Here is a 45,219-nt window from a genome sequence, read left to right as displayed (position 1 = left end):
ATAAATTGTAATATGTTTGTTATGTAATTGGAAGCTCATTAGATATTATAAAATGTCATATGTTTTATAAGCACTAGAATTTAAACAATATTATAAGAAAAATGGTATGGCATATTGATTTAATTTAGTAACGCATAATAAGAACAGTATGTTGGAAATGCAGTCAAAAATTTAAGCATATAATAATCATTATGTAAAAAAAGAAAAAATGAATAAGAAAAAAAGAGTATTTATTTTAGAAACTAATTTAAGTCTTAATTTATTTTTAAAATCTCATCCAGATCAAGTCTAGGGGAATCATATTCATTAATATGCTCTTCGGATTCGTGTCCAATTGCAATTCCCATAATAATATCCTCATCTTCTGGAATTGGGAGATTGTCTCTTAAGATGTAAGGATATTTGATTAATTCATATGCAGGAATGGAATCTACTCCTAACTCAGTAGCTGCAAGCATCAAGCTCATTCCAAAACCGCCTAAGTCATAAAGGGAATATCCGGTATAGTCTTTAGGAAGTGCAAGGTAAACAATAGCAGGGGAGTTGAAGAGGATGTGCTGCACATGGTTGAAGTTTTCTAAATCCTTGTCGTCATCGAATTTTTCGATTGAGTCCATTAAGTCAGCCATGTTCTTCTGGCCTCTTTCGGAGAAGTTGGTTCTGTGGCCTGGATTCATGTCTGCGGAACCTTTGATCTTCTTGTCGTTTTCTGCAATCCATGCTTCACGAATGGTTTCCAGAGTTTCACCGGTTGCAATGTAGACGTTCCAAGGCTGGGAGTTTTCCCAGGATGGAGACATTGCAGCAATTTCAACTATTTTTTTCAATGTTTCTTCAGGTATTTCATCCTTTTTAAAGTCTCTTGAAGAGTGTCTTTTTTTCATTACTTCTAAAAATTCCATTATAACACCTGTAACTATATTTAAATCTATCAAATTTAAATTAAAAAGTTAGTTAAAACTTACTAGCAATATTTAATAAAAAATAAAACAAATATATCATTCAATGACTGAACTTTTAAGGGTCTTGATAATTTTAATTAAGTAGTTTAATCAGGTTTAGATTTTTAATAGAATTTAACCAGTTTTAAAAATATTGATTTAATGATTAAGGTTTTAACATGGAGACAAGCATAATTTATCAAAAAGACGCATGTCCAATAAACTGCGTTAACGAACTGCTATCAAGAAAATGGGTTTTCGGAATAATGAAGGACCTTTTTGCAGGAAAGAAGCATTTCAATGAATTCAAAGCAGACAAGCCTAATTTAAGCAATGTCGTTTTGTCCGACACATTGAAATATCTTGAAAATCAGGGGCTTATTTGCAAGAAAATCATTGATGATGATGCAAAAAGAAGCACTGAATACTACCTTACAGAAAAAGGAAGAAAAATGAATAAAATATTGTATGAAATGGTGATTTTTGGATTATACGAATTGGAAGGCGATTTAAGAGATGATGAATTCAAGGAAAAGATAAAAAAAGGCTATGAAGAAATATTGCTATAAAAAAATCTTGTTTTAAAAATAAGAAATTATTGCTAAAAAAATAAGAATATTGATTTAATGAATTTAAATAAATAAAAAATGTATTAAAAAATATATATTGCTGAAAGGATATTGGGGAATATTTAAACGTATTCCCTGGTTAAACCAATATCCAGTATTTCAGGATTGTTTGCTTCAAGATATGCAAGCTTGTCCTGGAATCCCTTGATTAATTTTTCCTTTTCCTTTAAATGTCCGCTTACGCGTGCCACATTGTTCTGGTGATGGCCGTAGAAATAGACATTGCCTGGAACATCCAAGTTTTCAATCAATGCCATCTCGTCTTCGATTATCTCTCTTTCTGTCAGCTGTTGGAATTCGCCGCTGTCACGCATCTTCGCCAATTCGGTTCCTGAGGCAATTCCTGTTGTTATGATGGAAATCATTTTTGGAGGATATGCGCTCAATATCCTGGCTGTATCCATCACATGCTCTTTGCGGTATTTCCTGCCTCCTGCACCTCCCATCAAAAGGGAGATATATCTCATTTTAGAATTCTTCAACTTCTCAAGGGTTTCATATGCCTCTTTTTCACCATATCCCTTGTTCAATAATTTAAGAACATCATCGCATCCTGATTCAAGGCCTATGTATATATCATCATACATTGCTTCGTATAATTGATCCAATTCCTCCTGTGACTTGCGCATTATGTTTCTGATTGATGCCTGGCATGAAATGACTGACATCTTAGGGAAGTATTCGCGAATCAAATCGCTGATTTCCAGCAATCTTCTATTGGAAAGGGCAAATGGATCTCCATTTGCTACTGTTATCTTGCGCAGATTGTGGGGATATATTCTTGAAAGCTCCTGCAAGTCCTCTTCGATATGTTCTCTTGGTGAGACTCCGAATTTCACATCCTTGTACATGTTGCAGAAAGCGCATTTGTTCCATGAGCATCCGTAAGTTATCTCTAAGATTGGAGTGTTTGCCTCTAATGGGTGTCTGTAAACCGGTCCTGTGTAGTGCATCTTATCACCTCATAAATTTCATTTGGGGTATTGTAACTTTCTATTGGGTATTTATATTTTCCTTTTGGAATGATTGGTTTAATTTATAAATTTCCTCTTGGCAGTACTGAATCCAGCAGTCCTGGATTGTTTCTGTCAATTTCCTCAACTCTGTTTTTCAACTGTTTAATCATTTCGTCCTGGTATTTGAAATACATTGTAATCCTGCTTAGATTGTAGATATGGGCTCCAAAATAGAGGCAGTCATCATCCATTTCAAGGTTTTCAAGGTATATCAATTCCTCATCCAGCATTTCCCGTTCAGTTGGAATTTCGAATTCTCCATTTTCAACCATTTCCTTTAAAGGAGTATTGTCCTGAACCGCTGTTGACATTGTCAAAATCATCCTTGGCTTGAATCTGTTTAAGAGCTTGATTGTTTCAGCTGCGTTTTCATGGTAGTTTCCTTTTCCTGCAACTCCAAACATTATGATTGCATTGTAGGAGATTCCCGCTTCTTCTAGTTTTAAAAGAGCTTCATATTCATCCTTATCCACACATCTTCTCAAGTCATTTCCAAACAGCATTCCCGCCGCAGGTATGATGAACCAGTTTAAATAAATAAATTAATAAAAAATGACTTAAAAGATGAATCCATTCCCATTAAACAGAATGATCTTGAAAAAAAGTAAGTTGATTGAATGGATTCAATCATCCATCCCTATCAATCTTTTTAAAGGCTAAAGGATATACGGCAAGTATTATGAATGTGAATAGGGAATACTTGATGCAATCAACCAATTCGGTTTTGCCCGCAAGTTTTGGAATCATGACAAAAAGCAATATGAACAATACGATTGCCCCTAAAACTCTGACTATCGCATCACGTCTGCTTTTAGGGTTTTCAAAGTTAACGTATTTCTCCTCGATAAGAAAACCTGATGAAATACCTGCAGCCAATGCCACATACTTAATATAACTTATTGTAGGACAGAACACGATTCCCACTAAAGACAGTGCAATAATCCCCAAATAGAGATATTTCCTATATTCAACCTTATCATAAATGCGGGACAATGCTAATATTATCACCAAGGCAATGATGAAACCTGCAATAGTGTCTGTCGGAAAGTGAACGCCTAATCCTACCCTTGAAATCGCAACAATCAAAACTCCAATCAATCCAAGTGCAATATATGGATTATTCCTGATGTATATTGGAATGGCTAGAAACAGGTTGGTTGCCATCATCGAATGACCGCTTGGAAATGAATATCCCTGAATCTTAAAGTCCAAAGGATTCTGGTCGGGCACATTGGCATAAATACACTTGACCTTATCCACAACGGCATATGGCCTTAAGCGTGCGACAGTCATCTTGACAAACTCGCAGCACACGCCGGCCGCACCCAAGGAGAGCAATGTGAATTTACCCCAATCCTTATTGTATGCCAAATAGATTAGAATGAATAACAATGCAAGAACATTCTTGGAAACGACATTCGCTATAATTTCAAAAAACCCTAATACGAAACTCGGAAGGGAACTCTGCAGGAATAGTATCAGTTGAACCTCCCATGGAAAATAAAAAACTGTTCCAATCATATTATTAAATTTATTTTATTTTTATAAAAATATTACTGAAAAAAGAAGATATCATCAATAGGCAGGCATTTATTCTTTTTTAAAACCATCCATTTGGATAAATGCTCCGATAAATGAAAACATGACCTGAAGTTGGAAAATGCAAATTTAGCAGTATACAAGTTTTCCCAACAAATCAGGTCTTATTTGATTTGAATTTCCAATAATATTGGCTCATGAGCAAGTTTTCCCAATAAATCAGGTCTTATTTGATTTGAATTTCCAATAATATTGGCCCATGAATCAGAATCAATTCCGTTAATGCAAGACAAATTAGCAATTGTCCCTTCATCAGCCTAGGCTTGACCGGATGCTACTCTTCCCGAATCTTTCTTGTTTTCAAAAGGTCATTTCATAAAAACATTTGCAAATTCACTTGCCCTCCATTACCATTAGTTTTTTAAGGTAATTGTTTGCATAGACAATAGCTATTAATCCTCCAATTGTATATCCAACCAATATCCCAAACCATACGCCATTTATTCCCCATCCAAACACTATTCCAAAAAGTATTGAGAAAAATGTCGCACATATCGCTTCACGAATAATTGTAAAGACCAATGAATGTGTTCCTTTTCCAATACCCTGGAAGACATAGGTTGAAATAATCCCTCCCGGAAAGACTATAAAGAACCACAGAACTCTAAAATAAAAACCAAAACCAAATAAACTTAAAAATAGAAAAAACAAGAAAAATTAAGAAAAAATAGATTTATTGACAAACCCCTTTAAAAAAATTTATAAAATTTTGTTATTTCTAAAATTAATATTCCTAAAATTTTCCTCATCTATATTTGATTAAATATTATTTTTTTTCAAGTCAAAGTCAATATTATTCACATATATATAATATTAACAATATAATAATAATTGGTTATTAATTAATAATCCATATTTTTTAAATATGCGCATTTCAATTCTAGGAGGAATTAATTGAAAAATAAATATGTGATAAGTTTTATTCTTGTCATTTGTCTATTGATGATGAGTTTCTCAGCAGTCAATGCAGCAAATGTGCAGGATAACAGCTCAAATGATTTATTTTCTCATGATGTTTTCCAGTCCGCGGAATTGCCGGTTTCTGACAATCAGCTTGCGAGTGATAATGAGAATGATCTCTTATCTGTTTCAGCAGATGATGATTTTTCAGCTGTTTCAGATGGAGATGATTCTTTAGCTGTTTCAGAAGATAATCTATTAACTGTTTCAGCAGATGATGAGAAACTTGGCGAAGATGAGACTGGTTCCTTTGATGAATTGCAGAGACTCATAGATTCAAATTATGGATCTACCCTTGTGCTGGATAAGTCATATGCTTATTCAGCCAATGACAAGACTATAGAAATTAAAGACTCTATCGACATTGATGGTAATGGATATGCCATTGATGGTAAGAATGCGGTCCAAATCATGAAAGTCACATCAAATGATGTGACATTGAGGAATCTGACCTTTGTAAACGGGCTTTTAAGGAGATATTATCCTGGAACTGCTCCTGATACCAGCTGGACAGGCTATTTTGGAGCAGATATCAGCTGGATAGGGGACAATGGAAGGATAGAAAATTGTATCTTTGAAAATTCAACACTCAATCCTCCATTGCCTACAACCATGGTTACTGCAGGATTCTATCAGTATGGAGGAGCCCTTTACCTTCAGAATTTCACAAATGGAGTAGTCAACAACTGTACATTCAGGAATTTGCGAGCATTGGCAGGAGGTGGAATCTATATCTGGTCCACTGAAGAGGATTCAAATATCACAATCTCCAACAGCTCATTTGTCAACTGTACAGCATATGAATGGAGAGCAGGTGGAGGAGCTATCCTGGTCGGTGCAAAAAAGGTGAATATTACCCAGTGTAATTTCACTGACAACAGTGCAATCCAGGGAGGAGCTGTCTTGATCATGCACGGAAGCAAATATGACACCACAGTTCCAAATTCCACTTATCCAAGAAAGGGTATTTCATACATGCCTGGAGATGGAACAGTCATTGAAGACTGCAAGTTCACTAACAACACCGGTGGTGTGATTGAAGGTGAAAGCGGTGGTTATGGTGGTTCTGCTGTATATATTGGAGCTCCCGACTGCATTATCCGAGATTCCACATTCGACAACAACACCAATGGAATGAACGGTGGAGGCTATGGAGGAGCAATCATGATCTTGATTAATAATCCAAGTGCTAGTGATGTTCCAAAAGGTGTGAATGCAACCATATTCAATTGCAATTTCACTGGAAACAACGCCTCATCTTCCGGAGGATCCGCTTATTATGGCGGTGCTATCTGCCAGCTTTCCTCATACACAGGTTCATTCAACACCAACATAAGCCAGTGCATATTCAAGGAGAATTATGCAGGCGATGGCGGTGCCTTATACCTTCTCGGTTCAAATACTGTTGACAACTGCACTTTCATAAACAATACTGCCAACAGGTATGGCGGTGCGTTATATCTCACATCAAGCGATAATAACGTAGCAGGCTGTGTCTTTGAAGAAAACAAGGCGGAAAATGCTCAATCCACTATATCAAACTATGGAGGAGCAGTATATATCGGAGGATCAAGCTATTACACAGGATCCGCTCATGACAATCTGATTGATAACTGCTCATTCGAGAAGAATACAGCAGATTATGGAGGAGCGGTTTATGTTGCAAATACTGGTGAAAATACTACAATTAAAGACAGCAATTTTACTGAAAACAGTGCCCAGTTACAAGGAGGAGCTGTAGCAGTTTATGCTCCAACTGAGATCATATCCTCCAGATTCGATTCCAATACTGCCGAAAACGGAGGAGCGGTATTGCTTTCATGCAACAGCACAAATATCACAAAGTCCAATTTCACAGAGAACTCTGCGGATGAGGGCGGAGCTGTCTATTGCATCGGTTCATACAATCTTATTGGAGATTCCAATTTCACCAAGAACCATGCTTCAGACAATGGAGGAGCTGTAGCAATGCTCCCATATATTGTGCCAAGTGGTAATAGAGTCGACACCAGCACTGGATATGAATATTACTACAATATTCCATATAAAACAGGCAATAATAGAATAACCGGTTCAACTTTTGATGAGAATTATCTTAGCTCAGAAGATGGTCAGGGAGGAGCCATATACATCTGCGGATGTGAAAATGAAACAATAAAAGAGTGCAATTTCACAAACAACACAGCCTATAAAGGAGGTGCTGTGAGTGTAGTTCAGTTCGTTTCACAAAACGCAACCAAGGATGTTTACTACAGGCCTACAAAAACATGGACACGAAACATTACTTTGGAGTATGTATTCAATTCCACAGGAATCGTCATCGATGGCGATCTCTTTGAAGGCAACATTGCTGAAAACGGAGGAGCCATGTACTGGAAAGACAGCGATGGTGAAATCACTGACTCTAATTACACAAAGAACCGTGCGTTCTCCGGAAGCGCCATATTTCTGGATAGTGGATATTTGAATATTTCAGACTCTTCATTCTTCTCCAACCTGGCTAATGCCAGCGCATTGGAGATGAACGGTGTTGACAGTTCTCTGCCAAACAAAGTGGTCGTGGATGGGGACAAGGTATCTTTCCATGCCAATTTCACAGGTCATGACAATATCAACAATGCAATCTTCAACAATCAGGAAGATGCAGGAAGAATCAAGTTCAAGAATGTCGACTTCCATGGATACAATGGAAACACAGGCAGTTCCCTGGTTTATACTGTAAACGGATACCAGAACAGTGAAAATGGTGTTCTTCCTTATCAGGACGAGCATGAAGGCCTCATCCCAATCAACTTTGAAGTTGAAAAAATCGACGGAGATAGTGCTGTATTAGTTGCAAACCTGACAAACAATACAAAAATCGATGGATTTGCAGAGATTATCGATCTTGTATTGGCGCCAGGCAAATACCGAGTAACCGCAATCCATTATCTGGATGACTATTATACTGAAGTCAGGTCTGAAGCTCAGGAATTCGTAATTAGAGGCAATTCCTCAGCTCATGCGGATGATGTGGAGGTCACATATGACAGCGATGTAGTTGTGGCTGTTGAAACAGAATACGCAACAGGACTCAAGGATATAGTCATAATGGATGAAGACGGCACAACATTGGCTGTTGACTTTGAACTTGTCAAGATTGATGACAATCATTATGAAGTCACCATCAAGGGTTTGGATGTTGGAAAATATTCCATTAATTTCACAACCCAGGTTGGCGATGATTACATAAGTGAATGTACCAACAGCTCTAAAATAAGAGTCAATCCTGCTCCTTCATATGTTTGGGGCGAGGATGTGGATGTCATCTTTGGCGAGCCTATTGTCATTCCTGTTGAAAGCGTGAATGCTACAGGCATTTCTTATCAGATTATTGATGGCAGTGATAATGTTGTTGCTGAGGGTGCTCTTGAAGTGGGCGGTTCCATTAAAGACCTTGATTTGCCTGCAGGCGAATATACTGTAAAACTCACAACCGTTACCGATGAAAATCACGATAGCGTATCTAATACTTCCAATTTAATAGTAAGACATAAAATAACTGTTGTCCTTGACCCGGTTATTGGTTATACAGGTGAATACAAAGATTTCCATGCTCATGTCTTTGATGAAAACGGAAATCCTGTAGATGGTGGTGAAGCAGTCATGACTATTGTTTACACAAACAGGCTTGCTCTTGCCATCTCAATGAATTTCTTGTTGAATGCGGCGGATGAGACTTATTCAGCTTCCGTTGTCAACGGAGAGGCGGTATTCCCTAATATCAAACTCGGCGAACCGGGTGTATATCCTTCACAGGTATTATACACCAATGATTATGCTTCAGTTAAAAACGAGTCAACAGTAACCATATTGAAACTCAATACAACCGTTAAGGGAGATGATGTTTCAGGAAAACCTGGCGACTCAAAATCTATTTCAGTGGATGTATTGGACCAGAATGGAAATCCTGTTGAAAATGGAACAGTCACATTGACATTGAATGGAAAGACATATAATGCTACCGTTGAAAAGGGCAAGGCCGTATTCAATGTTGTTCTGCCAGACCCTGGGGATTATGAAGCTATTGTCAAATATGAAGGCAATGACTTTTACAACCCATCAGGCTCTACAATCAAAGTGCATGTGGATAAGATCAACACATCTCCTTCTGCCGATGATGTCACCGGCAAGAAAGGTGAAAAGATGGATATCACTGTCAATATTGTAGATGAAAATGGCAAGCCAGTTAAAAACGGCACTGCAACATTGAAGATTGGAGGCAAGTCCTATAATGCAGAGGTAGTAAACGGAGTTGCAGTATTCAAGGATGTTGAACTTCCTTCAGACGATGCTGTAGCAGAAGTCATATATCATGGCAATGAGTATTATAACAGCAGTTCCACTACATTTTCAATAAAAATAGATCATGATAACGGCAATAATGAATCAGAACCATCAAATGGTAAATCTGCTGAACTGCCTGTGAGCAGTGCAACCGGTAATCCATTTGTCATGCTGTTGATAGCTTTAGTTGTTTTAGTTTCTAATAGCATATTCATACGAAGAAAATAAATTTAAACTCTAATTGGGATTTTTATCCCTTTTCTTTTCTTTTTTTTTAATTGCAATATTTAGATTATGGTTTTTTTCTGTTTCTTTTTTTATTACAATAATTTGATTATGGTTTTTTCTATTTCTAATTTATTTCAAGCTGCTGATGAAGTCGTTTGATATTGGAAATGTGATAGTGTAATCCTCTTCGCAACCTTCCTTGACAAGTTCGAAATCCCGAGAGCCTGTTATGTATGAGATTATGTTCAAGTCCTTCCTGTTTGGATTGTCCAGGTCTCCATATTCGTTCCTTATCCTTAAAATGCCATTGTTCTTCTCTCTTCTCAGCGTTTAAAAATTAATAATAATTAATGAATATTATACAAATCAATCCATTAAATTGCAAATTTTAAAATACAATAAAATTACATAGATTAATATCCGTTTCTTTCAAAACTTTTAAAGTAAAATATGATTTACTATAAATTAATTTAAAAAATGATTCTTAACATAATAGGTGATTTCATGAATAAGACATTTATTACTAAAATGCCAAATCATATCGGTGCTTTTTTAAAAGCAAGCAAATGTCTCTCTGATTTAGGTATAAATATTACTAGAGTGAGCTACAATAAATCTGTGGATTCCCATTTATTATTTATTGATGTTGAAGGCGATGAAGAAAGCCTTGAAAAGGCAACCCAAGATTTAATGTCAATAGGATACATACAGCAGGATTTAGATTATCGTGATGTAGTGCTGCTTGAATTTAAACTTGAAGACATTCCAGGAGCAGTTACTCCAATTTTAGAGTTAATAAGTGATTTTAACTTCAATATTACATATATCAGCTCCCAACAAACGGATAAAAAGCATCAGTTTTTCAAGATGGGACTGGTTGTTGAAGATAATGCTAACATTGACACATTCATTAAAAAGGCAAGTGAATCCTGCCAGATTAAAGTCATTAACTCAGATTACGCCAATAAGATTTATGACAACAGCTTTTTTTACAATAACTTCGTAAATCAGATATCTTCAACAATAGACATTACAGATGAATCAAAAAATGAATTGATAATCAACACAAATCTTGTGATGCAGATGCTTAATGAAAGAGGGGTTTTACCATTTCATACTTTTGACAGCATAAGTCGTTTTACAGAAATTATTGCAGCTTCAAAAGGGAAAAATTTCACCACAAGAACAACACATCATAAAATAACCGAAAATACCAAAATAACACTTATCGAACCACCTTGCGGAAGCAACATTGCCATTATAAAAAGCTGCGGCAAATACTTATTTATAGATACTGGATATGCATGTTATGAAGAGGAAATGCTGTCCATCATCAAAGACATTATCCCCGAGTTTGACAACATGAAAAAAGAAGTATTCATAACACATGCCGATGTTGACCACTGCGGACTCTTACCTCTTTTTGACATTGTCTATGCCAGTGCAAAAAGTGCACAGTCCTTACGATTGGAGCATAATCATGAAAACAATTTCCGCCAGGAAAATCCTCTTCACAAACCATACATCAATATTTGCAATATTTTAACTGCATATAAACCAGTTAATGCTCAAAAAATTCGAGTAGTTGGAGATGAACGAATAATATCAAAACCTATCGAACAAACCGGATATTTTGATTTTGGCGAATTGCATTTTAATCTTTATGAAGGGAAAGGAGGGCACCTTCCAGGAGAATCTGTTTTAATAGATTTTAAACATAAAATTGCATTTACAGGAGATATTTACATAAATATGAAAAATATGATACCTCAACAGGCAGAATACAATAAATATGCACCAATTTTAATGACCTCAGTTGATTTTGACCCTAATCTCTGTCGTGAAGAAAGAAACAGTTTATTTAACGAACTAAACCATGGAAAATGGGAAATATTTGGAGGACATGGTGGAAAAAAGACATATGGCTCCTCCTAAATAGAATCTTTCTAAATTAATTTAGTGCATCAATATAGCCAGTTCATTAATTTCTTTTACTATATCACCCCCCTTAACCCCACCAATATGCAAAGGTGAATCGGGATTATGCAACTATTGATTCCTTTTGACCAACTTCATATTGGCATTGGCATAACACTCTAAAATTATCTGCCACTTTATGAAATTTGTTCTGCAAATACGCTCGATGATTAAAAAGTGGAAGAATTAACAAATAAAGGATTTATTGAATTATTTCAAGCTGCTGATGAAGTCGTTTGATATTGGGAATGTGATTGTGTAATCCTCTTCGCAACCTTCCTTGATTAGTTCGAAATCCAAAGAGCCTGTTATGTATGAGATTATGTTCAAGTCCTTCCTGTTCGGATTGTCCAGGTCTCCATATTCGTTCCTTATCCTTAAAATGCCATTGTTCTTCTCTCTTCTCAGTGTGATTGAAACATTTGTATACTTCTTCTCCATGATGTCATAGCTCAGCACATTGAAGAGGAATTCATAAATCATAATTCCCAGATATGCCATTGTTCCAATATCCACCTTGAAGTCCTCGAGATCGAGCACGTACTTCAAATTGAGATAGCTGTGGCTGTAGAGATATGGAAGCAGCTCTTCAATATAATCCTTCAAGCTCATATTCAAGAGATTGAAGTTATTTTCCCTTGAGAATCCTATATGTCGATGTATTAACAATAGAACATTGATGATAAGTTGGATATCCTGAAGTATGTCTTTCTTTAAACAGCCCTTTTCCAATTTGCTGTCCATTATTTTAATGAATAAATCAAGCAAATCCATGATGAAGCTGTAAGAGTTTTCCTGCAGCTGTTCCTCGGAATCGCTCATGGCAATCAGCTTGGAATTTATATCCAGCACTTCATTCAATAATGCATCCATGTCTCTAAGGCTGTCCTTGAGCTCCTTTTCATAATAGAATCGGGAACTGTTGTCCTTTATGAAGCCCATATAATTTTTTAAGCTTCCGTTTTCATCGAACTGGCCTTCTATGATGAGACCTAGATACTTCTCCTTGTTCCTGCTGCTTTTGATTCTGAAATTCACATCGATTGGATTGTAGTTTTTTGAAAGGCTTTCAAGCTCGTCGAGGAGGTTCTGTCTGTCTGCATCTATAATGTATTCCATAATGTCAATATCATCGAGGCTGTGGAATCTGGAATCCAAATCGAGAATATTGTAGATGCCGCTGGAATAAGTTGTTTTCCTGGAGAGCATGTCTGTGAAGCTTTCATCATCATGCCCCTCGTCAAAGAGGAATGAATCCATGCGCTCCATCCTGTCGTTGATGAGGCTCTCCTCGTAAACTGAATTCTCATCCCTTTTTGAATCGCTTTTAAATAAGACTGCAAGGCTGTTCTTGTTTTGAACCAGTGAAAGGGTGTCTCTGAGATATTGTGATTCCTTTTTATATTTTATCTCTTCCTTTATGTTTTTAAAGAAGATCTTTATTGCAGGACTTGAATCATATATTGATGGAGAGGCGTATGCCCTTAGAACATGCTTTTCATCATGATAATGGTTAATGGAATTGTCTGTTTCCTTCTTCAGACTATTGGAATCCTTTGATTGTCCCTTGGAAGCATTCAAACTTCTGAAATCGTCTATTGAAAATTTTGTCTTAATTATCTATAAAAATAGGTTAACGTTATAAATTAAAAATAAAACCTTAATTAATTTTTTATGTGGAAAGTTTTAAGCAAAAAAAGAAGAAATAATAAAAAAATAAAGTATTTTATTTGAACTTGGCAGTAGCAGCTATCTCCTTTAATTCATCAAGGTCATTGCCTCTTACAATAACCATCTCATCTCCTGATGTAAACAGGAATCCTTCGGAGACCTTGCAAACTGCATAGTCATAGTCATTTTTTGAAGGCAACTCGTATATATACAATCCATTCTCTTCTTTTATCTTGCTGGAGCCGTTGAAGAGCTTGTCCATTGCATCTTCATAGTCTGTGTAGTTGTCTTCGGAGAATATGACGTATTCTATGCACAAGTCAATGCTTTCATCCTCCCACATTGTGTGGGTCTTTTTAGGATCGCTGGCAACTTCGTTTATGGAATCTGAAAGGCTGCTTCCTGATGATATGTGAAATACTGTTCCAGCAGGTATGACTGTTTGTTTTGTGAAATCTGCATTGGCAGGAACTTCTAGTGTGAAATTGCCGAAGTCCTCTTCTTCAAGAGTTGCGGCACTTACAGCTAGCATTCCAAACATTATTGTTATTATAGCTATAGCGAATATCTTTTTATTCATTTGTTTTCCTCCCTTTTAATACAATCGATTAAAAGATATTATTATTTTTATTGTATTGTATATTTAAACATTGTTAAATATGATTAGTTAAATAATTTAACTTAAAAATAGTGAATTGTTTTTAAATCATGCTTATGAATTCAAACTTGAACCACTTAAGTAAGCATTCGAAATATTACGGTTATTATGCTCTGGATGTATCTTTTTATTAATTTGCTTGCCCAGAAAATCGTATTTTCTTATATAATTTTTAAGTTACTGCAAAACTCTTTTAGATTTTTTCATCATTAAAATAAGTAAAATTATGGGAGAAAATTATGTATAGTTTTATATGGTAAATTAAAACAAATCATATGCAAAGGTTTAAATATGGTCTATGTATAAATATTTAATTGTAAGATGTAGGAGGTAAAAACTTCAATTGAGGTTCAGCCCCTCTAAGCTTTGTCTCCACGGGAGGCGACATTATTTCGGCATTGGGGTTCTTCAATCTTCAAATACTTTTTTTATAGTTTTATTTGTGATTAATTTTATAAATTCATCATTTTCATGTTCAATGCTTTGATATGCTGACCATGATAACAGATCAGCTATTTGAAGTCCTTTTTCTCTTTTTGAATCTTCGTGCTTTATAGTTACCGGATGGTTTTTGGGATTATTTAAATTGTTTAAAAATAAGTCATTGAACTCTCGCTGATCCTTTTCTTTATTTTTTGATTTATCTATTATTATGGATGTCTTGTTTGTGATAGGTAGTTTTGGAGCAAGCTTTGAAGCTATTATATTGTATAATAAGTTGTTATTATGATGATAATTAATTTTATATTTGTGTTTCTTTTCAAAAACAATTATAACTAACTGATAATCTATTTTATTTAACTCCTTTAGAATTTTTTTCTTAATGTTGCGTCTGGTTTTTGTTCCTTTTATTTCAGTAGAATTGCCTAATTTCCGTTTATAGTTTCTTCTGGCTTTTTTTATTATTCTATCTAGCTTGTCTTTGTCATCTGTTATTATGGCTCCCATGATTAAATAATTAGAATCATTCCCTAAATCTCCTGATTCATCAATGTATATATAATTCATTATTGCACACCATATCAATCTCTTATAATGCCCTTGTAAAATGTATTTATTTTATTGCATTTGCATATATTTTTTTATTGCATTTTTTCTTTTTTTTTAAAAAATAATCTATATATAATCTTATATAAAGATTTTCTAAATTTTAAAGTCAATATTATCATTAAATTGTAAAATTAGGTTGATATAGTAAAAAATAAGCAAAATTATCGGAGAAAATTATGTATAGTTTTATATAGTAAACAATGATTGGCCATATTTTTCAGATACCCTTTTAATTTAAACTTTTGTTGGGTCTTTTTTTTGCGAGGGCTATAAAAGAAATTTTGGATTCGATTTGGTTTGATGTGTGTATTTAATTAGGTGTTTACTATTTGTAATGATTAGTTTAAATTTTTTTTAAGTGTTTTATGGATTTTAAAGTATGGTGAATTATTTTTTAAAAATAGTGAATGGTTTTTAATTATTTTTTTTTTAAAAAATGTATTTTTTAAATACATCAGACAATCCAGTGTCTTGATATATCATTTCATTTACATGTTGAATTTGTGATTGTTCCGCATTTGTAAAAGCATAATTGACCTTCTCTTCTTGTCTTGAACCTTCTTCAATGAAAGCATAATAATCCAGAAAACCAGGATCAATCACATAGATGTCATAGGGATAGTTTTCAAATCCATTACTCCTATTTAAATCTTCTAAGGGGCTTGATATTAGAATAAATGCTTTTTCTTCGATTTTAGACCTCAGTAGATTAATATTTTCCAAAGGCAGTTTGATGTCTTCCTTATCATATAAATGTCCTTTGCGGCTTAATTTATTTCTCATTTTGATGCATTCGGATACTTTGAAATGCTTGTCGAACTTTACATTGACAAGGAGTCCGTCAGACTTTTTTAAATATTTCATGTCATGCTTTTTGCAATATTCCAACAAATTTCCACTTTCCGGACTAGCCAGTAGTTTTTCCGGAAAATCCAATTCGATTAATTCCTTTGAATATTTGTCTTGTGATATTGTATCTGTCATGAAAATCGCCTTTCAAGTAAATATCTCTTTTATCAATAAAAAAATTTTATTAAAAAATCTCATTTATTTTATCATGTATTTACTTCCAGTTTACAGGGGTTATGGAGAAAAAATTTTTTTTAATATCTCTTGTATTTACTTCCAGTTTATAGGGTTATAGACAAAAATTTTTCCGATGATTGTTATGAATTTTTTAATTAAACCCCCAACTAGCTCTTCAATTCAGCCAAATTATCCTTCAACAGCTTATAAATGCTTTCAGCACCTATTATATCATCATCACTGACATTCCAGCTTGAAGGATATAATATGAATGGCTTGGATTGGTCTCCGCCTGCTCCTCCATGGCTTCCAACCAATTCCTCAAATGCGCATACCTCATCGGCCTCCTCATCATAAAAGCTGTTGACCAGAATATCAGGAGTATGCTCAAATGAGCTTGTCCTTTTCAAATGTCTGACGATATTGTCTCCAAATCCGAGAAGAGGGTTTTCCCCATCAATTTTGTCGTTGTCAAGATAGTATGTTCCATTCTTTCCAATTGCCAGGTCCCCATGTTCTCTGGAACGCACTAGAATGAAACCGACATATTCATTGTTTATAATGCCAGGTATCAGTTCAGGGAAATAGCTGTTGATTTCCTCATATGTCAGTCTCTGGCTCCATTGTGTCAGGTAAATCATTGCAAGGTTTCCTGAAGCCAATACGATGACTTCAGAGTCACTTAATTCCTGTGCTTCCTTATTCTCTTCGGCTATTTTCTTCTCCTTTCTTGCAAATGGGGTGTAGTCCTTTACAAAATGGTCGTCATTGGAATTCATTTTTGCAAAGACAGACATGTCTTCAGGAAGCAGGGACTTGACAAAGTCTTCAAAGCTTTCTCCATATCTCTGGGTAAATGTGGCTCCGTTTGTCTGGCCGTGGTCTGATTGAATCACGAACTGGTAGTCCCTTGGGGAATACTTGTTGGCATCAATCAGGTGTTTGATCTGCCTGTCCATCTGCCTTAAGGCAATCCATGCATCACTGTCCCTGACTCCGGAGTGGTGGGCTATCTCGTCATAGCCAAGATATGTTGAGTATGCAACATCAACATCCCCTATCATCATGTCTCCGATTAGTGTTGAAGTGTTGATTTCCCTCATGAAGACGTTTGTGGCGGCTCTTGTTGGAATGTAGATTATTCCCCGTTTTATTCTAGGGGTGACATTCCTTAGGGAATGGGTGATTTGAGACCAGACCTCGCGTGCCATATCTGCGAGAAACAGGGAGATGATACGTGCGAAATTGCTTGGATTGGAAAATACTGAGTACCATGCCTTGTTGTAGAGTTTCTTGAAATCCATTATCTTGCTGAAAGTAAATATCACATTGTCGGTATCGCCTGAGAATAGATTGGATCTGCTTGCTCCATTATCCACAAGCAATCCATCTCCATTTGAAATCCTCTCTTCCAGTTCAGGCACTTTGGTGATTCCGGAACATTGCATCATCTGATTGCCGTTGCCCTTTTCTATCCATCTGAATGCAACGATGCCTTCATTGTTTCCATGAAGGATTCCCGCCTGGCTTGCACCGGTTTGTGAAGACAAGTCGGTTTCCCACATTCTAAGATTGTACTCATTGCTCTCAATCATTTCCTTGACTGTTGGCATCTCTCCCCTTTCGACAGCTTCCCGTAGCACTTCATATGCAAGCCCGTCGATTTCAACGATTATCACTCCAGGATAATCCTTGACTTCATCTTTTCTATTCTTTTTGGCATCATTAAAAACAGAACGGTAATATGAGCTGTCATCATCAATTGTTATCAATGAGGAAAGCAAGGTTGTCACAGCAGCCATTCCTAGCGGGGCAAGGATTGTTGCAAGGCCGTGGATTTCTATGGAAAACAATGGTGCAAGCATCTCAAGGAGAATTCCGTTCAATATCAATGTTCCGAATCCGAAAGTCAGGACCAGGAATGGCATTGCTATTCTTGTCAGCACAGGCCATAGGATTGCATTTACCAAACCTATGAATAAGACTAGAAGGAATATGTCATCAAATGAGCTGATCTTGACTCCTAATCCTAAAAAGCTTATCAGGTAGATTCCTATGATATTTCCAATAAATACTATTAAACTTCTCTTGAAACTTCTTTTCGGGGTTTGCTTTTGCTTGATAATTTCCATGTTTCTCCACCAAGGCTTTATTTTACTTTTTTTGCAAGTTTTCAATTGAAAACAAACTATATAAGAATATATTGGTTTAGTAAAGTATTTAAAAATTAAGGAAATGATTAAAAAAAGAAGTTTTGATAAAAAAGTAGCTATATGCTCTAGATTAAAAATAATATTTTTTAATTCAGATTTTATTAAATTGATTGTAGCTATTTTTAAATTAACAGTTAATAAGGTTATGTTATTTTTATTTAATTAAAAAATAAAGTAAAAAAGATTAAGATTTTTAAGGTCACAATGCCCCCTCATTTATTTTCTCACAAAATATATTTATAAATAATCTTTATCTGATATTATGCCAAAATAATTTTCTACTATCTTATCTAATTGATTTTTGATATCTTTAAAGTTATCACAATACAAATCAAGTGTATTGACACTTATTTCATTTCCGCTCATTTTGTAACTAACATCTGGTTGTATCTTCTCTTTAGTTCCGGCATATAATAACATACCTGCTATTTCATGGTCTTGATTTGATAATTCTATCTCTTTATTCTTTACATAAGTGAAAATTTGATAAAGATGAGCAGACCTAACAGTATCACTAAACCTGCCACTTATTATTTTAGAATAAAACTTAGCATCAATGATTAATATTTTATTTTCATATTCCAAAGTCACGTCTGTTTGCATTTTAGGCAGCAAGTAATCTTCTTCATCATCTAATTGCCATTCTATTTTTGGAGAATGAGTTTTAATTTCGGGATGTTCTTTTATGTAGTAATTTAAAATAAATTTTTCATATAATGTACTCATTCTTGCATCATCAAAAAATTTCATTAGTTTATGTTCACCTTCAGTTTCTGATTGCATAAGGCCATTTATGATTAAATAACAAATGCCGATTAATAATCTATATGTTTGATTACTTCGATCATATCTTATTTTCCAATTTATTTCATTAATATCAACTACATCTACATCTCTAAAATAAAAAATAATGTTTTTTATCTTATGTTTTCTTAAATCAGTTATATCTGCTTTTAAAAGTATAGTGAGTGTGGTTTTAATGATTTTATTAAAGTAAGAATTAAAGGAAAATTCATCATAGCTACATTGGATTTTTTTGTTGATGATATTTTGGGGTTTGATAGATTCTGAGATGTTGATTTTGCCATGAACTGTGCTAATGGCTTCACTAACATCAATATAGTCCTTAAAAAGTCCTTGTTTAATTTGTTTGCTTAAGCCTAGAATAAGAATTTCACTGAATAGTTCGTAGATATTATCAAAATCTTCAGCAGATAATTTGGAATACTCTTTAAAATTAAGGCCAGTGAAATAATAACTCAGCATATAATAGATGTTTTTAACAGGTGGAGTCAAAAAATCACCAATCCGTTTATAATTAAGAATTATTTAAACAATTTTTCAGCTTTTCACTCCAATCATTTACTTTGTCTGGCTCGTCAAACCAGTACTCATTAAGAAGTGGAATAATTTCATAATTAATGATGTATTCTAAGTCCTCATCAATGCTTTCTCTATTTAAATCGCATAAATAGCTATGGCCTATTCTAAAACCCTTTCCAAGACTTTCATCCTTTTCTATTGAAATATTAAGGTTCTTCATACAATCTATTAATGCACTGAATTTTTTATTATTCATTTGAGCTGTGTACTCTTTAAATCCTTTTGAATCGAATCCTGGTTCAAGGTCAAAGAATGCAAATCTGCGTCTTAATGCATAATCAATCATAGCAATTGATCGGTCTGCTGTATTCATTAAACCAATTATATGAACATTTTCTGGAATACAAAATGGTTCTTTTGAATATAATAACTTGATTTTATAATTATCTCCTCTCTTGTCAGTTTCAATAAGCATAAATAATTCGCCGAAAATCTTACTAAGATTGCCTCTATTAATTTCATCTATAATGAAGAAATAGTCATTATTTTTGTCTTTGTCAGCTTTTTCACAGAACTCTTTAAAAGTTCCTGGTTGAAGTTCATAACCCTCTTCAATAGGCCGGTATCCTTCAATAAAGTCTTCATATGAATAACTTTGATGGAATTGTATCATCTCAATTCGTTCATCATCTTTTATGCCCATCATTGCATAGGCCAAACGTTTTGCTACGAATGTTTTACCTACTCCAGGAGCACCTTGTAAAATAAGATTTTTTTTATTAGCAAGAAGTTTTTTTAGAATTTTATAGTTTTCACTGCTTATAAAAACTTCATTTAAGAAATCTTCATTTGAATACTTTTCAAATTTAGACTCCTTAAAGTCCTCTAAAGTACCAGTAGGTTTTGAATCATCCTCTTCTTCTACTAGAAGTTCAAATTTGTAATTGTTTTTAATGAATTTGTATAGGTTTAAATATTCTTTTAAATCATTTCTTAATACATCTTCATCAGGAAAATCATTTTTATCATAATATTTAAATAATACACAACTTTTTTCATAGGATTTTGGCCTATATCCATTACTTTCAAGATCCATAACTAAATTAAAATCAGTATTCTTGATAAAAGGGAAATTTTCTTCTTTAATTAATTTCCTAACTTCATCGATAATATCTTCAATTTTTGTTTTGGAATTTTCAAACTGCTTAGAACCAAAACTTAAAGATAAATAAACTCCATTCATATTTTTTTTAAACAAATAAACCAAATAGTATCCATTTTCAGTAGATTGTGTTATGTCCTTGTCCATAATAGCAATAGTTGGGCAATCAGACCAGTTTCCCTTACCAACTGAACCTTTTACTTTGTAGTTGTCATCATTAACCATTTCGTCTAGATCATCTCTAAATGAATCATGTACAAATCTAAGTATTTCATTATCTTTACTAAAAGGTAGTCTCTTTTGTGCTTCATATTCATTTAATACTTTTTTAAAATCTTCTTTTAAGCTTGTAATGATAAAATCCCCCACATATCATGAAATAATTTTATTAAATCCTTATAAAACAATATAAAATGTTAAAATGAAAGTTTACTATTTATTATATATAGTTTACCAATATAAATATAAGTATTGTATAAATAATAAAAAGAATTATAAATATAACAAATAACAAAATATTATTAAAAAAATGGAGTTTTTGGATGATAAACGGAATTTCCTTATTTGCAAATGTTGGGATAGGAGAGACATACTTAAAAGAAAAAGGCATCAATATTTGTGTTTCTAATGAATTAATTGAAAAAAGATGTGACTTTTATTCTCATTTATACCCTGACTCAGAAATGGTCTGTGGTGATATAAGTGATAAAAATATTTTTAATAAATTAATAAACTTATATGAAGAAAACAACTGTGATTTTTTAATGTCAACCCCTCCATGTCAAGGAATGAGTGTTGCAGGTAAAATGAACAAAGATGATCCAAGAAATTCCTTAATTATATATACTATAGAATTTATTAAAAAAGTTAGACCTAGCAATATTATAATTGAAAATGTTCCTCAGATGTTAAAATTTTCAATATTAGTTGAAGATGAAGAAGTAAAAATTCTGGATTTCATTACTCGTGAATTAGAGCCTCTTGGTTACTTTATCAATTATGGGGTTTTGGATTGTGCAGATTATGGAACTGCACAAACTAGAAAAAGAGCTATCTTTCTAATATCAAATATTAAAAAGTGGGAATTTCCTGAAAAAATGCCAAAAACAACTGTAAGGGATGTTATTGGTGATTTACCTTCTCTTGAGAGTGAAGAAAAATCTGATATTCCATTGCATTATGCTAAAAAACATAATAAAAATCACATATTATGGATGAAACATACTCCTACAGGTAAAAGTGCATTTGATAATGAAGTTTACTATCCTAAAAAAGATGGTAGGAGAATTAAAGGTTATAACACAACCTATAAAAGAATCGATTGGGATAAGCCAGCTCCAACCATTACCATGTGCAATGGTGCAGTATCTTCACAGAATAATGTACATCCTGGAAGAAAATTGGAAGACGGAACTTATTCTGATGCGAGAGTTTTATCTCTATTGGAAATATTGAGATTAACTGGATTGCCTGATGATTGGAATATCCCTGACTGGGCTAGTGATAATTTAGTAAGACAAGTAGTTGGAGAAGGATTTCCACCAAAATTTTCAGCTAAATTAATTGAAACAATGCCTAGGAGGACTGATTAAATGGTTAGGGCAGATCAATATCGGTGGCAAGCACCAGGAAATGGCAGGCTTTTTGATTCAAGTTTAGAAGAGTGGGAAGACAATCTAATGTCACAAAGATGCATTGGTGTGTTAAATTATATTGATGAAAATCCTCTTGTTGAAAAAGACAAATTTGAAGAGGAAATAGCTGATTATTTAAACTTTCATTATGGCCATGACCCTAATGATTCAAACAAGGGACACTTTTACAGATCACTAGAGTTTGTAGGATTTATAAGGAATATTGATGGTTTGCTATCATTATCCATTGATGGAAAAAATTTCCTAAAAAATATGTTAAACAAAGATTATGATGAGGCATTAAAATCTTACATATTGCAACTACTTAAAACATCATATCCAAACCATGCTACAAAAGATAATGATTTATCTTTATTTCCTTTTAGAATAATGTTTAAATTAATGTCCGAACATTCTCAGCACAAAGGTTTGATTAATAAAAAAATGTTTTTCATAGACATACCTTTCATAAGGACCGAAGAAGACATGCCAACTATTTTGCACAAGTTAAAAAACAAAAATTATTTGGAATATCTGGATAATATATCAAAAAAAGATTTAAAATCAGTGTCAAAAAGATATTATGAAAAATGGTATATATGGGTAGTAGCATCACTCCGGGAAATGAATATACTAAAAGAAATAGGTAACCGCAGTAATAGTTACATTACATTAGATGAATCAGTAAAAGATTTTATAGAAGATATTGTAGATAAAATGGAATATGAAGACATGTTCTTTATAAGTGATAAACAATATGAAGATGTTAAAAATAAGATAAGATGTAAACCAAGAAATCCAAATGTTATTAGTAATGTTTTAGAAAAAAATAATTATTCTTGCTTTTTCAATGAAGAACATAAAACATTTCCAAGTGTTAATAGACCTAACTATGTAGAAGGACATCATATAATTCCGGTATCACTAAATGATAGTTTTAAAGAGGAGTTAGATTGTGAAGAAAATGTAATTTCACTATGTCCTAATTGTCACAAAGCTATGCATTATTCAAAAAATGAATATAAAGAAGATTTGCTTTTATATATTCTCGAAAATAATGAGGAATTTAAAAAATTTAATTTAAGCCCTGAGGATTTAAAAGAGATTTACTTTAATAAAACTGTTTTTAATCAAGTTAGGAGCTACTAAATTTGGGCTTACCTTCTTTTTTAAATAATATTTGTAGTATCAATATTCTGATAAAGTTTTTTCAATAATAGATCTAACTTCATTTAAATTATGAAAATCATCATTATTTAATAATATAGCATATGCCGGTTTGCTGAACGGCCTGTGGTATTGAATATATTGTGCTTTTCTTTGTGAGCTATTAAGCAAAATAAATAATTCATTTTTATAGTCTATTCCAAATAATAAACTTTTTTCTCTTTTTAATTTAAGATATTTATTATCCCTTAAAGGAACCCATTTGGTTTTTTTCCAATATCCTGTAAAATCATTCACCGATTCTATCAGGACTTCTTTTTCATCAACCAAAACTTTCAAGTCTGAATCTGTTGTTGGATTCAATAAGAATTTTCTATTTTTATCTGCTCCATTTAAAGATGTTTTATATCCCAGTTCATTCAGTATCTCAACTAAACAATCTTCTAAAACCCATCCAAGCATTAAATCACATGCATATTCCATAGAAGAACGTTTATCTCTTCGATGATGAGCATAACCCAATACAGAATCCAGATATTCTTCCTCTTCAATCATTATGCAATCATCAAAAATGTCCATGCATAAAGAAACATCTTCCTCCCAATTTTTAGTATTTAAAAAATCTTCAAGCACCATATCTAAATTAGCAAAAACAAACTCTTTTGTAAGTTTTACCTTAGATTTGTATTTTTCATTTTGAAAAGAGTGCCGTCTTTTATTAACTGTAATTTTATAATGTGAAACAGGTGTATTCGGTTTCTTTTTTGGCTTGTAATTCATGGAAAATCTGCACTTTGGATAATTTGAACAACTTAAAAAAGGGCCGAATCGACCTTCTTTTTTCAGTAATTTGGAACCGCAATTGGGACATTTTTCAATGCTGCTGAAATCTAATCCTATGTTTTCAGGCTTGTAATCAAGGGAAAACTTACATTTTGGAAATCTTTCACAACCTAAAAATGAGCCGAATCTGCCTTCTTTTTTCAGTAATTTGGAACCGCAGTTAGGACAGTATCCATAATCAACCATATTTTTAACCCCTTTGAATCTAGTTTCTTTTTAAAAAAATTAAACAATTTTATAAATTCCATTTTGTATATTTTCATAAATTAAGTATTCGCTGTCGTTTAAACTGGAAAGATCTAAGTATTCATCAGTTAAAATAGATTTAATCATCTTTTTCAATTTCCTTCCTATTAAACGATGTGAATTTCTTACTAATGCAATTTGTCTAAAAATTATTCTGTAATTTTCTATGATGAAATCATTATCAATAAGTTTGCCTATGATGTATAAATCTTCACTAGATTGGGGACCGATTAACTCGCCCTTACACCATTGCATGACAGTTTGATATGTTTTATCCCCGCCTTCTTCACGATACAATTCAAAAACCTCTGAATATTTGAGGTTATTCATTTCAACAAAATTTAAAAATTCTAATTTCCAATATTCAACTAAATCAGATTTTATTTTAGATTTCAAATCAGAAGCATCTATTACTAAGCTTAATAAGGATTTTTTTTCATCATTGTCAATAATGACGATATAATCCCCGCTTTTCAATTCAGACGGTTTTAGTTCTTTTGCATCATCAATATGGTAGATGTTGTCGAATGTTAAATATGACTTATTTACAGGTAATTTTTTTTCTACAAAATTATTATTTGAAATATTCTGTAAATTAAATGAAATAGTGTCATAATGTTTATAATCTATTTCATTGGAAATATCCGAACTTAAATTGGATTTACTTTCAGTCCAATCATTCATATAATTGTCGAAATTAATATCTATATTGAAAATATTTTCACTTTCTTCAAATTCTGATTCCATAGGCTCTGTTTCTTCTATGGTTTTTTCTTCTTCAAATTCTATTTCATTAAATCTTTTATAAAAATTATCCAATATCTCACGAGCCACTTCAGAATCAAAAGGCTCTAATGCTTCATTGAAATAATCCATATACTCTTTTTCTTCAATAATATTCCCAAATACAAGCCGATTCAATTGTTCCACCAGATATTTATGATTTCTACCTTCGTAGGATAAGATAATTATTTCGTCATATGGTTTAAATATTTCTGAAGTGAACATTTCTGGAATAATGCCCGGCAAAACTAGTGTTTTTCCAACTTTTTCAGAATCGGGTTTTTGAATAAGCATTTCCATAGAAATTGGAACTACTGAATCCGCATTAGAAAACTCTCCCTTTTCCAAAGTTTGCTTTAAAACAGTAGGTTCAGTATCAATATAAGTGCCGACAAACACTTCTTTTTTCTGTTTAATCAAATCCTCCAATAGTTCGTATAAAACATAGTCTTTGGCTTTTCTTGAATAAGATAAATCTTCATTAACACGTTTGCAGCTAGACAATTCAAAATACATGCTGCTCAATGAATCTAAAAAGTCATAAATCAAAAATCTATTCTTGTGATTTTCCATATACAATTTACTCTTGAAATCTTGGATAAAATGATATATGTTTCCTCTAATCCAATGATTATTAAATTTAAATGAAATTTTTAAATAGTTTGGATTAATTGTTAAATTATATAAATTAAACAGTAGTTCTCTGGCTTTGTGAAGAGAATTTTGATTATAAACAGTATCCATGTCTATTTTTTTAAATGAAGAGTAGGCATTAGAGAAAAACATATCAATTGAACCGGAATTGATTATATCATCATAAATAGTAACATTTATGTTTTCTTTAATAAAAATATCTGAATCTAAATTATAGCGACTCAAATGTTCTAAATTAACAGTTCCTCTATTTTCAAAGTAATGTCTGGAGTTTTCATTTAAATAATCGTTATTTGTTAAAATGAATTTATTAAACGGTAATACAGCGAAATTCAATTCTTTTATTAGTATTTTCACATATTCTATAGGAGGATTATTAAAATGTATTAATAGCTTAACATCTTTATCTAATTCTTTAAACCAAGTTATGAAATTTTCCAATCGACCAAATGATCGAAAGAATCTATCTCCGTCTTCAATAATGATTAAACCAATAGGAAACTTCTCAGGATTAATATATTTATCATTAGTTTCAAGAATGATTTTTAATTTGTTTTTGATGCTATGCAAAGAGCTGTCGGTATCTATAATAATTTTTGGAAAGAAATTCTGATTTAAAACTCTTTTTTCAGTATATTCTTTTTTAAATTTCCGACTAGCACGGGGAAGATATTTTTCTAAAGACAATTTATATTTTATTGGATTTTCTTGATAATTATCCTCATTTTCATTAAGTCTTTTTAAATAAAAAATTGGCAATCTGTGGAAAATAAACTCGCCATAATCACTTAACAAATAGTGGTTCTTATTAAGTGAAATTTTAGATCTGCTATTTAAGGAATCTCCCTTTTCATTAGCTAAAACATATATGCTTTGTTTAAATTTTTCAGAAAATATATATGCAAATAATGAAATGGGGCCCAGTTTAAAATCAGGAAAATTAATAATTAAATTTTTCTCTGATATTGTGTTTGCAAAAACATCTAAAGAAAAGTTTGTTAAGGGACTTAAGTTTTTAGGAAACTCTAATGTCTTGTCATTATTTCTCTCTGGAAAATAACATCCCATTCTGCTGTTAATAACCTTATTCCATTTTTTAAGAACCATAAAACCCCTCATTAAAGGTCATTCCAAAAACCAAAATTATATCTATGTTCTCCTATGAACACATCCCTGTCAAGATGGTCATTAAATTCAGAACACACATACTCAGGTAAATGCAAACATGAGAAACAGGCTCCTGCGTCTTGAATACATGTTGGATCGAAAATACAATCTGTGATATCTAGTTTTACATTGTTAAACCACTCTTTCAATGAATTTTCAAATACAAACTTGAATCCTCCAATATTGATGTTGCTTGTAGAATAAATAACAAAGGCCCCAGATTTAGGGAAAATTATTTCGCCACAAGAATTCACATCCAAACCAGTGTATAAACTTGATCTAGTTATTAAAATATGGGAAAAAGTATGTAATAGTTTTTTCACTTCGTAATATGATGAATTCTCTTTATTTTCATCTAATTTAAATAATATTTCCTTAGCTTCATTATATGTGCTGATTTCTTCAGTAATCTTTTTATCATCAATAATTAATTTATCATTTCTTATTAACCAATTAACAATCTTGATTTTATCCAAATCAATCATCAAACCTTCTGTTTGGAAAGGATATGCATAGATTTTAATCTTATTTTCTGCCATATTTTTCCAATGAGGCTCAAAATGAGGAACAAATGAATCATCGTAAAATTTATTAATTCCTCTTATTTTTCCTATAGATGATGAAATTAAATGAATATCTGGAATATAGATTATATTGGAAATATTATAATCATTTTTAAATGATTCATAATCATCATTATCTTCAAAAGAGTTTAAATCCATATCTTCTGATTCTGTTTCAGATTTGAAATATTCGTTGTAGCTAGGAATAAATAAATCTTTATCTTTACTTTTATCGAAAAAGCTTGTTAAAATCAAATAATCATTTATTTCTGATATTTCTTTGATTGAATATTCTCTTTCTAATGTTTCAACTATTTCATTTATTTTCTGCCCTCTTTCAAACTGTTTTGTATATCCATCGTCTTCAATATCTTCTTCATCTTCATCTAGATAACTGAAATAAATATTCAAATCTCTACTTACTTTTCTGAAGGATACATTCTTATATAATTCATCAAATTTTTGTAAATAAAGGCCAAATAAAATATAATCTGGGTTAGGTTCAGTTCCTGGACGGTAATTACCAAAACCCTCAGGAATATCAACAATTGTTTTTACTACAGATTTAAATACGGAGCCTTCATTCATATTTAAAGGAAACATGGTTTTGAAAGGTTTGCTTTTTTTGATTAAAGAATCTCCATTGAAGTCGTTATGATAACATGTTGGAACGAAATCTCTTTCTTTCCCGCATATTCTGCATTTTAATTGCCAAGTTTTCAAATCATCCTTGTCTCTACGTTTAAGCTCAATATCTTCTAAATGATGTTCTTTACATCCTTGAGAACATGGTTGAATGTTTCCACATTCTTCACAGAATCCTACAAAATGAAATTGAGTATATTGGCCGTCTGAACATTTTCGACATTTTTTTGGATTAAAATTCTCGAATTCAGCATCATTTTTAAAATAAACATAATCTCCACATTTTTCACAATAAAAAGTTCTTGGATAAGTTACATATTTTCCAGAACTAGATTCTGAATCATCGAATTTTAATTGTAATTTAACAATCTCTATCATGTCATCATAAGGAACATGGGGAAGTTCTTTTAATGTAAGATTATGGTTATCTATGCGTTTATTATACATATCCCGAATATAATTATACAAATTTGTTATTAATCTTTTTTCATTGTTAATTTTTAAATTTATTTCATTCTCATCATTAAATAAAACCACTACTCTGTTTGATAATCCGTCTCTCATAAAAGTAGACCATGGAGTTAGATTAAAAAGTGCACTGTAAGCAGAAAACTTTTTTTTCATATTGTAATCATCCATAAAATCACCTCCAATTATTCCTAAATGTACTTTCACCATTTCCAGGTTTTAAAATTATTATGTCTTGAATGCCTCTCATACCCATTTGGGTATTATAATTCTTATTATCATTATTCTTCAAGGCTTTATTTAAGAATGTAGAATTATCCCTGGAAATTCCATAATTTGCTAAAGCTAATATTCTATCCTCAGCTTCTCTTTTAATGCTCTCGCGGAAATATTTAGAACCTGTAACTTCATAATCAGTTATATATGATTTATGCAAGAAATCAGTCAATAATTGAAGTAATTCCTGATTGATATCCTCTCTTTTAGCATTATTAATATTTTCATAGTCATTAATGAAAAGTTTTCGAACATCTTTGACTAAATAAATCGGTTTTTCACATATATCAGACATATAATTTAATATTGCCCCTAAGAATACACTAGTAAATGTTTGATCGAATCCCAATTTGGTCCATCTTGAAAGTGCAACATTTTCAACCTTATCATTCAATATTTCATGATATTCATTAAAATTATGGTAAAAACTTAGATCTCTAGTTCTGTGAGGTACAAATGTTAAGAAGATAACTCCAAATTTTTTACGTCCAGCACGACTTAAGGCTTGAATATATTCTGAGGTATTATTAGGCATTCCATCGAATACCATGAAATTCCATTTATCGACATCCACTCCATGTGACACAATGCTTGTAGCATTTATGGAGAGCAACCGGTTACTATTATTTGGATTTTTGTAATAGTTTTCAACCAAATCTATTGTTTCCTTGATATATTCTAAATTATTTTCTCCTGTTAATGGTCTGGCTTCAATATTATAAGAATCTTCACGGCCATTAATAAAGCTCTCTGCAAAATAACTAACAATTTGTGTTGCAGATTTCTTTTTGTGATAAGTTAAAATCTGTTTATAATATTCTTTTATCACGATTAAATCTTCTAAGTCAAATTCATATTTTTCAGCAAATTCTTCTAAATTTTCATCCAAATATTTAAAAAATTGTGCAGAATATCTTAATATTGCAGTTAAAGGTGAAATTACAGAATGATTTGGTTTGATTCCAAGTATTCTTCTTTGAATTATTGGTTTTTTATCATCATATTTTTCATAGTTAAAAAAGAAGTCTTCTCCCTTGGAATTTATTAATTTTGGTGGGAAAATTACTGTTTCTTTATCATACAATTGTTTTATCTGATTTCTAGCACCTGCAACAGTAGCGGTCATTGCTACTCTTTTAAATGAAAATCCCCCTAGTTCTTGTTCTAAAGCTTCAAACATGGATTCAAAATGAGAATCAATAGTACCAAATCCTTCACGAATAAGGTGAAGTTCATCCTGTATCATCAAACTAGGTCCTGTATTAAAGTCAATTTGAACCGGATTTCCTTTTTCTTTGCATTGGTTTGAATTCTTATCTTTGTAGAAACATATGTCATTTCTTGAATTAAATCCATGGCCGTTTGGACAAATATCCAACTTGCCTCCGAATAAATTTTTAAATCTTCTATTTTGGGCCACAGATGCAAGTTTATCAACAGTAGAAACAATAAATGTGGGAATCATACGATATATCTCATCATCACTAAAATACAAGCGATACTCTCGTCCACATTCACTACATTTATGGATAATTGTTTTATTATCAGGGTCCATTTCTAAAAATACGGGAGGATGATCTTTACAAATTGGACAAGTATCAATAATTTTTCCTGGTGTATCTAAACCATCATTTGCATTTTTTTCAATAATTTTAAGGACTTTATAGTTATAATCAGGGAATTCATCATCAGTAGAACCGACATAATAGGCTATGGAAAATGGTTCGCCTCCTAAATTTTCATTTTTTCTTATTTCTTCTGCCCAAATAAATATATTGGCAATTCTCTGTAACTGTTGAATGGATAACATTCTTAATGGGAATTTAGTAAATGCTGTCACGCCAAATGTTTTTCCGGTAATCCTATCATAAAATGCTGAGAATATGACTAATCCAAAGTATGCTTCGGATTTACCTCCACCAGTCATAACATGCAATAATGAACAGGTATCTTTAGAAAACGATTTTTCAACCACATCAACTAATTCTGAAACAATGAAAACTATCTGGAATAATCTCCAGGAATCATATCCTTTTTCTTCAGAATTTAATTTAAATGCTTTATTCATTAATAAAAATGCTTTTAAAGACTTTGGATTATTTTTTAATAGATTTATCCCTTTGTAAAAACTATCTTGCATCTTCCTAAAATTAGAAATCTGTTCAGAATATTCTTCATCGGGTTCTTTAGTTTCACAATCATTGAGGTGTTCATTCATTAATTCATAAATTTTAGTTAATTCATTTAATCCTTCTTCAGTAGATAATGTTTCAAATCTAATATCTGCCCCTTCTATCTGGTTTTTTGGGGTAACTTTTGGTTGGTCATATGAAGAGTAAGCACTTGTTGTTATATGGTTATTTTTTAATTTTCCTTGGCAGTTTACACATCTTAAATATTCTTCATATATTTTTGCATATCCTTCATGAGTATACTTATATTTAAAAGGAACTGGAGTATTGTTATTAAGGTTAATATCTAAACTTGGAGCAAAAATATTACTTTCGTAAAGTTTAAAATTAATATCCGGACTTTCAGACTTATTTACTAATGAAATAGTACATAATACTAGCTCCTTTTTATCTTGAGTGAATTTTTGAGTTTTTAATGAGATTTCCACAGTCCAATTAAGAAAAGAGTTATCTTTTTTAGGTAATTCTTTTATAAATGAATTATATTTATCTTCATCTTTAGCAATATCTGCAGGTATGTCTTCAGAATTTAAATATAATTCATCTGATTCTAAAATATCTTGAATATAATCCTTCAATTCAACTGTAAAAATTTCATCCTTATCAAAGCTTATAAGATTCAGTGGAATATCTTTTCTTTTCCAAATATTACCCATCTTAAACTGATTAACATTATCAGTATCTTCATAATTTATTTTGATGTATTTTTCTTGCTCTTCAAAAGTAGGATATACTCTATAAAAAACAGATAATGATAAATTTAAGTCAATTTTATCATTTAAATCATTTAATAGAAATCTTACAGATAATGAGTTTGAAGATCCTGATTTGGAGTCATTCACATCAATACTGCTAGCTTCTTCTAAATTCCCAACAAAAATAGTTCTAGAAGGAGTATGAGTTTCCTTATATCTTAAAAAATTGTCATGTTTGCCTATTAATTTTAACATTATATCATCAGTTAAAATATTAGCAAATCTTTGATATTCTTTATAATCAATTTCTATAGTAAAAACCCCCTTGTTAGTAGTTGATATTAAATCTAAAATTCATAAGTTATAAATTTAATTAATTATCAAGATTTTTTTAATGAAGTTCAGTTTGAACACGTCTGTAGACGGGAAAATTCTGGTCGAACCCCTGAAGACAATCCAAACTGGTATAATGAGATAATTGGCCTTGGTGAAATGGACGGCTTTGAGCTTAAAATACTTACAAACAGCACAATTTGGGATTATTATGGGCTGTCACGGGACTACTTTGACACCTTGTGTGAAGGCTTGAAGGAGAACATCAAGAAATGAGTGATGAAGAAATTGAGGATTATCTTAATGGCTGTATAAGATAATTTTTAATTTTTACTTTCATTCAAGGTTTTATTTTTTTTTAAAATACTTTCTGTAGGGTACTATATAATTTTAAAGCCAATTTTCAGTAAAGCTGTAAAATTATAATGATATGGTTAAAAATAAGTAAAATTAGTTGAGAAAATTATTTGTAAACAATAAATTCCTTGTGCATAAATTTTAATTGTTAGATTCAGGAGCTAAAAACTTCATTTAATTTTAGCCCCTAAGAATCCATGGGAGGATAGGTCGCCTTTCGAACTGGTCTACCATAGAAATCATCTTGATAAATGATGTTTGCCTAAAGATGATTTGCATGTCTAATCAATTAATTGTTTGATTTGATCTTGGTCAAGTTCTGTTATTCTGGCTATATCTTCAATTTTCCAGTCGTTTTTAAGCAGTTGGTATGCTGCAGAGTATTTGCTTTCCATCACCCCCATTTCAAATCCCATATTATAGCTTATTTCATAGTCCAAATCCCTTATGTCTGTTTGGAGTTCACATATCTTATTTTCTTTTTTTTAGTTTGGACCTCATTAACTTGATTGTCTCAATGTCAATTCCAGTCATCTTCTTTACTTCCCATATTTGATATAATCTCACTAGATTTTGGCATTGATCATACTTGTCTCTTATTTTTTCGGTTTCCATATCTATTACTTTTTTTAACTTTTCTTCACACATTTTTATCACTTTAAAATGATTTTTATGGTTTGTTTTGTGTTTAAGGTGGTATTTAAATGTTTTTTATTTAAATAAGATGTTTACTATTTGTAATAGATAGTTTAAGTATTTTTATGAATTTTAAAGTATGGTTAACTATTTTTAAATATTTGTTTTCAACTGCTCTCTTAAGATTTATAAGTATTTAAGTTTAATATAAAATTATAAAAATTTGTTAAATCGATAATTTTTATTTTTTAAAAAAATTTTATAATAAAATAGTTCCTAAAAAATATTATTTTTATATTTTTTTATTTTAAAGGCTAAGGAGATTTTCATGTATAATATCATTGATTTATTTTGTGGAGCAGGAGGTTTAAGTCTAGGTTTTGAATTGGCTGGTTTTAATATATTAGCAGGTTTTGATATAGAACCAAATTTTTTAGATACATATAAAAATTCTCATCCAAATACTAAAGGCTTTAATGTAGATTTAAATAATATCGATATTCTTTCTTTTTTAAAAAATAATAACATAGACTCTAAAGATATTGATGTTGTTATTGGGGGTCCACCTTGTCAAGGGTTCAGCACAGTTGGAAATAGGATGATTGATGATCCAAGAAATAATTTAGTTAGAATTTATGCAGATATTGTTAATGAAATTAAACCAAAAATGTTCTTAATGGAAAATGTTTCTGGCCTTGCTTCTATGAAAAACGGTCAAGGAGAATTAATTAAAGATGAATTAATTGATATTTTTGATGAAATTGGCTATAATGTAAAATCTAAAGTCTTGTTGGCTGCAGATTATGGAGTTCCCCAATTTAGAAAAAGAATTTTCTTCGCAGGAATTAAAAAAAATTACAATTTTATTTTTAAATTCCCTAAATCTACACATCATGATAAAAAATCTTTGTTTAGTTTTTTTGAAAACTCTAATTCATATTTAACAGTAAAAGATGCCGTTTCTGATTTACCTACTATTGAATGTAACGAATCTGCAGAAAAATACGATAAAGAGCCTGAAAATGATTATCAAAAATTTTGTAGAAAAAACAGTAAAAAATTGTTTAATCATAAAGCACCAAATCATTCAAAAGTAGTTATTGAAAGGATAAAAAATATTCCTCAGGGCGGAAATCATGGAAATTTGCCGGATGATTTAAAACTCAAAAGAGGTTATTCAAATATTTATGGAAAATTAGATGAAAATAAACCTGCAGATACCATTACAGGTAATTGTGGTTGTGCTAGTGCCCCAGGAAGATTTTTACACCCTACATCTAATAGGGTCATCACAGTCAGAGAAGCTTGTAGATTGCAATCTTTTCCAGATTATGTTGAATTCATGGGTTCAAGTAGTCAACAATATAAACAAGTAGGGAATGCTGTACCACCCTTACTAGCAAAAGCCATTGCTTTTGAAATGAAAAAATCTTTGTCAAAATTCGAATAATTATTTTGTTATTTTATGTAAATAGTTTAATATTTCTTCACTTTTTTTAGTCAACGAATACTTCTTATTTTTCCTATCTTCTGGGTTAACACATATTACATAATTTTTATTTTCTAATTCTTTCAGATTTGTAGAAATATGACTTAAATAGAATTTTTTTGATGATAATTCTTTTGGAGTTTTAATTCCATTTTTTAATTGTAATATTATATGGAACCTAATTTCACTTTTTAAAATATAATTTAACTCTTTATTCATCATAAAATTCCTCATTTGGTTACATAAATATGTAACTATATATAAAAATTGTTTTTTACTTAAATAAAATTATGTATCTTGAAGAAAATGAGTTAAAAAAATATTATGATGAGTTAGCTAATAACCATGAATTATATTTAAAAGAGTATGGAGTAAAAATTCCTGGGTTTAAAAGAGGTGAAAAATATATTCGTTCATCTTTAGCATTAATATATTTGTATATTAATTTTAAACAACCTGTCAAAAAAGAAGACTTAACAGACTTTGTTTTACAATATCCAACAGATGGCACATCGGGTGATGTCCAAGCAGGAAGAATGTTAGGCAAGCAATCAGGATGGTACATTATTAGTGGAAAACGGGGGGACCCAGAATGCTCTCATTATAATGTTAATTCTGGAGAGTATTGCTTAATAAGTGTTGAAGAGCCTTATCCTAATTTTGATAGTTTAAGGAGGGAAATTGAATTAACTGAAGATGATTGGGAAAATTTAAAAGAGGATTATGATTATAGGTGTGCTACATGTGGTTCAAAAGAAGGAGAAAAAAATTATCGTTATGGTAATATAACAAAATTACAAAAAGGCCATATTGATCCCAATAAACCATTAACCATAGTAAATATTATTCCACAATGTGAAATGTGTAATGCGATAGAAAAAGATAATTTTGTTTATACTAAGAGAGGACGAATAAGGAAGATTTCAAATGCAAAATTTGTTCTAAAATCTAATAAAAAAGTTAAAGAAGAAATGTTTGAGTTATTAAAAGAAGATTTAAAAAAATAATTTTAATAATTATTTTATTTCTTATCTCTTTAAAAAATTATAAATATTTTCAAATAGTAAACTATATATTAACTGTTTTATATTTGTCAAATAATATTTTTTTAAAGGGGAATAGTAATGGAGTCTGAAGAAAATTTAGTTAAATTAATAGATCTTGTTAGAACAAAGTACAATGGTAAAAAAATAGAAGATGCACGATATAAAGCTACTGGAGATGAGAGATATGCTTATACTAATGAAAAATATTTGGAGTCTAAAGAGTGGGGTAAAACCATTACTAAAAAAATTCCCGGAATAATAAAAAATATTATAGGAGATGGCTATAATACTACAGGGAAGTATGGGCATGGTAAAAACTGGACGGATATTTGTTATATACCAATTTTTGATGTTGAAATAACTACAAACGCATCGAAAGGATTTTATCCTGTTTTCTTATTTAAACCTGATAAAACTGGAGTTTTTTTCTCTTTAGCTATAGGAACAGGCAATTTTACTTCTTCAAGTAAACTTTCTCCAAATGATATTAATACATTAGAATATTTGACCAATGTTTTTAAAACTATTTTTTTATATTATTATCAATCACGAAATGATTTAAATTTTAATTTAGATAATTTTGATGATGTTGTAGATTTCAATGGGGAATATAATCACAGTGAAGAATATGAAGCTGGAACTATTTTTGCTAAAGAGTATACTGCTGAAGAATTATCTAGCAACGAAATAAGTGAAGAAGATTTAAATAATGATATTTTTGAAATGATGGCAATGTATAATTTTGCTAAAGAATACAAAATCTTTGATAGGGTTTTAGAAGTATATGACCATTTTCATCCGTTAGATTTAGCCCAAAGGGAACCGAATGGAGAAAATATTTTACTTTATGGAGTTCCAGGTTCTGGAAAAAGTTATGCTATTGAACAAGATTACTGTGATGATGATTCCAGAATGGAAAGAGTAATCTTCCATCCTGATTATACATATGGTGATTTTATAGGGCAAATTCTTCCTATCGTTTCTGATGGTAATGTTACATATGACTTTGTACCTGGTCCATTCACATCTATTTTGGAAAAAGCATTTAAAAATCCTAATGAAAGTTTTTATTTAATAATTGAAGAATTAAATAGGGGTAATGCACCAGCTATTTTTGGTGATGTTTTTCAATTATTGGATAGAATGGAATCTTATAAAGATGGGTTTAAAAAGGGCACCAGTGAATATGCAATAACTAATTCAAATATAGCATATAAAGTATACGATAATAAAAATCATAAAGTTAGGATTCCCTCTAATTTAAATATTATTGCAACTATGAATACATCAGACCAGAATGTATTTACTTTAGATACAGCTTTCCAAAGACGTTGGAAGATGCGTTTAATTGAAAATGATTTAGATGATAAAGAATTCGCAATACAAATACTGAACACAAATAAAAAGTGGAATGAATTTTGTAAGGGAATTAATAAATTTATTATAGAAATAAATTCTACTACTTTATCATCTGAAGATAAAAGATTAGGAGCATACTTTGTTAGGAAAGATGATTTGTTATTTGATAATGCAGTTAATGATGAAAATGCTACTGAAACACAAAAAGAGGATGCTCAATTACAAAATAACAAATTTGCTGAAAAAGTTTTAAAATATTTATGGGATGATGCTTTTAAATTTGATAGAGATAAAATATTTGATAAAGAAGAAGTTGAATTATTTACTTTAGAATATTTTGTTGAAAAATTCAGTGCACCTAAAAATGAAGATAGATTTTCTATTTTTACCAATGAAGCTCGTTCATATATTGGTCTAGCAGAAAAATCAAACCAGGAACAAGAACATGACCAGCAATAATACTTTGAGAGATAGAATTAATGTTGTTAAACATGATAGTGAAAATCGTTTTGTTGGGCTCAAGGCGAATGGTGGAGATGCACTGGTTTATTTTCCAATAGGTTATAGGCTTTCCGAAACAGATGAAGAAATTCGTAGGGACATACTTAAATTATTTGATATTTTAAATGAATTTAAAGACAAAAAGGAAGGTTCCATTACGGAAAAAAAGTATGAAGAAAGCCATGATGTAGAATTCCCTATAAATGCTTACCTTGAAATAATTCGTTATTATTTGGAAAATGGTTATTATACTGAAGTAGAACCAGTTTACAAAACTAGGGAAAAAGGAAAAATTGATTGGTCAAGAACTATAAAACAACAAAAGCCTTTATTGTCATTAAATAGAAATAATTGTACCTATTCTCCAATTTATACATTGTTCACAGTAAAACAATCTACTCCAAATGAAAATAATGAAATTACAAGAATTCATCAGCATTGTGTCCGTATAAGTTTTGAAAGGGTGGGATGGATTTTTACTTCATTCATGCCTCCAAAAGCAGGAGGGCCATTTGATGATAAAAGATTTTTGTCAATTCTTAGAACCAAATTAGCTAATACTAATAATGATAATAAAAAAAGATTATTTCAATCAATGATAGATATTATTGAGTCGATAGATGAAGATGAACATGGAAATAAGTTCCATTTTGGAACTAACTCATTTGAAAATGTTTGGGAAGGATTGATTGATAAAGCTTTTGGAACCGAGGAAAAAATAGAGTATTATCCTAAGGCATGTTGGATATTATCTGATGGGGAAAGAAGTCAACCATCACACCCTCTTCAACCAGATTCTATTATGTGTGCAAATGATAGTGAAGATAATTATTGTTACTTCGTTCTTGATGCTAAATATTATCAATATGGTGATTCAAATAATAAAAAAGATTTGCCACAGAATGCTGATATAAACAAACAGATTACATATGCTGAGAATATAGAAATAAATAAAAAAATTAACCCAAATAATATATACAATGCATTCTTAATTCCTTTTAATAATGAAAATGAAGAAAAGTTTCCATCAGATAAACCATTTTTTAATATCGGTGCAGCTGTGTCAGAGTGGAAAAAAAATGAAAAGAATTACGAATACATTCAAGGAATTTTAGTAGACACTAAATTTTTAATGGATTCTTATAGAAGTAAATCAACAGAAAATAAAATGAAATTAGCTAATACTATTGAATGTGCCTGTAAAGAAAATAGGGATAGGCTTCGAAATAGTAATTAATTATTATTCATTTCTAACTTCGTTTAAAACTCTTTCAAAAATATCTAATAATTCTTTCAATGCTTCAAATAACATCGCATTCTCTGAAGAGAACATCTTACCGCTATGAACCACATTATTCCTTAAAGTATAATAATACAAAGCTGCTTCTTTAGGGTCATCTATATCTAATTTATGTGAATTCAGATCTTCTGCTGAAAATACTTTAGTGTCATTAAATTTTCTACCTATAACATCATCTAAAATATCTTTGAAATATTTTTCTTTGGATAAAGCTATTACATTTCCTTTTTTAGTATTCCCATATTTAAAAGTCAAAAACCTATCCAACACAGTCCATAATGATGTATAGAGCATTTGAGTTTTAATTAATTTTCTATACTCATCATATTCCATATCTTTTATTAAATCATGAATGTATGTGATGGTTTCGATATAAAGTGGGTCTAATCTCCAATCATAATTATATATGTTATTTCTCAGATCTTCTTTATGGACAACGTATTCCAAATTTTGGATTACGGAATAGAATTCATCTAACTTTTTTGGTGTAGAGCTAACTAAAGTGTTTACAGGTTTTCCGTTGATTCTTATTACTTTCCATTTGTAGATATTCATATGTTTGCTGTAACCTATTGCTTTATACGCTCTTTTCTTATCCCTATTTTTAAATTTCAATATGTAACCTAAAACACTAGAATTGCCTATTCTATTCAAATCTAAAACCGGCATTCCATTCACATGTTTTATGTGGCCTTCTACATATGCTTCCTTAATATCCTTATGACAATACCTTTGAATTTTAGAATGAGCTATTTGATGAGGCTTGAAAAAACCATAAGCAAAAAAAGGCAAATCTAGATTTTTAGGAATACATGCGCTAGTTTTGGTTTTATATCTTTTTTCACAGTCTGTTTTAAAATCTATTTTTGAATCCATTCAAATCCCTTTTATTAATCGATTAAAGTTAATATTAAATTTATTAAAAATTCGCTATAAACATATCTATTATCTTATTAATAATTTTAAAAAATGCAACTAAGTTTTGATATATTTTAATTAAATTTATAATTAAATAAATTAATAAATGGCATGTTTTCTAACAGTTTTATGTAATGTCTATTTAATATACTTGATTCTAAATTATAAAAAATAGTTTTTAATTTGCAGCATATGGACTCAACATTTTAAATATATAAAAAATTACTTTTCTAACACTCTCTAAACATTTAAAAGTAAAAAACTACATAATTTATTATAAAATTATAAAATAGTAAATTTTTAGGGCTGATACTTTGAAAAATAAAATTACATTATAGACCTTTTTGCCGGAATAGGCGGTTTTAGATTAGGGCTAGAAAATGAAAATTTTGAATGTGTTTTTAGTTGTGAGAATGATCCTCATGCTATTGAAATGTATAAAAAAAATTTTAAGGATAATCCATGCTGTGATATTACAAAATTAGACCCATCTAAAATACCAGATTTCGATATTTTATGTGCAGGTTTTCCTTGTCAAGCTTTTTCTATTTGCGGAAAACAAGAAGGGTTTTATGATGAAGCAAGAGGAACTTTATTTTTTGATATTTGCAGAGTATTAGAAGTTAAACAACCACCTATCTTTATTTTAGAGAATGTTAAAAACTTAGCCACACATGACCATGGAAGAACCATGTCTATAATTTTACAATCATTACATAATTTAGGTTATACAGTATCTTATAAAGTCCTTAATGCACGAGATTTTGGAGTTCCTCAGAATCGCGAAAGGGTAATTATTGTAGGTAATAAGGATGGAAAAGTATTTAATTTTGATAAATTAGATAAAACTCCTATTGATTCTATGAAACTATTTTTAGACAAAGAAGGTAAATTTGAATATTTAAAACATAGTGAATATACACTGCTTGATGATTATAAAAGGCAAAAATCTGGTTTAATATTCAGAGGTTACCGTAATAAGAAAATTAGAAAAAAAGGAGTTAGGCCTGGAACTATGCATTTATCAAGAGTTCATAAGCAACCAAATAGGATATACTCCTCTGAAGGCAACCATCCCACTATAAGTTCTAGTGAAACTTCTGGCAGATATTGGATTTATGATGAAGGTGAAGTTAGAAAATTAACTATTGATGAATGTTTTAGGTTTTTTGGTTTTCCAGAAGATTTTAAGAAGATTGGAAAATCTTCTGATTTATATAGGCGTATCGGAAACAGTGTATGCGTAAATATGATTAAAGAAATTGCAAAAGAAATTAATAATCAATTTATATTAAATGAGGGGAATTATATGGATCCAGAATGCGAATTTTTAGAAAAAATGTATACTAAAGCAAGTAAATTAAAAGATTTCTCTACTCTAAAATTAACTGAAGATGAAAAAATTGGATAAAAATTCTTGCAGAAAAAGAAGAAACATTTAAAGGGGTTTTTACAGTTTTAACTACTTGTTTAACCTATAAATGTTTACATCCTGAGCAAGATATTAGACTTCACCAAGCAAATATGGCGAATGGATATAGTGGCAGAAGTTTTGATACTAAATATGTTACACCATTTTTGAAATCAAAAAAGTTTGCAGGTGCTATGAGAGAATCAGGTTGATTAACTAGAAGTTTAGAGCAGAATATTCCTTATAATCTCGATTATCCTGGAAAGATTCGCGATACCAATGTTAAATCCACATTTTTAAATCTTATTAATAATATAGAAGAAAAAGGGAGTGACCCTGAAGAAATTTTAACTGGTTTATTTCAAAGAAGTATTTATGAAAAAAGTAAAAGGGCTATTGTTTTAATAAACCCGATTGAATCAGAATCTGAATTTACTATTTCTGATATAATGAACTATTTAGTAAAACTCTTCTATTACAAATATAAAGTCCTGGAGCGTCTATTTTGCCTGTTATTGCATTATATTCTATTTATTCTTGCATTAGTAAGGAAATAAAAAGATTTGATGGAAAATATGTTGAGAATTTAGGTTCTCATACAAGTTCTGATAGAAGCAGTCATGAAGCTGGGGATATTGTTGTCAAAGATGAAGTCAGTAAAGAAAAATATGAAGTTATTGAAGTCAAATTTGAAAAAAATATAGATAGTATGATGGTTCAAGATGCTTATGATAAAATTAAACCTACAAAAATCCAAAGGTATTACATTTTAACAACAGGAAAAATAGTTAATCGTGAAAAGATTGAAAAATCAATTATAGATATTAAAGAGGAACATGGCTGCCAAATTATTGTTAATGGTGTTTTGCCTACAATAAACTATTATTTGAGATTATTGAACAATACTGATGATTTTATGAATACTTTTATTGAAACTTTACAAAATGATCCTGAAATTAATTATGAACACAGAATTGCTTCAAACAAGATTTTAAAAGAATTTAAGAATATTTAAATATCACTTCAAATTTTTAATTAATGGTATGGAAAGTAAGGGTCATGGATGGGTTGAATTGAATTCAAACAAGCATTTCCTATATGTGTTGAAAAAGGCATGGACGCAAGAGTATTGAAAGGCACAACATATCAGGCTTAATTAATTAAAGATTTTTTCTTTAATGATCATTCTTTTTTTTAATAATTTTTCTTGTTGATTAAAAAAAATAGTCGGTTAACGGGTAGTTGGTTTGTTTAGAAAAAAATAGCAGTTAATTAGAAAAAATAAAAAAAATAAAAAAAGAATAAAATTTTAAAAAAGACTATAAAGAACCATAAAGCTCTTCATACTCTTTAATACCGGAATATAAAGCTTCTTTTCCCTTGTCATCAATCGCTGTAAGAGTATTGTCCAGAAGTGAAGAGCATTCCAGTCGCATCTTGTCCTCTGTTTCGCTTTCCGCTTTTTGTTTAAGAGTATTCACAAAGTTTTCAAAATCCTCTATGAATTTTTCGTCTTTGTTGCCAAGGTCGTCTTTATAGCATTCTTTTTCAATATCTTCAATGTTCTTTTCAATAAAGGCAGTCCAGTCTGGCTGTTCAATAAGCTCCACATCATCTATTGCCTTGTCTTTATAGACCTTGAAGAATTCATTCAGCTTTTCACTGCTGCCTGCATGAATCAGGGCCATCTGAGCGAACTGGATGATTTTCTTATATTCGGAAATCTCCATGTCCACAGGAAGCAGTCCCTTTCTATAAGGGCCGTATGCTTCAACAGCAGCTTCCTTTGCTGAATAATATTCTTCCCTGTTGTCTGCTGGGAAATTGAATGCTACTTCGGCAATGTCGAAGATGCTCTCATTTGTGATGGCAAGATCTTCCACCATGCATTGATGATCTTCATCGAATTCACTGCTCATGCACAGGTATTGAGTCTTGTCTTCATCATTTAAAAATTCAACTTCTATAATATAGGTTTCAATCCAGTCAGCTGGATCCATATGAGTTCCTTGGATTTTTTTTAATATCATAAAACATTTCACCCCATTATTGTACTAATATTGTATATATTTTTTAATTGTATTGAATTTAACTATTGTTCAAAAAAATTCTCATATTTTTTTATTTTCGAACATAAATTAATCTTTTCAATTAATATTAAATATATTTTTTTTAGATTACTTAATTTCTCCACTTTTTGTATAGTTAGTTTTATTATCAAAAATTTTAATAATGATAACTTATACATTTTATTTTGTAAGAGATTATTCATATACTTAATTATGGACAAAACTAATATAAAGTTTATAGTTTAACTATATTCGGGTTGGTTATATATCTTTTTATATAATTGGCTTTTATTAGGTGCTCTTAGCATGGGGGGAAAGCCATATAGTAAAATGATATATCTTCTTTAGAAGAAAATCGTGGTTTTTTAAAATCACCTTTGTAGGGGTCGGTTATTAATTTTGTTTGTAATGGAAGAATAATCAAAAACTTTTCTTTTTTTTTAAAATTCTATCTCATTTTTAAAATCAGCATTGGATCATAAGCTTGATGCTAGGATAAGATTCTATTTTTTTAAAAGTTATTTTTTTTAAGTTTAGGATTCTATTTTTTTTAAAAATTTAGTTTATTTTTTAGATTAAGCTTCTATTTTTTTTTAAAAAATTTATTTTATATCAAATTAAGAGTCTATTTTTTAAAAAACATTCATTTTAATGTGAGCAAATAAAAACAAGACTTCTAAGGGAATATTTTTATATGAAAAAGGTTAAAAAAAGCAGTAAATTAAAAAAAATCGGAGAATAATATGCAAATGGTTAAAAACAACTATGTAAAAAGGGGGGGGGTATTAGTAATACATATTATTCTCTTAAACAATTATTTGTTTTAATGATATATAAATATTCATTTTTTTAAATAACTAATAAAAATTATCATTTTATTATACACTTGACTTTTTTATGAAGATTCTTCATAAAAATAATTAATTTTAATTGTTTGTTAATTAAATATTCAAAAAAATGAACTAAATAATAATAACTGCTTTTTTTCATTTTAAAAAGTAAAATGAAAATTTTAATATTATTTCAATCATAAATAGAATAATGTTTATAATGAATTTATCAAAAGTAATATTTATGCAGAAAAATAAAAGAAATGATTAATATTGAATTTAATAACCAATGCCAACAAAATTTATAAAGAATGATTGACATGTTCAGGGAAGTAGCTAGAGTAAAACAAAAATTATCAGATGAAGAATGCATGGAAATATTGAAAAACGAGCCTAGAGGAGTCCTTTCCCTAATAGGGGATGATGACTATCCATACGGCATGCCAATGAATTTTCTATATATTCCAGAGGACAATGCAATATATTTCCATGGAGGAAGAAAAGGCCATAAGATTGATGCGATCATGAAAAACAACAAGGCATCATTCTGCACATATGATTCAGGATTCAGAAAGCCTGGAGAATGGTCATTGAATATAAAAAGCGTGATTGCCTTTGGAAGGATTGAAATGATCGATGACATGGGAGAAACTGAAAGAATCAGCAGGCTTTTAAGCTACAAGTTTACAGACGACGAGGATTATATAGAATCTGAAATAGAACATGACTTGAAGAGGACATTGTGTTTTGCATTGAAGATAGAACACATGACTGGAAAGATAGTTAATGAATCCTAGTCTTCTTTTTTTAATTATCCCTTTTTATTTAGTATTTTTTTAATTGTCTCTTTTTTATTTA

Annotated in this window: 34 protein-coding genes; 12 read left to right on the top strand and 22 right to left on the bottom strand. The window is 30.8% G+C overall.

Annotated elements, in window-relative coordinates; all coding sequences use genetic code 11:
- Positions 1-254 precede the first annotated feature (254 nt).
- Complete coding sequence (locus tag Q4Q16_RS06925; protein WP_303346992.1) at positions 255-902, bottom strand: nitroreductase; 648 nt, start codon at positions 900-902, stop codon at positions 255-257.
- A 218-nt stretch (positions 903-1,120) separates the two neighbouring features.
- Between Q4Q16_RS06925 and Q4Q16_RS06920 the strand changes: the two genes are divergently transcribed.
- A complete protein-coding gene (locus Q4Q16_RS06920) occupies positions 1,121-1,510 on the top strand; it encodes a helix-turn-helix domain-containing protein (protein ID WP_303346991.1) in 390 nt (129 codons plus the stop codon).
- Between the two features lie 122 nt (positions 1,511-1,632).
- Here the strand turns inward: Q4Q16_RS06920 and Q4Q16_RS06915 are convergent, their stop codons facing one another.
- The 5 genes from Q4Q16_RS06915 to Q4Q16_RS06895 form a co-directional block, all read right to left on the bottom strand.
- Complete coding sequence (locus tag Q4Q16_RS06915; RefSeq protein ID WP_303346990.1) at positions 1,633-2,523, bottom strand: radical SAM protein; 891 nt, start codon at positions 2,521-2,523, stop codon at positions 1,633-1,635.
- An 83-nt stretch (positions 2,524-2,606) separates the two neighbouring features.
- On the bottom strand, positions 2,607-3,089 hold the full coding sequence (locus tag Q4Q16_RS06910; RefSeq protein WP_303346989.1) for a hypothetical protein: 483 nt from the start codon (positions 3,087-3,089) through the stop codon (positions 2,607-2,609).
- A 124-nt stretch (positions 3,090-3,213) separates the two neighbouring features.
- Positions 3,214-4,107, bottom strand: a complete 894-nt coding sequence (locus Q4Q16_RS06905) for a phosphatase PAP2 family protein (protein ID WP_303346988.1) — start codon at positions 4,105-4,107, stop codon at positions 3,214-3,216.
- A gap of 182 nt (positions 4,108-4,289) precedes the next feature.
- The gene (locus tag Q4Q16_RS06900) at positions 4,290-4,418 is read right to left on the bottom strand and encodes a hypothetical protein (RefSeq protein ID WP_303346987.1); all 129 of its coding nucleotides are present in this window, start codon (positions 4,416-4,418) and stop codon (positions 4,290-4,292) included.
- Positions 4,419-4,518: 100 nt separating this feature from the next.
- Positions 4,519-4,836 carry a hypothetical protein gene (locus Q4Q16_RS06895; RefSeq protein WP_303346986.1) on the bottom strand — a complete coding sequence of 106 codons (318 nt, stop codon included), beginning with the start codon at positions 4,834-4,836 and terminating at the stop codon, positions 4,519-4,521.
- 243 nt (positions 4,837-5,079) lie between these two features.
- Here Q4Q16_RS06895 and Q4Q16_RS06890 point away from each other — a divergent pair, with 243 nt between their 5' ends.
- The gene (locus Q4Q16_RS06890; protein ID WP_303346985.1) at positions 5,080-9,699 is read left to right on the top strand and encodes an Ig-like domain repeat protein; all 4,620 of its coding nucleotides are present in this window, start codon (positions 5,080-5,082) and stop codon (positions 9,697-9,699) included.
- 504 nt (positions 9,700-10,203) lie between these two features.
- Entirely contained in the window at positions 10,204-11,634 is a 1,431-nt protein-coding gene (locus Q4Q16_RS06885) for an MBL fold metallo-hydrolase (protein ID WP_303346984.1), read from the top strand.
- A gap of 252 nt (positions 11,635-11,886) precedes the next feature.
- On the opposite strand, the gene Q4Q16_RS06880 is transcribed toward Q4Q16_RS06885, so the two are convergent.
- From Q4Q16_RS06880 to Q4Q16_RS06850, 7 genes are all read right to left on the bottom strand, one after another.
- Positions 11,887-13,257: a hypothetical protein gene (locus Q4Q16_RS06880; RefSeq protein WP_303346983.1), complete on the bottom strand. Its 1,371-nt coding sequence runs from the start codon at positions 13,255-13,257 to the stop codon at positions 11,887-11,889.
- 145 nt (positions 13,258-13,402) lie between these two features.
- A complete protein-coding gene (locus Q4Q16_RS06875) occupies positions 13,403-13,927 on the bottom strand; it encodes a hypothetical protein (RefSeq protein WP_303346982.1) in 525 nt (174 codons plus the stop codon).
- A 486-nt stretch (positions 13,928-14,413) separates the two neighbouring features.
- On the bottom strand, positions 14,414-15,013 hold the full coding sequence (locus Q4Q16_RS06870; RefSeq protein WP_303346981.1) for a DUF3800 domain-containing protein: 600 nt from the start codon (positions 15,011-15,013) through the stop codon (positions 14,414-14,416).
- Between the two features lie 471 nt (positions 15,014-15,484).
- Positions 15,485-16,039 (bottom strand): hypothetical protein, encoded by a 555-nt coding sequence (locus Q4Q16_RS06865; protein ID WP_303346980.1) that lies wholly within the window; start codon positions 16,037-16,039, stop codon positions 15,485-15,487.
- A 209-nt stretch (positions 16,040-16,248) separates the two neighbouring features.
- Positions 16,249-18,213, bottom strand: a complete 1,965-nt coding sequence (locus tag Q4Q16_RS06860) for a phage holin family protein (protein ID WP_303346979.1) — start codon at positions 18,211-18,213, stop codon at positions 16,249-16,251.
- A gap of 318 nt (positions 18,214-18,531) precedes the next feature.
- Positions 18,532-19,590 carry a 5-methylcytosine-specific restriction endonuclease system specificity protein McrC gene (gene mcrC, locus Q4Q16_RS06855; protein WP_303346978.1) on the bottom strand — a complete coding sequence of 353 codons (1,059 nt, stop codon included), beginning with the start codon at positions 19,588-19,590 and terminating at the stop codon, positions 18,532-18,534.
- Between the two features lie 22 nt (positions 19,591-19,612).
- Positions 19,613-21,148, bottom strand: a complete 1,536-nt coding sequence (locus Q4Q16_RS06850; RefSeq protein WP_303346977.1) for a DUF3578 domain-containing protein — start codon at positions 21,146-21,148, stop codon at positions 19,613-19,615.
- Between the two features lie 173 nt (positions 21,149-21,321).
- Between Q4Q16_RS06850 and Q4Q16_RS06845 the strand changes: the two genes are divergently transcribed.
- Together Q4Q16_RS06845 and Q4Q16_RS06840 are read left to right on the top strand one after the other, a co-directional pair.
- The gene (locus tag Q4Q16_RS06845) at positions 21,322-22,371 is read left to right on the top strand and encodes a DNA cytosine methyltransferase (RefSeq protein ID WP_303346976.1); all 1,050 of its coding nucleotides are present in this window, start codon (positions 21,322-21,324) and stop codon (positions 22,369-22,371) included.
- Positions 22,372-23,562, top strand: a complete 1,191-nt coding sequence (locus Q4Q16_RS06840) for an HNH endonuclease signature motif containing protein (RefSeq protein ID WP_303346975.1) — start codon at positions 22,372-22,374, stop codon at positions 23,560-23,562. It abuts the gene before it with no gap.
- 39 nt (positions 23,563-23,601) lie between these two features.
- Here Q4Q16_RS06840 and Q4Q16_RS06835 read toward each other — a convergent pair whose 3' ends face one another.
- From Q4Q16_RS06835 to Q4Q16_RS06810, 6 genes are all read right to left on the bottom strand, one after another.
- Positions 23,602-24,609 (bottom strand): topoisomerase DNA-binding C4 zinc finger domain-containing protein, encoded by a 1,008-nt coding sequence (locus tag Q4Q16_RS06835; RefSeq protein ID WP_303346974.1) that lies wholly within the window; start codon positions 24,607-24,609, stop codon positions 23,602-23,604.
- Between the two features lie 39 nt (positions 24,610-24,648).
- A complete protein-coding gene (locus Q4Q16_RS06830; RefSeq protein ID WP_303346973.1) occupies positions 24,649-27,213 on the bottom strand; it encodes a hypothetical protein in 2,565 nt (854 codons plus the stop codon).
- 11 nt (positions 27,214-27,224) lie between these two features.
- Positions 27,225-29,120, bottom strand: a complete 1,896-nt coding sequence (locus Q4Q16_RS06825) for a hypothetical protein (RefSeq protein ID WP_303346972.1) — start codon at positions 29,118-29,120, stop codon at positions 27,225-27,227.
- A 4-nt stretch (positions 29,121-29,124) separates the two neighbouring features.
- The gene (locus Q4Q16_RS06820) at positions 29,125-32,367 is read right to left on the bottom strand and encodes a helicase-related protein (protein ID WP_303346971.1); all 3,243 of its coding nucleotides are present in this window, start codon (positions 32,365-32,367) and stop codon (positions 29,125-29,127) included.
- A gap of 716 nt (positions 32,368-33,083) precedes the next feature.
- On the bottom strand, positions 33,084-33,242 hold the full coding sequence (locus Q4Q16_RS06815) for a hypothetical protein (protein ID WP_303346970.1): 159 nt from the start codon (positions 33,240-33,242) through the stop codon (positions 33,084-33,086).
- A 31-nt stretch (positions 33,243-33,273) separates the two neighbouring features.
- Positions 33,274-33,450, bottom strand: coding sequence for a hypothetical protein (locus Q4Q16_RS06810; RefSeq protein WP_303346969.1), 177 nt, complete (start codon positions 33,448-33,450; stop codon positions 33,274-33,276).
- Between the two features lie 316 nt (positions 33,451-33,766).
- Between Q4Q16_RS06810 and Q4Q16_RS06805 the strand changes: the two genes are divergently transcribed.
- Positions 33,767-34,888, top strand: a complete 1,122-nt coding sequence (locus Q4Q16_RS06805) for a DNA cytosine methyltransferase (RefSeq protein ID WP_303346968.1) — start codon at positions 33,767-33,769, stop codon at positions 34,886-34,888.
- On the opposite strand, the gene Q4Q16_RS06800 is transcribed toward Q4Q16_RS06805, so the two are convergent.
- Complete coding sequence (locus Q4Q16_RS06800; RefSeq protein WP_303346967.1) at positions 34,889-35,149, bottom strand: hypothetical protein; 261 nt, start codon at positions 35,147-35,149, stop codon at positions 34,889-34,891. It lies immediately after the preceding gene.
- A 68-nt stretch (positions 35,150-35,217) separates the two neighbouring features.
- Between Q4Q16_RS06800 and Q4Q16_RS06795 the strand changes: the two genes are divergently transcribed.
- The 3 genes from Q4Q16_RS06795 (at position 35,218) to Q4Q16_RS06785 (ending at position 39,070) form a co-directional block, all read left to right on the top strand.
- Positions 35,218-35,934: a hypothetical protein gene (locus tag Q4Q16_RS06795; protein WP_303346966.1), complete on the top strand. Its 717-nt coding sequence runs from the start codon at positions 35,218-35,220 to the stop codon at positions 35,932-35,934.
- Positions 35,935-36,051: 117 nt separating this feature from the next.
- Complete coding sequence (locus Q4Q16_RS06790; protein WP_303346965.1) at positions 36,052-37,791, top strand: DUF3578 domain-containing protein; 1,740 nt, start codon at positions 36,052-36,054, stop codon at positions 37,789-37,791.
- On the top strand, positions 37,778-39,070 hold the full coding sequence (locus Q4Q16_RS06785) for an LlaJI family restriction endonuclease (protein WP_303346964.1): 1,293 nt from the start codon (positions 37,778-37,780) through the stop codon (positions 39,068-39,070). The genes Q4Q16_RS06790 and Q4Q16_RS06785 overlap by 14 nt, the downstream gene beginning before the upstream one ends.
- 3 nt (positions 39,071-39,073) lie before the next feature.
- Here Q4Q16_RS06785 and Q4Q16_RS06780 read toward each other — a convergent pair whose 3' ends face one another.
- Entirely contained in the window at positions 39,074-40,009 is a 936-nt protein-coding gene (locus Q4Q16_RS06780) for a hypothetical protein (protein ID WP_303346963.1), read from the bottom strand.
- A gap of 373 nt (positions 40,010-40,382) precedes the next feature.
- On the opposite strand from Q4Q16_RS06780, the gene dcm reads away from it, so the two are divergent.
- Both dcm and Q4Q16_RS06770 read left to right on the top strand, forming a co-directional pair.
- A complete protein-coding gene (gene dcm, locus Q4Q16_RS06775; protein WP_368660216.1) occupies positions 40,383-41,462 on the top strand; it encodes a DNA (cytosine-5-)-methyltransferase in 1,080 nt (359 codons plus the stop codon).
- A gap of 505 nt (positions 41,463-41,967) precedes the next feature.
- The gene (locus Q4Q16_RS06770) at positions 41,968-42,477 is read left to right on the top strand and encodes a hypothetical protein (RefSeq protein ID WP_303346962.1); all 510 of its coding nucleotides are present in this window, start codon (positions 41,968-41,970) and stop codon (positions 42,475-42,477) included.
- 304 nt (positions 42,478-42,781) lie between these two features.
- On the opposite strand, the gene Q4Q16_RS06765 is transcribed toward Q4Q16_RS06770, so the two are convergent.
- Complete coding sequence (locus Q4Q16_RS06765) at positions 42,782-43,462, bottom strand: hypothetical protein (RefSeq protein WP_303346961.1); 681 nt, start codon at positions 43,460-43,462, stop codon at positions 42,782-42,784.
- 1,210 nt (positions 43,463-44,672) lie between these two features.
- On the opposite strand from Q4Q16_RS06765, the gene Q4Q16_RS06760 reads away from it, so the two are divergent.
- Complete coding sequence (locus Q4Q16_RS06760; RefSeq protein WP_303346960.1) at positions 44,673-45,158, top strand: pyridoxamine 5'-phosphate oxidase family protein; 486 nt, start codon at positions 44,673-44,675, stop codon at positions 45,156-45,158.
- Positions 45,159-45,219: the final 61 nt, after the last annotated feature.

Source organism: Methanobrevibacter sp. (assembly GCF_030539875.1).
In the GTDB taxonomy this organism is placed as follows: domain Archaea; phylum Methanobacteriota; class Methanobacteria; order Methanobacteriales; family Methanobacteriaceae; genus Methanocatella.
Note: the sequence above shows the minus strand (reverse complement) of the source record. Positions and strands in the feature narration are given on the sequence as shown.

Bases quoted from the DNA above. Each gene is read 5' to 3' on its own strand.
- Q4Q16_RS06925 (WP_303346992.1), bottom strand. From the start codon at position 902: ATGGAATTTTTAGAAGTAATGAAAAAAAGACACTCTTCAAGAGACTTT.
- Q4Q16_RS06920 (WP_303346991.1), top strand. From the start codon at position 1,121: ATGGAGACAAGCATAATTTATCAAAAAGACGCATGTCCAATAAACTGC.
- Q4Q16_RS06915 (WP_303346990.1), bottom strand. From the start codon at position 2,523: ATGCACTACACAGGACCGGTTTACAGACACCCATTAGAGGCAAACACT.
- Q4Q16_RS06910 (WP_303346989.1), bottom strand. From the start codon at position 3,089: ATGCTGTTTGGAAATGACTTGAGAAGATGTGTGGATAAGGATGAATAT.
- Q4Q16_RS06905 (WP_303346988.1), bottom strand. From the start codon at position 4,107: ATGATTGGAACAGTTTTTTATTTTCCATGGGAGGTTCAACTGATACTA.
- Q4Q16_RS06885 (WP_303346984.1), top strand. From the start codon at position 10,204: ATGAATAAGACATTTATTACTAAAATGCCAAATCATATCGGTGCTTTT.
- Q4Q16_RS06875 (WP_303346982.1), bottom strand. From the start codon at position 13,927: ATGAATAAAAAGATATTCGCTATAGCTATAATAACAATAATGTTTGGA.
- Q4Q16_RS06870 (WP_303346981.1), bottom strand. From the start codon at position 15,013: ATGAATTATATATACATTGATGAATCAGGAGATTTAGGGAATGATTCT.
- Q4Q16_RS06865 (WP_303346980.1), bottom strand. From the start codon at position 16,039: ATGACAGATACAATATCACAAGACAAATATTCAAAGGAATTAATCGAA.
- Q4Q16_RS06860 (WP_303346979.1), bottom strand. From the start codon at position 18,213: ATGGAAATTATCAAGCAAAAGCAAACCCCGAAAAGAAGTTTCAAGAGA.
- Q4Q16_RS06845 (WP_303346976.1), top strand. From the start codon at position 21,322: ATGATAAACGGAATTTCCTTATTTGCAAATGTTGGGATAGGAGAGACA.
- Q4Q16_RS06840 (WP_303346975.1), top strand. From the start codon at position 22,372: ATGGTTAGGGCAGATCAATATCGGTGGCAAGCACCAGGAAATGGCAGG.
- Q4Q16_RS06835 (WP_303346974.1), bottom strand. From the start codon at position 24,609: ATGGTTGATTATGGATACTGTCCTAACTGCGGTTCCAAATTACTGAAA.
- Q4Q16_RS06830 (WP_303346973.1), bottom strand. From the start codon at position 27,213: ATGGTTCTTAAAAAATGGAATAAGGTTATTAACAGCAGAATGGGATGT.
- Q4Q16_RS06825 (WP_303346972.1), bottom strand. From the start codon at position 29,120: ATGGATGATTACAATATGAAAAAAAAGTTTTCTGCTTACAGTGCACTT.
- Q4Q16_RS06820 (WP_303346971.1), bottom strand. From the start codon at position 32,367: ATGTTAAAATTAATAGGCAAACATGACAATTTTTTAAGATATAAGGAA.
- Q4Q16_RS06810 (WP_303346969.1), bottom strand. From the start codon at position 33,450: ATGTGTGAAGAAAAGTTAAAAAAAGTAATAGATATGGAAACCGAAAAA.
- Q4Q16_RS06805 (WP_303346968.1), top strand. From the start codon at position 33,767: ATGTATAATATCATTGATTTATTTTGTGGAGCAGGAGGTTTAAGTCTA.
- Q4Q16_RS06800 (WP_303346967.1), bottom strand. From the start codon at position 35,149: ATGATGAATAAAGAGTTAAATTATATTTTAAAAAGTGAAATTAGGTTC.
- Q4Q16_RS06795 (WP_303346966.1), top strand. From the start codon at position 35,218: ATGTATCTTGAAGAAAATGAGTTAAAAAAATATTATGATGAGTTAGCT.
- Q4Q16_RS06790 (WP_303346965.1), top strand. From the start codon at position 36,052: ATGGAGTCTGAAGAAAATTTAGTTAAATTAATAGATCTTGTTAGAACA.
- Q4Q16_RS06785 (WP_303346964.1), top strand. From the start codon at position 37,778: ATGACCAGCAATAATACTTTGAGAGATAGAATTAATGTTGTTAAACAT.
- Q4Q16_RS06780 (WP_303346963.1), bottom strand. From the start codon at position 40,009: ATGGATTCAAAAATAGATTTTAAAACAGACTGTGAAAAAAGATATAAA.
- Q4Q16_RS06765 (WP_303346961.1), bottom strand. From the start codon at position 43,462: ATGGATCCAGCTGACTGGATTGAAACCTATATTATAGAAGTTGAATTT.
- Q4Q16_RS06760 (WP_303346960.1), top strand. From the start codon at position 44,673: ATGATTGACATGTTCAGGGAAGTAGCTAGAGTAAAACAAAAATTATCA.